Here is a 57,671-nt window from a genome sequence, read left to right on the forward strand (position 1 = left end):
GGCGGCGATTTTGATGTAAGCGAAGATGGCGAAATTGCTTTTACACTTGCCGATACTCAGCGCCCTGCAGATATAGCCACTATAAAACGAGGCAAAGCTCGTCGCCTCACTACACTCAATGCCGATGCGTTAGACGATAAAGAACTTGCCAACGTAGAAGAGATTTGGCTTAAATCGAGCCACGACCAGCTGCCAATTCAAGGTTGGATTGCATACCCACCTGAGTTTGATAAATCAAAAAAATACCCACTTGTTTTAGAAATTCATGGCGGCCCTGTGGCCAATTATGGCCCTCACTTTAGTACCGAGGTGCAATTGTTTGCAGCCAAAGGAAACGTGGTTTTATACATGAACCCACGAGGCAGTGACTCATACGGTAAAACGTTTGCCCAAACAATTCATCATAATTACCCAAGTAACGATTTTGATGATTTAATGACCGGCGTTGATGCACTAATAGCGAAAGGATTTATTGATGAGTCTAAACTATTTGTAACAGGTGGCTCGGGCGGAGGTGTATTAACCGCATGGATTGTAGGGCACACCGACAGGTTTGCAGCAGCAGTGGTGGCTAAACCCGTTATTAATTGGATCAGCTTTGTACTAACTGCCGACTTTTATCCATTTTTTGCCGATTACTGGTTCCCTGGTAAACCTTGGGATCATATTGAGCACTATATGAAACGCTCACCTATTAGCTATGTAGGTAACGTAACAACGCCCACTATGCTTTTAACAGGGGAGGCAGATTACCGTACCCCTATTTCTGAAACCGAGCAGTTTTATCAAGCCCTTAAGTTGCAAGGTGTTGATACCGCCATGGTGCGTATTCCTAATGCATCACACGGTATTACGGCGCGCCCTTCTAATTTAATGACTAAGGTGGCTTACATTCAATGGTGGTTTGATAAACACTCAAACAAAAAATAAGCTCCGTGTTTAGGTTTAAAAATAGCCACTCCTAAGTGGCTATTTTTTTGTAATTACCAACGCTTAGGTTAATAAATGCCAAACTGTAAACCCCCTTTACAGTTTTGAGCTTATCCATATCGGACTTAGGTGTTTTTAAGTTAGTAAAATTTCGGTTTATTGTGATTTTAATCGTTTGAGTTGGTAAAAAATCGGTTTGAGCCACTGTTTATAAGCACTCAGTTAGTAAAAAATTGTTTTATAAAGGCACCAGGTTAGTAAAATTTCGGTTTATTATTTTACTTATACTTAGTAAAACAGCTAAAAATAGCCTTTTAAAAGGCGGATTTTGCACTTTAAAGCGGCTTTACAGTAAAAAAGCAGCCATATAACTGCACTTAATATCTACCTAGTTAAATTGTGATCCAAACTAAATTCAACCGAGTCTGATTTATATTAATACAACAAAAAAAGGGCCTTACGGCCCTTGAGTAACACTATCTAGAAAAGTTAAAACTGATTCATGGTGTTATCTTCACCACCGGCTTTAAGTGCGTTTTCACCAGAGAAGTACTCTTTGTGCGTATCACCAATATTAGACCCAGCTAAATCTTGGTGCTTAACTGAGGCTTGTTCGCGGCGAATTTCTTGGCGTTGTACATCACGTACATATGCAAGCATGCCCATATCACCAAAGTAACCTTCTGATAAAATATCGGTGCTTAGTGCAGCCGTATGGTATGTAGGCAGTGTTATTAAGTGATGGAAAATACCCGCTTCACGTGCACCATCGCGCTGGAAGTTTTGCACTAATACATCCGCTTCAGCAGCAAGCTCTGTATCGTCCATTTCTGGCGCCATTAGGCCTTTATTATCACCAAGGCTTGGGTAAGCGCTCAAATCGCGACCCGCTTCTTGCCACTCTTGGTACACTTGCTCACGGAACTTAAGCGTCCAGTTGAATGACGGTGAATTGTTATAAACAAGCTTAGCGTCAGGTACTTGCTCTTTAACGCGATTTACTAGCTCTGCAATTTGTTTAACATGTGGTTTTTCGGTTTCAATCCACAATAAATCAGCGCCCGATTGTAAGCTTGTTACACAATCTAGTACTACGCGGTCTTTTTCTGTGCCTTCGCGGAACTGGTATAAACCGTTTTCTAAACGCGTTGGCTTACATAATTGGCCATTAATTTTCATTGCCGTATCGCCTTCGTTTAAATCATCTACACCGTTAATAGGTGTGGTTTCTAAAAACGCGTTGTACTGGCTAGCTAAGTCTCCTGGCGTTTGTGACACAGGCACTTTTTGCGTAAGGCTTGCACCTAATGAGTCGGTACGCGCAACAATAATACCGTTATCAATACCGAGTTCTAAAAACGCGTAACGTACAGCATTAATTTTTGCTAAAAATCTTCGTGCGGTACAGTTACTTTACCTGCTTGGTGACCACATTGTTTAGCGTCAGACACTTGGTTTTCTATTTGAATGGCACACGCACCTGCTTCAATCATCTTTTTAGCAAGTAGGTAGGTTGCTTCTTCGTTACCAAAACCAGCATCAATATCGGCAATAATAGGCACTACATGCGTCTCAAAATTATCAATTTTATCAAGCACCGCTTGTACATCGCCGCCATTGGCTTTCGCTTCGTCTAGATCATTAAATAAGTGGTCTAGTTCACGGGCATCGGCTTGTTTTAAAAATGTATAAATCTCTTCAATAAGCGCAGGCACTGAGGTTTTTTCGTGCATGCTTTGATCCGGTAACGGGCCAAATGCAGAGCGAAGTGCAGCGACCATCCAACCACTTAAGTAAACATAACTGCGCTTAGTTGTTTTTTGATGGCGCTTTATTGCCATCATCATTTGTTGCGCAGTAAAACCATGCCAACAACCTAAAGACTGTGTGTATTGGCTGGTGTCTTTATCGTAAGCGGCCATATCTTCACGCATTACATCTGCGGTGTATTGTGCAATTTCAATCCCTGTACGAAAGCGGTTTTGTAAACGCATGCGGCTTGCATATTCAGGGTTAATGGCTTTCCATGCGCTACCTTGAGATTGGCAAAGTGTTGCTAGAGTATCAGTTTCACGTGTGTATGTTGTCATAATAAAATCCTTCGAACGGGTCTATAAATTATTTAAATTATTGTGAGAGTGGCTAGGAGTGTGTGCTCCGTATCGCTTAATTCAACATTAGGCTTATTTTTTAGATTTAGTAAATTTATAGTTGTTATTACCGCTATATTTTTTGTGAATGGCTAAAAAGCACGCACTGAGCCTTTTTTGCGTTATTGTTGCTTTAACGCACACAACAACACCGCGACCGTTTAAGGAAGGTAAATATGGCACACACTCTCACACACTCAGGGCTAAGCGTAGATACACAGCTGGCCAACTTTGTAAAAACACAGCTACTCCCAGGCACTCATTTATCTGAGCAGCAATTTTGGCAAAGCTTTGCAAACATAGTACAAACGCTAACCCCGCAAAATAATGCCCTTTTAGCTAAGCGCGAGCAGCTACAACAACAAATAGATGACTACCATAAAACAAATAAAACGTGGGATAGCGCGCAGTACCAAGCGTTTTTAACAGACATTGGCTACCTAGTACCAGAGCCTGCAGACTTTGCCATTGAAACCCAAAATGTAGAGCCCGAAATAGCACTCAGCGCAGGCCCTCAGCTTGTTGTGCCTGTTAGCAACGCACGTTTTGCGCTTAATGCGGCTAACGCGCGCTGGGGTTCGTTATACGATGCGCTGTACGGCACCGACGTATTAAGTGAAGACGACGGCGCTGAAAAAGGCACTACGTATAATCCGGTTCGTGGTTTTAAAGTAATGGCGTATGCGCGCCAGTTTTTAGATAAGGCCCTGCCCCTTAAAAATGGCTCACACATAGAAAGCACCAACTACTCAATTGTTGAAGGCGCCTTGTCTATCACCCTAAGAGACAGCTCGCATACTCAATTAAAAAAACCTGAGCAACTTATTGGCTACCAAGGCGAGGCGCAAAACCCAAGTGCTATTTTATTAAAAAACAATGGCCTGCATGTAGAGCTGCAAATAGACCATCACCACCCTATCGGCCAAGCCGACAAAGCAGGGTTAAAAGATGTTTTGCTTGAAGCTGCACTAACAACCATTATGGATTGCGAAGACTCTGTTGCCGCAGTAGATGCCGAGGATAAAGTACAAGTTTACAAAAACTGGCTGGGTTTAATGCAAGGTAACTTGGTTGAATCGTTTAAAAAAGGCGATAAAACCATAGAGCGTACTTTACAAAGCGATAGGCAATATACCGCCCTTGATGGCAGCAGCCTTACGCTTAAAGGCCGCAGCATGATGTTTGTCCGTAATGTAGGTCACTTAATGACAAACCCTGCTATTACCGACATTTACGGCCAACCCGTATTTGAAGGCATTATGGATGCGATGTTTAGCGCAACCGCAGCCCTGCACGATTTAAATAAAAAAACAGGCATTAAAAACACCAGTGCGCAAAGCATCAATATTGTAAAACCCAAAATGCATGGCCCTGAAGAAGTTGCTTTTACAAATACGCTTTTTAGCATGGTAGAAGAAGCACTTAGCTTGCCAAAAAACACCCTAAAAATGGGGATTATGGATGAAGAGCGCCGTACTTCAGTAAATTTAAAAGCCTGTATACACGCAGCCAAAGCGCGCGCGGTGTTTATAAATACTGGCTTTTTAGACCGCACGGGCGATGAAATTCATACCTCTATGCACGCAGGGGTCGCTTTGCCAAAAGCCGCTATTAAAGCTCAGCCGTGGATCAAAGCATACGAAGACCGTAACGTTGATACAGGCCTTGCCTGCGGCCTAAGCGGTAAAGCACAAATAGGTAAAGGTATGTGGCCTATGCCAGATAAAATGGCACTAATGATGGAGCAAAAGCTTGCTCATGTGCAATCTGGCGCTAATACCGCGTGGGTGCCCTCGCCTACCGCAGCCACTTTGCACGCTATGCATTATCACGATGTAGATGTATTTACCGAGCAAAAAGAAATTGCCAAACGAGGCATGGCAAGCCTTACTGATTTACTTACACCGCCTTTAATGGCACAGCCGCAAACGCTCAGTAAAGAAGATATTCAAAGTGAGCTTGAGAACAATGCACAAGGCATTTTAGGCTATGTAGTACGCTGGATAGACCAAGGTATTGGCTGCTCAAAAGTGCCTGATATTAACCACATAGGCTTAATGGAAGACAGAGCAACCTTGCGTATTTCAAGTCAACATATGGCAAACTGGCTACAGCATGGGGTGTGTACTCAACAACAAATAGAGTCGATTATGGCTAAAATGGCTAAAGTGGTTGATGGCCAAAATGAGCACGACAGCGCTTACAAGCCTATGGCACAAAACGAAGAGTCACTTAAAAATAGTATTGCTTATCAAGCCGCTTTAGCGCTTGTATTAGAAGGTGCTAAGCAGCCAAGTGGCTACACCGAGCCCCTATTACACAGCTACCGCTTAAAATATAAAGCAAAACACCATAACCTAGCTGAATAGCTAACATTAGTTTAACAGCAAAAAAGCGCGTTTTGCCTACACAAAACGCGCTTTTTGTTTATTAGGGCGTGTTGATCTTTGCAGATTGAAATTTGTTCAATCTAGGGGCGATCAAGTTGCGGCGCGAGGTTTGTAACCTAGTGGGCTAAGTAAAAACCGAGCAAGGCTTCCGCGTCCTGCTCACGCCCCTTACCTACATCCATGTAGGCAACAAAGAGTTTATCGCCCCTAGGCAGAACCCAAAAGGGCAGCGTATGTTTGGCATTTATGCTACGTTATCGCCTATTTATGGGGAATAACCACACTTCATAGGCTCTGCCTTGCCTAAAAACCAAACATACTGCTGCAAATTCAAGCGCCAAAGGTCAACACGCCCTAGTACCGTTCTTTATTTAGTGCTCACTTTACCTTGCGCTAAATTAATTTTTAATTATTGCGTTGTGATACACGTTTTGAACGTCATCACAGTCTTCAAGCATATTGATGAACTTGTCAAAATTAGCAATAACTTCTTCATCTTCAATTTCTACATGCACTTGCGGAACAAACGTAATTTCATCTACTTCAAAGTTAATCCCTTCAAAGTTTTCCTCAAGCGCTGTTTTCGCTTTATAGTACTCAGTATGGGGTGCAAATACCGACACTTTACCATTTTCAACTTCAACGTCGGTTACATCAACATCGGCCATCATTAGTGCTTCAAGGACCACTTCGTCATCGTCACCGGCAAAACCAAGTACAGCAAGGTGATCAAACATATGTGCAACACAGCCTGGAGTACCAATTTTTGAATCTGTTTTGGTAAACGGTAAACGTACATCTTTAATTGTACGGTTTGGGTTGTCGGTTAAGCAATCAACAATAACCATGCAGTTACCCGGGCCATAACCTTCGTATCGTGCGGGAGAATAATCTTCCCCTGCCCCACCGGCTGCTTTTTCAATTGCTTTTTCTATTACGTGAGCAGGAACCTGGTCTTTTTTTGCTTTTTCAATTAGACGACGCAGTGATTGATTGACATCGGGGTCTGGTTCGCCATTTTTAGCGGCAACATAAATTTCTTTACCGTACTTTGAGTTAACTTTAGTTTTTGCGTTGGCTGTCTTAGCCATCGAGCTCTTACGGACTTCAAATGCTCTGCCCATCTTGTGCCTCTAATCAATACGTTAATTTTGCCATATTTTACCAATTCAAACCCTGTTGGGCTAGGGTCTGTTGAACTTTACAAACTGAATTTAAAACAACCTATTTGCTAAATAAATAAGGCCGTTCCTATGAGAATAATGCAGGAGTAATTACGTAAAAATAAAAGTTACACTCTATTTAACATAACTCTACTTTTTGTGAGTAACTTTCGACTAAAGTAACTAATTCGGTAAATTCACGTAAAACGTAATCAGCTTGGTCGGCATAAATAGGCACCGCGTTTGGCGCGTACAAACAAGCGCGCATATTTGCATTATGTGCTGCTTGAATGTCGTATAAAAAATCCCCTACGTATAACAAGTTGCTGGCGTTTATATTCCAAAGCGTGGCAATTGCATTTAAGGCACTGGGATCGGGTTTGGCTGGGGCATCGCTACGGGTTAATACCGTTTCGATAGGTAGCGGATTATTTTGTAGCTTTATTGCTGCCGCTTTATCAAAATTGCGGGTAACAATAGCCATAGGAATATTTTTAACTTTTAGGGCGTTAACGGCTTCGGTTACGCCTGGCAATATAGTAGCAAACTGAGCGTCTTGCAGCTCGTGCTGATGCACTATATTCATCGCTTCTTCACGCATGTAGGGCGATGGAAGCTGGGCAATATAATCAAGTAGGTCTTGCTCGCATGGGCAACCTATTTGTGCTTTTATAAGAGAGAAATCTAACTCAGACGATACTAACGTGCCATCTAAATCAAATATAACTCCTTGAATAGCCTCTACTTGAGCTTTCATATCATTCCTTGAATGGGGTAAAAATCAATACAACATGTGTACACATAATGACTCTACTTCATGAGAATAATTTAGCAAATGTTTATCAAACAAATTATTAGAAAAGTATTCACTTATCTATTACTTAGCCTTATAAACACCAATTAATTACTAAAATTCTACGAACAGTTAGTAATAACAGATCAAAAATGAACACAGCATAAACAACAGGAGAATACGCGCACATAAACTGCAGTGCGCGTAGGTTGGGGAAGTACTTATTGCTCGAACTTAGCCTCGAGCCAAGTATCGTTTTGGGTAAAGTGAAGGGTTTTAATCTTGCCTTTACCTTCTACGTTTACCATATTTACTTGAGAAGGCCATAAGTCACGCAGTGCGCCGTTACTCATTTTTATGCCTTCAATCCCTTTTGGGATAGGAGCTTCTTGATACACCCAAAAAAACTTTCCATCAATTTGCGCACCTACTTGGCTAAGCGTTAATGGCTTACCCTTTAAGGTTTGCAGCGCAACATGCGACTCAACATACTCTACAAAACGTTGTTGGTCGGCCTTGTTGCTAATGATATCGGCTTTTCCATTAAATAAATGCGCTACAGCATGCTCAGTATCATGTAAATAAAAGCGATGCATAAGCTCAATATTGTTAGTACGTTTATTAAAAAGCACCGTAGTAACCGATGACTTTAGTTGATGCGCCATACTTGGCGCAGCAACTAAAAGGCAAACAATAATAAGCAAAAAGCGCATTATTGTTGCTCCTCACCATCTTTTTTCTCGTCTTTTTTAAGCTCAGTTTTAATGTCTTGCATAATATCTCGACTTACTTTCGCTTTACTCTTTTTCTTTTTATACACTTCAATACGTGAAGGAATAATACGACGAGGGTAGTTGTTGTTCTCAACATCTACATCAGCTGTTTCCCAGCGAGGGTCAACGCTTACCGATACCAATGGCTTATTTTTATCTGTAACAATAAGCTTTTGTACATTTTTGTGATTACGGCGCCAAATTTCAGCCGGAATGTAACGCTCTTCGGTTGTGCCATCTTCATAGGTTAGCTCTAATAAAATAGGCATTACCAAGCCACCTAGGTTTGAAAACTCCATAACATAGTAGTTTTTATCTTCTTCAAGCGCGCGATCTAGCGTTTTACGCTCCCACAGCTCTAAGCCTTTTAAAAACTTGTTGTACGCGTTACGTTCTTTATTAGTAACAGTAAAGCGGTCGTTTTCGTCGTAAAAGTCGGTAATATCTGGATTTTTTTCAACCCAAGTTTGTTTACCTTCTTCACGGTTGCGCTTAACAAATAGTGATGTTGGTTTGTCTGCTTCTATATCGCGTAAGCGTTTAAAGTCAATATCAGGGTTTTTAGTATCTAAACGTAATTGATACACTTTATCTAACGAGATATCTACATGGTCGGTGCTGTAAAACCAACCGCGCCAAAACCAATCTAAATCAACACCCGAGGCTTCTTCCATCGTACGGAAAAAATCTGCTGGAGTAGGGCGCTTGTATTTCCAGCGCTGTGCGTACTCTTTAAAAGCAAAGTCGAATAAGTCACGGCCTAAAATAACTTCACGTAAAATATTCAGTGCCGCAGCTGGTTTAGTATAAGCATTAGGGCCTAAACGTAGTACGCTGTCTGACTGCGTCATAATAGGTACTTGGTTTTGCGATTTCATGTAGCTTACAATATCGCGCGGCTCAACACCCCACGGTATAGTTGGGTCCCATTCACGCCCTGCAACGCCATCTAAAAAGCTATTTAAACCTTCATCCATCCAGGTCCATTGGCGCTCATCAGAGTTTACAATCATAGGGAAGTAAATATGGCCAACCTCATGAATAACCACACCAATTAAAAAGCGTTTTTCAGCTTGAGAATAAGTGCGCGAACCATCATCTTGCAGCTCTGTACGTGGGCCATTAAAAGTGATCATTGGGTATTCCATACCACCTACTGGGCCATTTACCGATTGCGCTACAGGGTATGGGTAGTCAAATGAATAGCGAGAGTACACTTCCATCGTATGTACTACAGATTCAGTTGAATACTTTTTCCATAAATCGCCACCCTCTTTAGGGTAAAACGACATAGCCATCACTAAAGGTTGTTCATCGCCACCTTGCTGATAGCCCTTTGCATCCCACATAAATTTACGCGACGACGCCCACGCAAAGTCACGCACATTTTCTGCTTTAAAGTGCCATGTTTTTGTTTTATCGGTACCTTGTTTTTCGTTTTCTAACGCTTCTTCTTCAGTAACAATAAATACAGGGCGTTTTGCTGTTTCAGCTTTTTCTAAGCGGTTACGCTGCGTGCGAGTAAGCACTTTGCTTGCGTTATCTAACTTACCTGTTGCCGATACAATATGATCAGCAGGTACAGTAATTTCTACATCATAATCACCAAACTCAAGCGTAAACTCACCACGGCCTAAAAACGGCTTGTTTGTCCATGCTTCGTAATCGGTGTAAGCAGCTAAACGCGGAAACCACTGCGCAAGTAAAAATATATCGTTGCCATCTTCTTCAAAGTGCTCGTAACCAGAACGCGCACCTACGGCATCTTCTTCAACAATGTTAAAAGCAAAGTTCATACTAAACTCAACTTCTTTGCCTGGTTTTAACGGCTCGTTTAAATCTATACGCATTAGCGTATCAACAACAGTAACCCGCAGTTCATCACCATTGTCATCTTTTACATTGCTAATTGTATAGCCTAACTCGTTGTCGCTCATAAATTGCTGACGACGTAGCTCACCTAAACTTAATTTAGCCGGCTTTTGTGCAGGTAAACTATTTAGCGTGCTTTTAAACGTTTTTGTGGTTTCGGCAATTGAGTCGCTTTTAAAAATATTTTGATCTAACTGTAACCACAAATATTTAAGTGTATGCGGCGAGTTATTTTTATACTCAATGCTTTGGCTTGCTGTTAAGCGGCGCTTTTTTTCATCAAGCTTTACATCTATGTCGTAATTAACACGTTGCTGCCAGTATTTTTCGCCAGGCTCACCGGCGGCACTACGATAAACATTTGGGGTAGGAAGCGCTTCGTCTAACTGGCGAAACTTATCAACGAATGAGCCTTTAGTTTGCTCAACGGATGACGCTAACACAGCGCTCGACATTGCCAAAGGCAACACAAACGCGCTTAGCGTAAGAACTGTTTTTTTCATTATGAGTCCTAGTGGAATTTTGTGAGCGTACTTTGACAAAGTTACTATTTTTGTTCAATTAATTAGCGACCAACCGCCCATTAAACACGGTAATATTCACGTTGTTTTAACATGGTTTTTGAATCAGTAAATTAAGCCGCTTTTAAAACTGTAAAGGGGGTTTACACTTTACAGCTAGTTGATGTGTATTAATTAAGGTACAAACACAGTATTTATAAGGGTTCAGGCCTAATTCATGCCATTAGCTTAGGATTAAATTAAGGTGCAAAAATATGTTGTTTTAATTGAGCTTAAATTTATAGCGTTAGCAGTGTTTACACGGTTTAAATGCGCTCAGGTTCAATACAAATTAAGCTGCATATTTAAACTAAAGGAGCCCGATATGAAATTTTACATTGTAAAAAAAGATCATCAGCTCGAAGCTATCCCTGCTGATAAAGACTTACTAGAGCGCTACGAATCAAACCAGTATTCGTATGTTAATGTGGTGTCGGCATGCAATAAGCAAGATGCACTAAAACGCCTATCTACTGAACAAAAACACAGTAAAAAGTGGTTAATAATTGGCGCAAATATTGCCGTGATCTCACTAATATTAACTATTTATACGATAAATTAAAAATAGTGAAATTTTAGGTTGATATTTAGTGCATTTTATATTTAAAATCGCCCACTTTTTTTTATTTGAGCATAATAAAATCGTTACAATTATTCTCAAATATGTACTTATTACCAGTAAGCAATGTGGTGGGTGTATGGATTTTTATATCCTAAAAAAACAACAAGAGCTAATAGCCATTCCAGCAAATCAGCAAAGTTGTAAGCAGTATCTAGACTCAGGTTATTTTTATATTGATAAAGTAGCCGCCTGTAACGAAACGAATGCCATAAAAGCATTGCAAGCAAAGCAAACTAAAAGTTTAAAAATGCCGCTAGGTATGGCTTTGTTAGCGCTTCCTGTCATTATTATTGCTATATATAGTTTTACCTAAACTAAAGCCCTCCCGAGGCTTGCATCTTTACTTGCCTTGGGTATATTGGCGCTCTTATGGTTTTTTAAGAGCGCGATATGAAAGTTCTCCACACCTCAGATTGGCACCTAGGCCAACAATTTTATGAACATGACCGGCGTGATGAGCACGCTGCATTTTTTACTTGGCTACTTAGCACCCTAGTAGAGCAACACATAGATATACTTTTAGTTGCAGGCGACATTTATCATACAGCCACACCCAGTGCCAGCGCCGAAAACCAACTTTACCAATTTATAAAAGATGCTAAAAAGCGTTGCCCGCAATTGCATGTTGTTATTATTGCCGGCAACCACGACTCAGCAAATCGTATATTAGCGGCGCAGCCCTTACTTGCTCAGTTTGACACCCATGTAGTGGGGCGCTTTGAAGTAACCGACCCAGGCAATACCGTGATTGAAATAAATACGCAAAATAAACGCGCTGTAATCGTCGCTATGCCTTTTTTACGTACCAGCGATATAAGTTCACTTAGTCATACTAAAAACGGCCCTAGTTACGCACAAGGCGTTGAAAAAGCCTATAAGCTTGCACTTGATCACGCCTATAGCATTAACGCGCAAAATTCGCCGTTAATTGTAATGGGGCATTTACATGCCAAAGGCGGTGATATTTCAAGTGACTCAGAACGTAATTTAGTGATTGGTGGGGAGGAGTCTATTTCGGCCAGTGTATTTGGTAACAAGGCAGACTACGTAGCACTGGGGCATTTACACAAAGCGCAGCAAGTCGCTAAAAAAGACGTTATTCGTTACAGCGGTACGCCTATTCCTATGTCGTTTTCAGAGCGTAACTACACGCACCAAGTTAATGTAATAGAATTTAAAAGTGATGAAAAACAAACTATTAGCACATCTGTAAACCCCCTTTACATTCCACGCTCTGCTGAAGTAATTATTTTACCAAAAGGGGAGTGCGTGCCATTAAGCGACTTATGCGAGCAAATTAAAGCGCTCGATACATCACAACATACTATTGCCCCTTATTTACGCGTAAAACTTAAATCAAGTGATACCGACACCACCTTTCGAGAACAAATAGAGCAAGCACTTGAGGGTAAACACGTAAAATTTTGCGGCATTGAGCGGGTACGAGAACAAACCATAACAAGCGATAACAGCGCCGTATTTGAAGATTTAAGCGAAATTGAAATGCTCAACCCATTAAACTTATTAGAACAAGCCTTTGCAAACGACAAAGATATGGCCGGCCAAGCTGTACCTGATGAGCTAAAAACACTGTTAAACGATGTAATAAGTGAGCTGACGGAGCAAGAGCAACTATGAAAATAACCGCAGTTCGTATTCATAACTTAGCCTCAATAGTCGATGCCGAAATCGACTTTACTCAAGCTCCACTAAAAGACGCGGGGTTATTTGCAATAACCGGCGACACAGGCGCAGGTAAAAGCACCTTTTTAGATGCTATTTGTTTAGCGCTTTATACTAAAACAGCACGCTTAAAAGGCGATAAAGGCAACTTAATTGATTTTAACGGCGACAGTATAAAGCTAAACGATTCGCGTAACTTACTGCGCAGAGGCAAATGGGAAGGCTTTGCTGAGGTTGATTTTGTTGGCCAAGACAAACAATTATACCGCGCACGCTACGTTATTACCCGTACCCACAAAAAGGCAACAGGCAAGTTAAAAGTGGCTGAGCATACGTTACTAACCTTGCCCGATGAAACCCTAATAGCCGATAAAAGCCAAACCATAAAAGAAGTAGAAAACAAAATAGGGCTAAGCTTTGATCAGTTTTCGCGTGCGGTATTATTAGCACAGCACGAGTTTGCAGCCTTTTTAAAAGCCACAGGCGATGAACGCGCACAACTTTTAGAGTGTTTAACCGGCACCGATAAATTTAGCTTAATAGGTAAACGTATTTTTGAGCGTAATAAAGCGCTAAAAGATCAATATGAATTACTTAATGCAAGCCTTGCAAGCTACACCTTGTTAAGCGATGACGAATTAAGTGCTAAACAAACCCTGCGCGATGAGTTACTTAAAAAAATTGAGCAAACTAAAAAAACGCATGCAGCAACAGAGCAAAACTTAAATTGGTATAAACAAGCAGCTAGCTTATCGCAGGCACTAGAACACGCAGTAGAGCAGCAACAACACGCGCAACAACAGCTTGATGCAATAGCAAAGCAAAGTGAGCAAGCTAAACAAGCACAAAGCGCCCTTGAAATAAAAGACAACCGCAAACGTCATGAGTACTTAACGGCGCAAAACAAAGCACTTAGTACGCAAATAAGCGATTTAAAAGCGATTGACCATGCTGCGCTTATAAAAGAGCAGGCCGCAACACTTACAACAAAGCAAAGCGAGTTAAAAACAGCGCAAGAGCAAAAGCAAACGGCAGAGCCAATTATTGCAAAAGCCCGCGAGCTCGACAGCCAACTTGCTATACACGCACAAACCATTACAAGCCTGACTCAGCAAAGCGAAAAAGAGCAGCAGCAACTTAGCGAATTACAAACGCAGTACACGCAAAGCCAACATGCACTCGATGAGGCAACAAAACTCAGCACTGGGCATCAAACGTGGCTAAACGAGTACACGCAGCTTAAACCATTGGCTAATGATTGGAATTATTACCAACATAGCTTTAATACGTATTTAAGTGCCAATGAGCAAATAAAGGCAACCGCTTCGCAAAACCAACAGCTGTTAGAAGAGCAAACTAAACAAGCGGCGCTGTTAGCAGAGCAAACTAAAAAAGTAGAGTTGCAAGAGCAACAACTTGCGCATCAACAAAAAGATCTTAACCAGCTAAGTGAGCAACAACGCCAATTTAATATTGAACAATGCGATAGCAAACTTAAAAATATTGAATATTTAAAAGATCAGCGTTTGCGCTACCAGCAGTTTAATCAAGAAATAAAACACAGCACACAACAACAAGCTGCGGTTGCGGCCAAGCTTGTACACAGTGAGCAAACGCAAACAACATTGCAACAAAGCTTAGCCTCTTGCGAGCAAGCACTTAAACACAGTGAATACGCATTAAACCAAGCTCGCCTGCGTGCCAGCGAAAACGTAGAGCATTTACGCACGCAGCTTACCCCTAACGAGCCATGTGTAGTGTGTGGGGCAAAAGAGCACCCGTATGCAAGCAGCCAAAACCCGCAATTAAATAACCTAATAGCCGATTTTGAAACAAGTTATAACCTAGCTAAGCAGCAACACGATAGCGCCCAAGCTAAGCTGCATCAGCACCAAACTCAACATGCTGTACTTGTCACTGAGCACGCTCAATACAGCCAAGCTATACAGAGCGCACAGGCAAAGCAGCTAGAAATTAAAACAACAATGCAAGGGGCACGTACAGAGCTTAACGACTTAACAGCACAGCAGCTTGATGAAACATACGCCCAGCTCAGCAGTCAAAAGTCGCACTATTTTGAATCGCAAAAACAGCAAACAGCTCTGCAAGAAAAAGTAAATCAGCTAATAAGTAACTTAAAAACCGAGCAACATACACAGCAGCAATTGCATAATCAGCATGTTGAATTAACCAATAAGCTTGGCCAAATAAACACTAAACATGCAGAGCTAAATACGCAAGTTAACGAGCTTACCAGCACCCTTAACGCACAGTTTGAGCACAGTGACTTCTGGCAGCAATTGCAAAACAACACGCTTAATATGAGTGATTTAAGCCAGCAGGTTGAGCAGTACCAGCAAACACAGGTTCAGCTTGAACAAAGTCAAAAACAAATAGACAGCGCTAATCAGCAATTACAGCAACTCACACCGTTAATTGCTAAAAGTGAGCAAGCGCTTAAAGTTTTAAAAGACGATTTAGCCAAAGCGCAACAACTGCAAAACACCACACGCACAGAGCGCCTTGCTTTATTTAAAAACGAGCCAATAAATGCCGATGATTACCAAGCAAAACTTAATGCGCAGCTTGAGCAATGCCAAAAGGCGTTACATACAAGCCAACAAGCCCACGACAGCGCAATTAAAAAACGCGATGAGCACGCTATAACACTCAAAAACATTGAGCAGCGCTTGGCAGAGCAAATTCAAGAGCAAAGTACACTTGAAGAGCGCTACAATGCCTGGTTTAGCGACTTTAAAGCGCAATATAGCAAGGTAAATCACGAACAGATCGCTATTTTACTAACTCTGACTAGTGAGCAAATAAAAGAGCAATTAATGCAGTTTGAGCAGCGTTTAGCAGCACTTACAGACGCAAATGCAGCGCTTAAGCAACAGCAAAAGGCGCAAACAGATCACCAAAATACTAACAAGCCCGAAAAAAGCGAAAGCCAATTAGCAGAGCAAGAAACGACCTTAGCCAATGAGCAAACTGAGCTACAAAATAGTTTGCTTGGCACTAATACCGCGCTTGAGCAACACAATCAAAACGCCAAAGCACTTAAAGGCAAACACGCTGAACTTGCTACCCTTAAAAAGCAGGTAGAGCAGTGGCACGTGCTTAATAAAGTATTAGGGGATGCAACCGGTAAAACCATGCGTAATTTAGCGCAAACACAAACCCTTAAAATATTGCTGCATTATGCTAACAGCCATTTAAAAACCCTCAATAAACGCTACGAGCTCACTGCCATTGCACAATCGCTCGATATAGCCATTATTGACCGCGATATGGCCGACGAACAACGCTCTGTTAATACGCTCTCTGGTGGTGAATCTTTTTTAGTATCACTAGCACTGGCATTAGGGCTTGCATCGCTTTCTTCAAACAAAGTGCAAATCAACTCTTTGTTTATTGACGAAGGGTTTGGTACGTTAGATAGCGAAACACTCAGCGTTGCTATGGACGCACTCGACTCATTACAAGCACAAGGCCGTAAAGTAGGGGTTATATCGCATGTGAGTGAAATGAGTGAACGCGTGGCCACGCAAGTACATGTAAGTAAAAAAAGTGGTGGATACTCCACTGTTGAAGTCTTATAAAGGAGTTAAAAAATGCCAACATTCACAGGCGAGCAAGCAACGCATTACAACGACCGCATTACCCGTTTAGTCCCTGGTTATGAGCTATTGCACCAACTTACTAATGCTCAACTTAAAGCAACCCTTAAAGATAACGCACATATTTTAGTCGTGGGCGCAGGCACAGGCAAAGAAATACTCGCCCTTGCCGCGCTTAACCCTACTTGGCAATTTACCGCACAAGATACCTCTAGTGATATGCTCGCAATTGCTAAACAAGCGTTTGAAGAGCACGGCATAGCAAAGCGCGTTAATGTTATTGAAGGTGAGCTCGATAAGCTATCTACTAAGGCCGATGCGGCGTTATGCCTACTCGTAATGCACTTTTTAAAAGACGACGGCAGCAAAAAGCAGCTACTAAAAAACATTAAAGCTAATTTAAATAAAGGCGCAAACTTATTTATTAGCGATTTAATGAAACCCGAAACCGACTTTGAGCGCGAAGCACAAATTACTGTGTGTGCCGATTTAGGCTTAAGTGATGCAGGGCAAGCCTACACAGCTCAAAACTTAGACAGTGAATTTTACCCACTTGATAGAATGCGCTTTAGCGAGTTACTTAACGAGTGCAAATACGGTATTCCTAAGCTTTATTTTAAAGCGCTTGGTTTTAGCGGATACGTTGTTTAATAGTATAAAATTTAAGTAACATAACCCCAAAACACCGAGTATGCATACTCGGTGTTTTATTTTATACACATCCTTACATTTCCTGACAGCAACAAACAAACTTCTCACATCTTTTATATGCGTTGCTACTTATTATTTCCCTATTAAATATTAACAGGGACTCAACATGAAAAAGTATCTTATCGCGGTATTACTACTCTCAGGCTGCGCATCGCAAGGGGTAGATCGAAACAATCAAAGCCAAATAATTAAGCGTTACTACGCATCAGTAGAATCAATGCAACCTGTAACGCTTTCATCTGAAGTAGGCACAGGCATAGCAGCTGGCGCCGGGTTCGGCTTTGTCGATAACTTAGATGGCAACAGCGAAGAAATGCTCGGCGGAGCAATAATTGGTGGGTTAGTGGGAGGGTTATTTACCGCGTTATTTGAAGGCGGTAACGATGCCTATCAATACAATTTATACGCAGCTAACGAAGGCGAATTTACTATTATTCAAAAGCAAAAACTCGATAAAAACACGCAATGCGTGGTAGTAAATGCAGGCGATACAGTAAAAATTGAGCCAGTAGCGCACCACTTTTGCAATCAAAACTAATTAATACCAAAAGCCGATACTGCGATATCGGCTTTGTGTTTTACATAAGCATAGGGCGCATCCCACTAAATACGCGTTACTCAGATCAGGTTTATATCAACTACCTTTAACCAATCTCACCAAGTGCTTTCATCGCAGCCTGCGCTTTATCGGTTTGTATAAAAATATGGTCGTGATAAAACGCAGCTACTACGTTAGCGCTAATATTATGCTCGGTTAATTTGGCCGATACCGCAGCGGTTAACCCAACAGCCTCAAGGCTTGAATGCACATTAAGGGTAATTAAATTATATTTAGCTTCATAAGTAATACCGGCTTTATCTGCGGTATCTGCATTTAAAATAAGGGTTAGGCCTTCTTCTTCAACGTAACTGGCAAGCGGGTTTAAATGAACGTAGTCAGCAAGGTTGCCTGCTAAACAACAAAATATGTATTCACCTTGTTTAAGCTCGGGGTTCATTGATTTTAATAACGTATTTAGCTCTAAAATTCCCGCCATGTTGAGTCCTTACATTTTTAATTAGATGTTTTAAGCTTGGCAACTAGCTCGCTTAATCGGGCTATTTTAATATTACTTAACTGCCGGTAATCAAAGTACGGGCACACGATAATGTTATTCGTTGTATCAATTGCAAACTCATCGTCTAACCAATTAAATTGCGCATTAAGCTTACCTTGCTGTAATAAGTTTTTAGCATGGGTCCGCCCAGCAATAATATGCAGTTGATTTTTATTTGTGGCGTTAATAATGGGGGCACTAAATAACAGCGCTGTTTTACTGTTTTTTTGCAGTAAAAATGTATCGCGATATGCTTGCCAGCTAGCGGCTTGTTTAGCAAAGCTGTAATGCTCACTCGGTAGCGCAAACAACACTTTAGCGTATACGTTAAACACTTTACGCCAGCCATTCCCGCAGTGCTGGTTTATGGTATTTATTTGCTCGTTTATTACAGGCTCAACACTGTGTAGGGTTGCAAAGTAAGGCATAGGCGGCGCTTTTGCCACATAAACGCCTACGCTAAAGGCTTGCTCACCTAAGCCAATTAGTTGCTCACTCACACTAGCTCGCCTTTTTTTGCGCTAAAATACGGTCGAGGTTATTGGCAAAATTTTGGCGGTCGGTTTGGCTAAGCGGTGGTGGCCCGCCACTCATTTCTACGCCGCTTGAGCGCATGGTATCCATAAAGTCGCGCACGTTTAATAACGAGCGAATATTCTCTGGCGTGTAAAGCTCACCACGCGGGTTAAGTGCTTGGCCGCCGTTATCTATAACTTCACTGGCTAGCGGTATGTCGCCAGTAATAACTAAATCGCCTTTTTCTACGCGTTTTACTATTTCGTTATCGGCCACATCAAACCCGCTCGAAACCTGTACGCGGCTTATAAATTTTGAAGGCGGAATACGCATTGCATGGTTAGCTACTAAAATGGTTGGTGTTTGCGTGCGCTCAGCGGCTCTAAAAAGTATTTCTTTTATTACCACAGGGCATGCGTCGGCATCTACCCATATTTTCATGCTTAAATCTTTTAATTGCTCTAGTATTTAGCTGATCCTATAGCAATTTATTTTAATCGGCTAGCAAACTTTATTGGCTTAGAGCCGTATAAACAACATCACTTTTAAAAAGGAGCTTTCATGAAGGCCATTACGACTATTTTACTCATTACAGGGTTATTTTTACTCACCGCCTGCACAAGCGCACCAGAGGGCATTACTCCGGTTAAAAACTTTGACTTAGATCAGTACAAAGGTAAGTGGTACGAAATTGCCCGCCTTGATCACTCATTCGAAGAGGGTATGGAGCAAGTAACCGCGACTTACACCGTAAATGACGATGGCACTGTAAAAGTGCTCAACAAAGGTTTCATAACTAAAGAGCAAAAGTGGGATGAAGCACAGGGCTTAGCTAAATTTGTAGAAGGGACTGACACAGGCCATTTTAAAGTCTCGTTTTTTGGCCCATTTTATGGTGCTTACGTTATTTTTGAATTAGACCAAGACGACTACCAATATGCGTTTATTACAAGTTATAACCGCGACTTTTTATGGTTTTTATCGCGTACACCTACCGTTAGTGACAAACTTAAACAACATTTTATAGCTAAAGCAAACAAACTAGGCTTTGCTACAGAGCAAATTATTTGGGTTAAACAGTAGGTTATTTAGCTATGTAAAGGGGCTTTACAGTTGTTGAGCAAATGATTGTTACAGCTGTAATAAAACGATCACTTCACTGTAAGGTAAGTTAAATATGTTCGGGCTATATTAGCCGCACTTGCAACGAGACATGCAAGTGTTGGACATACTGAATATCCCCCTATTGTTGGCAAGCTTTATAGCTTGCCATTTTTTTTGCCTAAAATTAATGGCTTACTTTGGATCAGATTTTTACTAACTAAAGTTAATTTACTACCAGTAATAGCCCTGATAAGCCAATCAGTAACATATTTAAAAAGCTAAATGGCTTAATCAACTTTTCTATAAAATTATAAAAAATCGTTATAATTAATACACTTAGCCCCATAAAGCCACAAAAAAGTAAAGCACCGTATCCCTGCTGCGTAACCACACAGAACAATAAACTTAGTAAAATACTGATCCAGGCAACTATTAGCAGCAAATTACTTTGCAGCTTAGAGGGACGCGTTGTAAACACCGTTTTAAAATTCGCTGGTTTTGCCAAAGCAAAACCATTAAAAGCAAACAAACAGAGGCTAAAGCTAAGTAAATCAATCATGCTTTTTGCCTCTTTTTATTATTGGCTAGGTTATTAGCTGTTTTTTTAGATGCACTAGAAGCAGTACGTAATTTTTCGGTTTGTACTAAAAACAGTATGCTAAACAGTAAAAATACCGCATCGAAAATAAACAAGGCCCATTGTTTATTAAGTAAGTAGCTCACTATATTGCCCTGTGTGGTGAACGCATTTATTGCCGGTACACTCAAACACGCGAGGGCATTTATGGCTGCCATTACACGCCATTGCAGCCTATCACGCTTTAAAAGTGCCATAACGGCAACCACTAACCATGCTAAAAAGAACGCTGTAACTTCTTTTTCACTACGTCCTGCTACGGTCGGGCTAAGTAACCTATTGGCAATAAAAAAGGCGCAAGTAGCCAGTGGTAAGCCCATAATGGTGGCAAGGTTTAAACCTTCGACTAACTGTAAGCCAAATGAGGCTTTACCCTTATTACGCTCGCGTATGCGTTTAGCCCACATTATGCAGCCAGAGCCAATCATTACGCAGCCTGCAATTCCGCCAAGTACGTATAACCAGCGCAGTAAAGGCGTAGCAAAGCGCCCTGTATGCATAGAGTTAAGTGATTCATAAAGTGCTTTACTACTGCTAAGTTCGTCATCAGTTTGTGCTACTAACTCGCCCGTAGCACCACTAAACAAAAGCCGTGGAGATTGATCGCGAAGCGCCTTTGCAGGGCTTACCAATACCGTTACTGTTGAAGCGGCCATATTCGGTTTACTAACCTGAACACGCGTAATATCTGCACTAGGCCACTTAGTATAAACTTGATCCAAAATAGTGTTTATAGGGAGCAATTCTGCACTGCCTTGGGCGTTATTAGTCACGTTATTGCTAGGTGTTGCATTGTTAAAAAAGCCACGCATGCCCTTGTCGTACGTCGTTAACGCAGGGTAGGGGAACAACATAAATATAAGCGTAATAATGCCTGTGTAGGTAATCATTAAATGAAACGGTAGGGCAAGTACCGAGCTTAAATTATGCGCATCTAACCAGCTACGAGTCCCTTTATTGCGCCTAAAAGTAAACATATCTTTAAATATGCGCTTATGAATAACCACGCCCGAAATTATTGCCAGTAGCATAAAAAAGCTGGCAAAACACACTACCCAGCGCCCTGTTATGGCATCTAAATAATAAAGCTGATAATGCAACCGATAAAAAAAGTTACCGCCTTTACTTTCAACAAAAGGAGGCAGCGCTTGCATGGTGTTTGGGTTTAATTGGGTATTTACAAACTGGCTGCGGCGCTGCCCTGGCTCTTTAGGTTTTGCATAGCCATATACCAAATACGGTATTCGCTCTTCGGGCAAGGTAATACGCCAACTAGGGGAATTTTCAGCGTGCTGATTTAAATATTCAAAGCCATTAATAATTTGCTGCCTTTGCGCGGCCACTCTGTCGGTTTGGGCTTGCACATTGTGTATAGCCGGCTGATTCCACAAGTTTATTTCGTCTCTAAAAAAGCTCGCTGTGCCTGCAAAAAATATTACGTAAATAATCCAACAGGTAAGTAAGCCCACCCAGGTATGTAGCCAGGTCATCGACCTAAAAAAACTGTCTTTCATAGCCAACCCTTCAGTAATGCCAATATAGCAACAAAAAAACCTGTACTTAGTAAAATACTGATCCAAACAGTTTTTAACGACTTAACCGAAAACGCATAAATAAACACTGCGGCGTAAATTAAAATACTGATAGACACACACAGTAATACGGCATCTTGCTTAGGAATGGGCAGCAGTACACTTAATAATGAAATACACGCTGAGGTAAATGCATAGCCACCCACTATGGCAATAATAAAACGCAAAAATACTAACACTCTATAGCTTTGGGCCACTTTTAAAAGCGCAGCTAGGTTAGTTCTTGTAAAAGGTGCTATGTGCAGAGGTGCCTGCATAATTAACAAATCCCTTATTCAAATACGAGGATAAAAATAAGGCGTTATTATAAAGCTTACAAATACAAAAGATAGCGATTCTCATTTGTATATTCTAGTTAATTTAACATTAGTGCCTAGCATGTTAGTAAAATACTGATCTCTGCCGTTTTAGGGTTATTGCTTAGCTAATAACGAAGGTTTACAGTGGTCAATACTGGCAAGCCAATGAGTAAATTTAAAATGAGCAACCACGAAAAACTAAATTATGTAGAGTTTCCCGCGTGCGATTTAACAGCTACAAAAAGCTTTTTTACTAACGTGTTTAACTGGCAATTTACCGACTATGGCCCAGAGTATACGGCATTTAGCGGCCAGGGGCTTGATGGTGGCTTTTTTAAAGCACCGCTTAAATCACTTACTCAACATGGGGCCGCACTGTTGGTGTTTTACAGTAACGACATTCACGCTACCTATAAAAAAGTAGCGCAATATGGCGGCAAAATAGTAAAACCTATTTTTGAGTTCCCCGGTGGCTGCCGATTTCACTTTACCGAGCCCAGTGGTAACGAATTTGCCGTATGGTCAGAAAAACAATAAATATATCAAATAATTAGTTGTTATTTTCAAGTGAGATCACGATTTTACCAACTAATAACTAATTTGAGTAAAATAAACCGATTTTTTACCAACTCACTAGGTCTAAATGGCCATTTAGAACAAAACTTAAGCATTTAAGGCCAGATTTATATGGATCCGATCAATTTAATTGAGCAAGTTAGTAAATGCGTGATCTGTGAACCTCATTTACCGTTAGGTGCTCGCCCCGTTATACAATTTAATGCCAATGCGCGTATTTTAATTGCCGGCCAAGCACCGGGCATAAAAGTACACGAAACTGGCAAGCCCTTTAACGATGCCAGCGGAAACCGCCTACGCGAATGGCTTGGGCTAAGTGTTGATGAGTTTTATGATCCGCAAAAAATAGCTATTTTACCTATGGGCTTTTGTTACCCTGGTAAAGGTAAGTCGGGCGACTTACCCCCGCGTAAAGAATGTGCACCTGCTTGGAGAGCGCAATTACTGGCCGCTCTGCCAAATTTAGAGCTTACAATCGTGCTTGGTAAATACGCGCAGGCTTATCATTTACCGCATACTAAAAACAGGCCCTTAACCGAGTTAGTAAAATCGTGGCGTGAGTATTGGCCGGAGCATTTGGTGCTACCACACCCAAGCCCACGCAATAATATTTGGCTTAAAAAGAATCCATGGTTTGCACAAGATGTACTGCCAGAACTTGCTGAACGTGTTGCTGCAATATTAAATAAAGAACCACAATGAACAACTATAAATCAAACGGTTATATGCTTGTAAAGGGGCTTTACAGCACCGAAGAGCTAAATAAAATTAAGCTCCTAGTTAATGCCTTTCATACACAGTGGAAAACTAATAACCGTGAGTTTTATCAATCCCGTGCAATTAATAGCTCGGGCATAACAAATAGTGAATATTTAACGGCGCAGCAAAATGAGTTTTTATTTAGTTTAATAGCTGATAACAAATTAATTAAGCGTGTAAAACAGGCGATTAGTGAGCCACTGTTTTTAAATACTCAGTTATTTTTTAATCCCGTTAATGTTACACAAAAAAATTATTGGCATCGCGATATGCAATACCATTTAAATGTGCAAGAGCAACAAGCTGCGTTAAACGGGCCCGACGTAGTGCACTGCCGGTTAGCCCTTGAAGACGAGCCAGGTATAGAGCTTGTGCCCCACTCGCATAAAAATTGGGATACACCAGAGGAGCTAAATGTACGTTTTGCAAAAAATAATAAGCTGCCAAGCGATAACCTAACTACAGGCAAAGTTATTAAACTTAATGCGGGAGATTTACTGTTGTTTTCAGCCAATATGATTCACCGTGGCTTATACGGCAAAAACCGTTTAGCACTGGATATTATTTTTTGCGAAAATGCACCACAGCTTACCGCCTTTATCAATGCAGCAAACACTCCAAGCTCGGCAATCGCTAATAAAACCGATAACCCACTGATATTTTTTAACCCGCTTTAAACCCGCTATAACCCCATTTAACACAACACTTTTTCGCTTAACTATAAATATTACTAATAGTGTTGAATAAATAAACATCACTGTTATTTATTTTAAGACTCGTCAGTATGAAATAGACGCAAAATTATCCAATAAAAATAACCTCTATAATGGAGTTGCAGCTATGACAACTGAACACACACAGTCACACACACGTTTAAAACCTAGCTTTTTAAAACAAAAAACACTGACTTTATTTACGCTCAGCGCATTAAGCGTGGGTATGGCACAAGCTGGCGAGCAAAAAGTAAATAACAGCGAGCTTGAAACCATTACCGTCACCTCGCAAAAGCGGGTGCAATCGCTACAAGATATTCCTACCTCTATTCAAGCGCTTTCTGGCGACTACCTCGAGCAAAACAGTGTTGACGATTTACTCGCCCTAAGCGAAAACCTACCTAACGTGCATATAACCGAAACCTCAAGCAGCAAACGTATTTTTGTACGCGGCATTGGCTCGGGTACTAACTCAGGCTTTGAGCAATCGGTTGCTATGTATAAAGATGGCGTGTATTTAGGGCGCGGGCATCAGGCTAAATTTCCATTTTTAGATATGCAGCGCCTTGAGCTTATAAAAGGCCCGCAGTCGGTTATGTTTGGTAAAAACGCCACAGCAGGAGCCTTTAGTATGGTTTCAAATTCGCCAACCGATGTACTTGAGGGCAACGTATCGGCAGAGTTTGGCTCTGATAACGAAAAGCGCTTTACAGGCGTTATAAATATTCCTATTAACGATGATTTAGCCATTCGTATTGCCGCGTTTGATCATTCTGTTGATGGCTTTTTATATAACCAAGCACGCCAAAGTGATGAGCAATCTAACGACTCATCAGGTGCACGTTTATCAATAGATTGGCAAATAAACGATGATATAAACGCATTGTTTAAATGGGAACACGGTGAGTTTGAATCGCATGGCTCGCGCTACCAATACATTATTGATACCCCCAACCGAGATTTACAAATAGCAAATGACCCTACTAACCCAGGCAATGTAGGGTATCGTTCACTTTTATTAAGCGACAACTCGGGCCTTGATTACACAAGTTCGGTATCGGGCGATGGTCACCCAGGTGGGCTTAATGAGCAAAGTAAAACCACGCTTGATAACGCATCACTTAAATTAACCCATAACCATGGCGAATACGAATTTACCTCTGTAACCACGTATAGCGAGTACGATTGGGACTCAACCTTTGACGCCGACTTTTCAGAAATCCCGCTTATAAAACAAGACTACTTAGAAACCTATAACCAGTTTACGCAAGAGTTTAGAGTAAGCTCGCCAACAGGGCGCACGCTTGAATACGTAGCGGGCATTTTTTACATGAGCAGCGAGCTTGAACACCCAAACGATATTTTATTTGGTGCATCGTTACTTATTCCTGATTTAGTGGGTACATCATTGGGCGTAAATGCGCTGTTTGATCAAGACCAACAAAGCTACTCAGCATTTACCGCCCTTACTTGGAATGTAAACGCGCAATGGCGCGCTAATTTTGGCCTGCGTTATCAAAAAGAAGAAAAAGAAGTAAGCAGCGTACAAAGTGTGTATAGCGTATTTGAGCCAAACACACCGCAAGCCGTACAACAATTTGCTAATGCCGCTGCGCCCACTATTGCAGGGCAGCTTTCGGGCGCGGGGGTACATAACCTTAACGCTAAGCGTGATGAATCGCACTTATCACCCAATATTAGTGTGCAATATTTAGGGTTTAACAACACCATGTTATTTGCAAGCGCTGGCATAGGCTACAAAGCCGGTGGTTTTGATGGCTCTGGCTTAAATGGCTCACAAGGTAACACGGTTGATGAAAACTCAGGCTTTGAGTTTGACGACGAAAAAGCCACAAACTTTGAATTTGGCATAAAAGCCGAGCCAATTAAAAATACTCTACAAGTAAATGCTACACTGTTTTACACTCTGTACGATGACCTACAAGTATCTGAATTTAATGGTAATGCATTTGTAGTTAAAAATGCCGCCGAAACCAAAGTAAAAGGGATTGAGCTCGATTCGCGCTGGGCAGTTGGCAGCTATCGGCAAACCTTGCGGTGCTTGATTTTGAATACGAACAATACGCCAGTGCATCGCCAACGGTTATGCAAAGCGAGCTACTTGGCCAAGCATTTCAAGATTTAACCGGGCAAACTGGCGCGTTTGCTCCCGATTACTCAGGCAATATAGCGATTGATTACAATACCGAGGTGTTTTCAAACCTTACTTTAAGTAGCAATTTAGCGCTTAACTTTAGTGACGATTACTTTTTAGAGCAAGATCTTGACCCAATAGCCAAGCAAAGCGCTTTTGAAAAGCTAAATTTACGCATAGAGCTAGGTAGCAGTGAAGGAGATTGGTCGGTGGCGTTATTGGCTAAAAATTTAACCGATAAACACACTTTTTCGCAGGCCAACGATGTGCCAGTAATTAGCTACGCACACCGTTTTTTATCAGAGCGTGGGCGCAGTTATCACGCACAATTTAATTACCGCTTTTAAGTTTGTCAGCAGGGATAAGTTGCTGGGCTAAACCTAGCAGCTTTTCTCGCATCCAACTATTTACTAAATCGTCATCGGCTTGTTCGTGCCAATACATGTGCACGGGCATTAACGGCACATCAAACGGCAAGCTAGTTACATGCACAGGCATTTGCTCTTTTAATACCTGCGCGTACGCGTTTGGCATGGTCATTATCATGTCGCTTTGGCTAATCACTTTAGTCGCCGCAAAATAATGCTCACATTTAAGCACTACATTACGGGCAAGTGCATGCTTTGCCAGCGCCATATCAATAATATCTACCTGCGCACCTTTTAACGACACCAACGCGTGCGATGCCTTTGCGTAATTTTGTACGGTTAAGTCATTTAATATTGGGTGATCGTGCCTACAAATTAGCGAAAAATGCTCATTACAAATAAAGGTGTTTTTTATGTGGTTACTGGTAGGGGTAAGCACATCAATGACTATATCGAGCTCTTGGTTTTCGAGTGATTTTTCCATATCAACATGCGACACCTGTCGGCTGTTAATCGTGATATTGGGGGTGTTTGTGAGTAGGTCGCTCATTAGCGGCGGAAAAAATATCGATTCTAAAATATCTCTAAAGCCAAATTTTATTTCGCGCTTAAAGGCGGCTATATCAAAAAGCCGTTCGTTATTTAAGGTTGACTCTAATACCTGCACCGACTCAATAACTTGCGCTATTATTTTTTGGCAAAAAGGAGAGGGCACCATACGCCGACCGTGGCGAATAAATAATGGGTCGTCAAACTTTTCTCTAAGGCGAGAAAGCGCATGGCTAACAGCAGGTTGCGTTAAATGCAGTTTATCCGCTGCAGTGGTAATACTGCCCTCTTGGTATACCGTTTTAAGTATTACAAACAGGTTTAAATCTATCTTTCCATGCATAATATTTATGTTTAACCATTAATTAACATCACTTCTATTTATCTTAAGCCAGGCTAAACTAAAGTCAACAGAGTTTAATTTAGGATTATTATGAGCAATACACTAGAGCAGCAAGCCGCAAAAATGACCATAGGCAGCGAAAAATTTAAACTTATTATGCCGCCTAAATTTAATACCCTAAACGAGCAACGCAGCTACGAAAAACAACGCCTAGCCGCTGGGTTTAGAGTATTTGCCATGTACGGTTTTGATGAAGGACTTGCGGGGCACATAACACTTCGCGACTGCATAGAGCCCGATACTTTTTGGGTAAACCCTGTGGGTATGCATTTTGCGCATATTAAAGCATCAGATCTTATTCGGGTTGATCATAAAGGTAATATTATTGAAGGCAGCACACCGATTAATAATGCCGCGTTTGCTATTCATTCACGCATACATATGGCGCGACCCGACGTAAACGCAGTAGCCCATGCCCATACACGTTATGGCCGTGCGTTTTCAGCATTAGGTGAGTTACTTAAACCAATTTCGCAAGACGCCTGCGTATTTTACGAAAACCACAGCGTATTTGATGTATTTAACGGCGTAGTAGCCGACAGCGAAGAGGGCGACATGATAGCAAAATCACTAGCTGACAACTGCGCTGTTATTTTACAAAACCATGGTTTACTTACCGTCGGTTCGTCGGTTGATGCCGCAGTTGCCAATTTTGTATTGCTAGATAGCTGCTGCCAAAGCCAATTATTAGCGCAAGCCGCAGGCGAGCCTAAGCTTATCTCGCACGAGGTAGCGCTACAGACTAAACAAGCCAATGGCTCAGAGCTAGTTACATGGGGGAACTTTCAGCCCATGTATCAGGTCGTTGCCGCAAAAGATAACAGCTTTTTAGATTAAAACACTGGCAATAGCTTAATTTTGATAGACTAAAATTTGCGCGGTAATGGCCCACACACCCAAAGCCGCGTTTAAATACTATGCACTCACACGCAAACACACACATTATAAAGATACGTTGAGGGTTTTATGAATATAACAACAATTAAAAACCACGCCGATATTGGCAATTTAAACCTTGCTGAAATATCACCAGAGCAACTTCCTCGCTCTACTTATCATGCCATTTTACAATCGGCAAAAAACTTTGGTGATGCAACCGCTATTGAGTACATTTTAGATGGCGACTGCATTAGCGAAGCGCAAATTCCGTTTGCAAAAAAGCTTATTCACCGCATTTTAAGGACCTTTAAAGGTAAAAGCTTTGCTAATCCGCACCGTAAAATGAGTTACAAAGCGCTAGCCAATAACGTAACAGGGCTTGGCAATGCATTGCACTCGTTGGGTATTACTAAAACCGAGGTAACCTCGCTGGTGCTACCTAACTTCCCTGAAACCTATGTATCGCTTTGGGCAGCAGAGGCCGCTGGCATTGCAAACCCCATAAACCCCTTGCTTGATGAGTCCATAATGAAAGAAATTATGATCTCAGCCAATACCAAAGTAATTATTGCCCTAGGCCCAGTCCCTGGTAGCGATATTTGGCAAAAAGTAATGGCAATTAAAGATCATATACCTGGCCTAAAAGCGGTTATTAGCTTATTTGGTGACGACATAGCGTGCTCGCAAAATAATAAAGTACCCGTGTATGGGTTTAAAAAATTACTCGCGGCGCAAAGTACGCAAGCAGCTAATTTTACTTTGCCTGAGCAAAGCGATGTGTGCGCGTATTTTCATACGGGTGGTACCACCGGCTTACCAAAACTTGCCAAGCACTTACATTTAAACCAGCTTACCAATGCAGGGCAGGTTAATTTACTTTCGCCAGTAAACGCAGGCGATACCATGTTAGTAGGTTTGCCCATATTTCATGTAAATGCGGCGGTAGCCACAGGCATAGCCTCGGTTATGAAAGGCTGTAAAATTTTACTCGCAAGCCCTTCAGGCTTTAGAGGTAAAAACATCATTCCAAACTTACTCACCCTAATTAATAATTACGATGTAGCCGTTATGACCGCTGTACCTACTGTTTACGCGGCTATGGTTGAGCAAATTACCTCGCAAAAAATATCGGTGCCACCACTTAAAATGAAGTTTGCTATTTGTGGGGCCGCGCCGCTTTCATCAGATTTACAAGCCCTGTTTACTAAACTCACAAACACCCCACTGGTAGAGGGTTATGGCTCAACTGAGGGCAGCTCGGTAAGTACGTTAATGCCTGTAAACCCAATTAATAAAGAGGCTTCTGTAGGGCTGCCAATACCTGGTATTACGCTTAAAATTGCCGATATAAACGAGCAAGGCACGCTTGTTAAAATTTGCGATACACTCGATGTTGGCGAAATAATAATAACCGGTAATAACGTATTTCCCGGTTACGTAGAAGATGCGCATAACCAAGGCGCATGGGTAGTTGATCAAAACGGCCAACAGTATTTTAGAACCGGCGATTTAGGAAAAATAGATGAGAGCGGGTATGTATCTTTATGTGGTAGACAAAAAGAGCTAATAATACGTGGCGGGCACAATATAGACCCCAAAATGATAGAAGATGCCGCAACCAGCCACCCCGATGTAACACTTGCAGCCGCCGTGCCACGCCCCGACTGCTACGCAGGCGAAGTGCCGGTACTTTACGTAACGCTAAGCCCAAATAGCACGCTTAAACTTGACGCTCTCACCGCGTATGTTAGCGCCAACATACCTGAGCGAGCAGCAATACCAAAAGCTATTTATATAATTGATGAAATACCGCTTACTGCCGTAGGTAAAATTTATAAGCCCGAACTGGTTTGCCTAGAAATAAAACAAACCATTACAGAGGCTCTTAGCGAGCAATTAATCAACAAAACCGTGCAAATAAATGTGTTTGCTGATAAAAAGTTAGGCATAAAAGCCACAATTTTAGTTAATGAAGATGAGTTAAACGCGCTGCAACAACAGATAAAAACGTTGCTAACTCCGTACTCATTTAACTACGAAGTGCTGGCATTAAAAACAACAGAGGCCGCCTAATTTGAACGCATCATTTTTAACAGAAATCATACTCCCACTCGCCCTTGCCCTTATTATGTTTGGCATGGGGCTTGGGCTTACAGTTGGCGACTTTACGCGGCTTTTTAAAAAGCCCTTAGCAATTGCTATGGGCTTACTAGGCCAAATTATTGCCATGCCGCTACTGGCTTTAGGTTTGTGTTATTTACTTAATTTACCCACGCCTATAGCAATAGGGTTAATGATTTTAGCCGCGTGCCCGGGTGGTACTATGTCAAACGTAGTGAGCCAGCTGGCAAAGGCTAATTTAGCGCTGTCGGTAAGCTTAACCGCTGCCTCAACTGCTATTAGCATTATTACCACCCCGTTTATTATTGGCTTTGCCATGCACCAATTTGCGCCGCAAGACGATGCTAATTTTTCTATATTAACCACATCACTTGGGCTATTTGTAATCACCTTAGTGCCTGTAGCCATAGGGATAAGCCTGCGCCATTTTAAAAGCGAATTTGCGATTAAAAGCGAGCCGTTTTTTAGGCGTTTTTCGTTATTTTTTATGCTCGCCATGATAGCCGCGTTAGTAATAAAAGAACGCGCCTTACTCATAAACTCGTTTGATGCTGTATTTTGGGCCTGCCTTGCATTAAATATTGGCTCAATGGTCATTGGCTTGCTCATAGCTAAGCTTTCAAACCTTAACCTGACCGATTCGCTTACACTTGGGATTGAGGTGGGGATTCAAAACGCATCGCTGGCTATTTTAATTGCTATAAGCTTTTTAAATAAGCCCGAATACGCAGTAACGGGCGGTGTATATGGCCTTGCCATGTTTATTGGGCCGCTATTATTAATTGCTGGGCTTAAGTTTAAAAACAAACGCTTTGTAAACGCTTAAAAAATAATGCGAAGCGCCAAATTTAGTTCACTAAGTTTGGCGCTTTTTTTATAGCTATTAACGTTTAAAAATATGCTGTACTTGCCCGCGTAACCATATTAAAGCGTCGTCTTTATCAGTACTCTGATGCCAATATAAATGCTGATAAATAGCAGGCATAGTGGTGGGAACTGGCCGTGCTATTAGCGTGTCGTCTAGCAGTTGGCTTGCCACCATTGAAGGTAAAGTAAGTAAAAATGGCGCGTCTTTTATTACCTCTTTCGCTGCAAAATAATTTTGACAACGTATAGCCACCTGCCTATTAAAACTCAATTGCAATAACGCAATATCTTCAATAACAGTACCGGTTGCTCGGTTAGATACCGCAACATGCTTAGCCGCTAAATAATTGTCTATATTGAGTTGGTTTTTAAGCGGGTGGTTTTTTTTCATGAGTACACAAAAGTGATCACTTGAGAGAACAGCATGGCTAATGGGCGCTTTTATTGGCCGTGCTACATCAATTGCCATATCTATTTGATGATTAGCTAATTGCTTATGCATATCTTCACGGCTTAATTTTACGCTCGCTAAGCTTGCATTGGGAGCATGTTTTGCCAGTGCAAGTTGCAATTTAGGCAAAACAATAGGCTCTATTGCATCGTGCAGAGCTATTTTAAAGGTTTGCGCTGTGGTCGCTAAATTAAAATCACCACAGGCTTGTAGCACTTGGCGTAATTTTTCGAGTAAATCTATTAGCTCAGGTGCCATACGTTGGCACGCAGGGGTGGGCAGCATTAATTGCCCTTGGCGCTCAAATAACGGATCGTTTAATACACTGCGCAAACGTTTTATAGCATGGCTAACTGCTGAGGGCGTTATGTATAGCACCTTTGCGGTTTCGCTCATGTTTTTTTCACGGTATAGACATTCAAATATTTTAAGTAAATTTAAATCTAACTGCTGAATATTTTTAGCTTCAATCATTATTACCCGCCCACATTGTGAATGTAATTCACACTTAACTGGTAATATATTTCATTTAATTCATTGGGGCGAATGTTTTATGCTGGGTTAACTAAAAAATAAACAGGCAACCCTAATGAACTTTGAGCCAAGCCAAAAAAGCCAAGACTACCTAAAGCGTGTAACCGCCTTTATGGATGAGCACGTATTGCCTATTGAGCAAGCAGTAGTTGCGCATAACCATGCTAAAAATAATTCAAACGATTGGACCACTTGGCAACTAAGTGAGCACATTGAGCCATTAAAAACTAAAGCAAAAGCCGCTGGCCTGTGGAACTTATTTTTACCCGATGCCGATTTAGCCCAAGGCTTAACCTGCTTAGAATACGCCCCTATTGCAGAGCAAATGGGTAAATGCTTATTTGCATCAGAAATATTTAATTGTAATGCCCCCGACACCGGCAATATGGAAGTACTTTATCACTTTGCAAACGATGAGCAAAAACAGCAGTGGTTAACCCCATTATTAAATGGCGATGTTCGCTCAGTATTTGCCATGACCGAGCCCGATGTCGCTTCATCAGATGCGACAAACATGCAAGCAACCATAGATGTTGATGGCGACGAGCTTATTTTAAATGGCACAAAGTGGTGGACCACCGGCCTTGGTCATCCTAATGCACAGGTGGCTATTTTTATGGGGCTTTCTAATCCCGAAAACGATAAACACAGCCAGCATTCAATGGTACTTGTGCCGCTAAACACACCCGGTGTAAACATTAAGCGTATGCTAAGTGCCTGTGGCGATTTTGATGCCCCCTACGGCCACGGCGAAATGGAATTTAATAACGTACGCGTACCAAAACAAAATCTTATTTTAGGGTTAGGCAAAGGTTTTGCCATCGCACAAGGGCGCCTGGGGCCTGGGCGAATTCATCATTGTATGCGCGCAATTGGCGCAGCAGAGCGCTGTTTAGAGCTCATGATTAAACGCGGGCTGTCGCGCAGCGCTTTTGGTAAACCCTTACTTAAATTAGGCGGTAATTTAGAACGCGTTGCGCAAGCCCGTATGGCAATAGACCAAGCCCGATTATTAACCCTACACGCGGCATGGAAAATAGATACTCAAGGCGTTAAACACGCCATGACCGAAATATCGAGCATAAAAGTAGTCGTGCCTAATATGCTGCAAATGGTCTCAGATATGGCAATACAAGTGTTTGGTGGCGCTGGGGTGTCGAGCGACTTTCCTATTGCCTCGTTTAATGCAATGGGGCGTATTTTACGCCTTGCAGATGGCCCAGACGAAGTACATATGGGCATGGTTTCGCGCCTCGAACTTAACAAATACCGCTAAGGCAACACCATGAAAACACGACTAATAATAACAGGTGGAGCAACAGGGCTGGGTAAAGCGTTAGCCCTGAGTTACGCAAGTAATTTGGGCGCTAACTTACAAATTTGTATTGCCGATATAAACGCCGAGCGTGCAGCCACAACCATTAGTGAGCTGCAAGCACTAAAAAGCGATGCCTTTTTTTACGCCTGCGATGTAACCAAGCAAGCAGATGTAAAGGGGCTTTACGATATTATCCAGACCAAGTGGCAGGGCGTAGATATTGTTATAAATAACGCAGGCGTGGCCACGGGCGGCCCGCTTGAGGGCGAATCGCTTGAGCAATGGCAGTGGATTATGGATATTAATTTGCTCTCTATGGTGCGGGTGTGCCAAACGTTTTACCCCGCCTTTGTGCAACAAGGCGGTGGCTACTTTATTAATATAGCCTCACAAGCAGGGCTTACCCCTATTCCGTTTATGAGCAGTTATAACGCTGTAAAAGCGGCGGTTATAGGCTTTAGCGAAACCCTAAAGCTCGAACTCGCCCACGATAATATAGATGTAAGTGTTGTGTGCCCGAGCTTTTTTAAAACCAATCTTGATGAATCCATGCGCACCAGCGAGCCGGCCATGAAAACCATGCTTAACCGTGCCTTTGAGCGCTCCCCCATAAACGCAGAACAAGTTGCCGATATTATTTATCAGCAGTCGCTTAACCGCCCATTTTTAATTTTGACCCATAAATTAGGTAAACAGGCCTTTTTAATGAAAAAACTACTCCCCATTGAGTGGTACATTAAAAACATGCTGAAAAAAACACGCTCTATGCAACGTTTAAAATCAAAATAATAAAGGCTAGCAATGAACACACAATTATTAGATCAAGCCAAAAACGTACGCCAAGGCGAAGAGCTCGACATACAAAAAGTAGATGCCTGGCTTAAACAGCACCTTACACAGCTAACTGGCGAGCCAAGTGTTACTCAATACGCAGGGGGGGCATCAAACTGGACCTACTGCCTAGAGTACCCAGAGCAATCGCTTATTTTACGCCGTGCGCCCAAAGGCACCAAAGCCAAAGGCGCACACGATATGGCCCGTGAATATAAGCTGCAGCAAGCGCTAAAACCAGTTTACAGCTATGTGCCAAACATGGAGGCGTTTTGCGACGATGAAAACATACTCGGCACCGACTTTTACGTTATGGAAAAGCTTACGGGTATTATTCCGCGTAAAAATTTACCACGCGGATTAACCCCCACGCCCGAGCGCACTAAAAAGCTGTGCGAAAACGTACTCGACTGCCTAGTAGAGTTACACAAAGTAGATTACAAACAGGCCAATTTAAGCCATTTAGGCAAAGGCGAAGGCTACACCCAGCGCCAAATTAGCGGCTGGAGCGAGCGCTTTACTAAAGCCAAAACTTGGAATGTACCCAGCGGTAAAAAAGTCATTAAGTGGCTTGAAAACAAAATGCCAAGTAACGAGCGTATTTGCATAACACATAACGATTTTAGGTTTGATAACGTTGTGCTTGATGCAAACGACTACACCAACGTACTGGGTATTTTAGATTGGGAACTTGCCACCCTTGGCGACCCACTTATGGATTTGGGCAATACATTGGCTTACTGGGTAGAGCCAGCAGATGACTTTTTAGCCCAAGCCACACGCCGTCAACCCACTCACTTAGAGGGTATGCTAACGCGCAAAGAAGTGGTGGCCTACTACTGTAAAAAAATGAATATAACCGTAGATGACTTTACCTTTTACGAAGTGTACGGGCTATTTAGGCTTGCCGGCATTGTGCAGCAAATTTATTACCGCTATCACCATGGGCAAACTAAAAACCCCGCCTTTAAACACTTTTGGGTGTTTGTACATTACCTTTTATGGCGCTGTAAAAAAGCCATTAACAACCAAGGTAAAGTCTAATGTGTATTTTATATTTAGTACGCCACGGGCAGGCCAGTTTTTCGGCTGATAATTACGATACGCTCTCAAAAAAAGGGCAACAGCAAGCCACACTACTAGGTGAATATTTAGCACAAAAGCAGCTTACGCCCGATGCTGTATTTGCAGGCAGTATGCTGCGCCATAATCAAACCGCAGAGCTAAGTTTAGCAAGTGCTAATAATGCGCCGGTATTAATAAACGATGCGCGATTAAACGAGTACGATCACGAACATATTTTAGCCGTTTATAAACCACAGCTTGCCACTCCAAGCCAAGTTCGCGCGGCACTTAGCAAGCAAGCCGAGCCTATGGAATACTTTAAAACGGTATTTATTAGCGCCATACAGCAATGGGTACTCAATCCCGACAGCACTCAATATAACGAAAGCTTTAATGCATTTACTGCGCGTGTACTTGGCGCGCTTGAACAAATAGCCAATGAAAACCACGGTAAAAAGGTACTTATTTATACCTCTGGCGGGCCTATTAGCATTATAACCAGCCATTTAATGGGGCTAAAGCTCGAGCGCTTTATTGATATTAATTGGAGCTTAGTAAACGCAGGCGTAACCAAAGTAGTGGCGCGCGGCAAAGGAAAAAATCAAAAATTAACGATAAGTAGTTTAAATGAGCATCACTTTTTAGAGTGCCACCCACAACAAAAATTAATTACATACACCTAAGGATCTAATTATGCGCAAAAACATACTAATAACAGGTGCAAGTTCAGGCTTAGGCAAAGGCATGGCAAAAGAGTTGGCAAAACAAGGTTGTAATCTTGCTTTATGTGCTCGGCGCTTTGAGCTATTAGAGCAGCTAAAAAGTGAGCTTGAACAAATAAACCCAAATATAACCATTAGCATAAAAGTGCTTGATGTTAACGACCACGAGCAAGTATTTAGCGTATTTAACGCCTTTAAAGAAGAGCTTAACGGCCTTGATAGAGTGATTATAAACGCTGGTATGGGCAAAGGAGCCTCTATTGGTACGGGTTATTTTAATGCCAACAAACAAACCGCACAAACTAACTTTGTGGCCGCACTTGCGCAAGCTGAGGCCGCAATGGAAATTTTTAGAGCGCAAAACCATGGTCATTTAGTGACTATTTCATCTATTAGTGCTGTACGTGGTTTTAGGCGCGCCATGACTGTTTACGCCGCCACTAAAGCGGCTATTACCTCATTAAGTGAAGGCATACGCATAGATGTAATGCACACGCCTATAAAAGTAAGCTGCGTACATCCAGGTTTTATAAGAAGCGAAATAAACGAAAAAGTAAAAACAGTGCCGTTTATTGTTGATACCGAAACTGGCTGCAAAGCACTGGTAAAAGCAATAAATAAAGAAAAAGCCAACAGCTTTGTGCCAAGCTGGCCGTGGGCATTCCTGCATTGGATTTTACGAATAGCACCGCTGAGTACAATTCGTAAAATGTCGTAAGGTTTTTAAATTTTAGGCATTAAAAAAGGTGGCAAATGCCACCCTTTATGTACGTGTTTACTTAACCTACGTTTAGGTTATTTGTAAAATTATAGTAGTGCAAAAATCTTTTGCAGCTGTGGCATGTACTCGCTCACAAGCTCAAGGTTGTTTTCGCTTACTAGTGGGTCTGTAGATTCTTCAGCCGCGCTTGAAGCCTTACCAAACGAGCCCATTAACGAGCTAGCGTCACTGCTTTTAGCACTTTTAAGGCTTTGCAGGCCACCCATTACTTTATTTGCTGTTTCTTGGTTTTCAGCTGAAAGACCCGATTTAAGGTTTTCGATGTAAGCCATAGATACTTCTGAGCCAACAGATACTAATTCTTCAGGCGAAAAACCGTAACGGTTAGTAATATCGGCAAAGCTTTTATATAAGCCTTGCTCTTTAATCATGCTTAATGCGCTATTAGCAAGAGAGCTTTGCTCTTCAACATTTTGATCTGCAGAGCCACCAAGCATGCTTGCTAAATCTAGGTTTTTTAACGAATCTTGGCTGCTAGCCCAGCCAGAAACAGCCGGCAGTGCTTTCATGTAGCTTTGTAATTGGCCTTCGCTAATATCTTCAGCAAGGCTTGAAAAACTCATTGCTAATAAGCTAAGTGATAAAATTATTTTTTTCATTGGGCGTTTCCTATTATTTAATTAAAGCCATTAAAAACTAAATGTAAGCGCTTGCCAATACATAACTAAAGTATTAGCTGTATTTAGGCTATAAAGTAGTATAAATACTTTAAAGTTCTATAACTTAAGCTGATTCAGCACAAATATAGTTACAAATGTTATACTGCATTTTTGTCGATAAGAGCTGAACGTAATGTTAACTATTTCAAATACTGTCACTATAGATGAATGGGAACTAGAGCTAACTGCTATACGTTCGCAAGGTGCCGGTGGCCAAAACGTTAACAAAGTAGCCAGCGCCATTCATTTACGCTTTGATATTAACCGCTCAAAGTTACCCGATTTTTACAAAGAACGTCTATTAAAGCTAAACGACTCTCGGATCACCAAAGAGGGCGTGGTGGTAATTAAAGCCCAAAGCTTTCGCACCCAAGAGCTTAACCGAGAAGATGCACTAAAACGTTTAAAAGATTTAATTTTAAGTGCAACCAAGGTAAACAAAGCCCGCCGCGCAACCAAGCCAAGCCGTAACTCGCAGCGCAAGCGCATGGATAAAAAAACCAAACATGGGCAAACCAAAGCCCTGCGCGGTAACATTAAGTTATAACTCACTAAGTTTATAAGGCTTTACAGTAAAGTATGCTTAATTTACGCCTACAGCTAATAGTTAACCGTAGGCGTGAGTGGGCTATTCGTAGGTATGATGGCGGGTGGCACTAAAGCGATTTAATATATGGTGCATTACATACACCGCAGATAAACTAGCCACAATAGCCACCGCAACAGAGCTAAAGCGATACATGGCGCTATAAACAAGGTCTTGCCCGGGGCCTAGTGAGTTGCCAAACAAAATACCAAACGTGGTTAACACACCAAATCCTATGCCCGGTGCGCCGCCACCAATAATATGAAAACGGCTAAATACAAACGATAACGTCCACAGTATAAGCACCGGAAACAATAAAAAGTCAGAGTGATTATACAATAACACTTGCGCCAACAGCGCAGCATTACAGCCAATTAATGTACCAATAGCGCGCTGCCAACCGGCCATACCTGCGGCTTTCCAGCACAGCGAAAACAAAATTAATACCGATGAGGCTTGCGCCGATATTGAATCTTGTAAATCGAGGACTTGAAACGCCACAAACGAAAGCGTAGCAACCGTTGCGCATAATAATACCTCATGGCGAATGCTTTCTTTGGCTTTAGCGGGTACCGCCCTTACGGCACGCGCGGTTACATCAGGAAAAACACCATGCATAACAAACGCTATAACAATAGAGAGAACAGTAGCCAAACCATTACTTAAAATAAGCGGGTATACACTACTTGTACCGGTTACATAGCTTGAAAAGTGCAGCTGAATCGACAACCCAACCACGCCTAGTGCGCCAAATAAAAAAGCTGCGCCTGAGCTCATTTGATAAAACAAAAAGCAAAACGCTAAAAATACAATAATGGTCATCAGTACCGGAAGGTGCGAAAACAAGCCCTGCATAATTAAAACCATTGGAATACTAATAGCGGCACTGGCTAAAAACTGGCGCACAATGCTTTTATTTAACACCGGCACTAAACCAAGTAGCAACATAGGGTAAACAGTAAAAAATATACCGTATGGCCAGTTCATTAATTTACTAATAGTAAACCCTATGGTGCAACCACCGGCTATACGCAGCGCTTGGCGTAAACCGTTTGAGTCTAATTGCGGTGCTTGGCTAACAGCTTGAGTCATACGGCCTCCATTAATAAATGTAGTGTAGCCAGCTAATAAACCTAATTTGAGCCGATGCTAACCATTGCCCAATTGTTGACTCTGGCAATAGTTGCACAGTGGCACGGGCACCACTTGGCATATTAGCAATTAATTTAGCATTATCTGGCATCACTAAATGAATACGCTGGCGCTGAGCATCGCGCACCCAACGATTACTGGTTTCGGTACTACTAAGCGAGCCATTTGCACTGAGTTGCCCATCGCTTACGCCTGCCTCAAACGTGCTTATATGCGCGTTGTAAACCTCACCTGGGCGGCTATCAAATACCACTCGCGCCAAACTACCTGGTTTCATATTTAGTAATGATTTTTCTCTAAAATCGGCAACAAGGTCGGCCTTATTAGCCACTATAGCTAAAAGCGGGCTACCCGTTACCGCATATGCGCCATCAAGTAGTTGTAAGTTAGAAACCACACCAGCGCTTAGCGCACGCACTTGGGTGTACGATAAGTTAAGCTCGGCTTGTGCTAATTGGTTTGCAGCATGGCGAAGCGCTAAGTTTTGCGCGCCGCTTTCGCCGCGGGCAAGTACTGCTTCTGCCAATTGCGCTTCTAATGAGGCGACATTTGATTTACTTGCTTCAAAGTTAGCTTTAATGCTTTCAAGCTCTTGCTCTGAAATAGAGCGCTGCTTAAATAATGCTACGCCACGGTTATTAAGTAATTGCTGTTCGTGCAGCTTTGCCTTGGCCGCCGAAATTTGCGCCTCCAGCGCTTTTACATTGGTGTCTAAACGTTTGTTTTGTAATTTAGCGTCGTCCAGGGCGAGCTGTGCCTGCTCTAGCGCTAATTTATAAGGGCCTGAGTCTATTTCAAACAATACATCGCCAGCTTTTACGGTTTGATTATTATTAACCAATACCTTAGTAACACGGCCACTTATTTGCGGGGCAATTTGCACCACAGGATGATATACCCGCGCTTGCGGCGTTACCGGCATAAATATGTCGGCAATTAAATAGTAAACAAATATAACAACAAAACCCGCTAACGAAAGCCTTACATAACGAGTAAATTTTTGATCTGGTGTCATTGTGTCTCTTACTCTTTACTTTGATTTTTAATACAGTTTAGTGCGTTTTTTTCCATATTGACGATGCCATATGCAAGCGCATCGAGTTGCTGTGTGCTTAGCCCGCTGTATAGCTGGCTTTTAATATCAATGAGTTTTTCGTTTAGCGACTGTAAAATTGCCCCACCTTGCTCGGTAAAGTAAATTTTTTTACTGCGTTTATCGTGCTCATCAACTTTACGGGTAATTAATAGCTGCTCTTCTAATTGCTTTAATGTGCGAGTAAGCGAGGGCATTTCTATTCCTAAACTCTGCGCAAGCTCAAGCTGCGTTATGCCCTCGCCCAACATATTTATATAGGTTAGCGCCGTCCAGCGCGATTGCGTAAGCCCTAAAGGTTCTACAGCTAAAGTGATGGCCTCGCGGCACAGCCTATGAACCCGCCCCATGTTACCAATAATGGTCAAATCGAGCGTTTCGTGAAAAGGTTTTTGAGTAGTCATAACCACCTCAAATTAGTTAGCATGCTAAGTATTTTAGCATTAGTTAGCGTGCTAAGTAAATATTGAGAGGGGTTGCAAATAAGAAAGCCCCAAAACTGGGGCTACATAAATTTGTGGATTTAAAAATTAAGGAGGTTAGCAGGGGAGTACTGATCGGTAAGCACTTTTGTATTGGCAGGCCAATCTTGCTTGTTTTTGGTACTTTGCATATAGGTACTAATTGCTTTTAAATCTACATCGTATTTTTTTAAACGCGGGTTAAGTGCTTTAATACGCTGATTAATTTGCGCCTCAGTAGGCATAGAGTTTACACCCGCTAAAATAATACGGTTAGAGCGATTAGCACGGCTTACGTTAATAAAATCGCCAAACACGGCGTGGTAAGTTGCCGACTCATGTTCGTATAATTTACTGCTCGAAAACGTATTAGCGGCAATTACACCGCCCTCGGCCAATACGCTTTTTACCTCTTCAAAAAACTCTTTGGTGAGTAAGTGCTCAGGAATATAATCGCCGTTAAACGCATCAAGAATAATCCAATCGTACTTTTGCTTTTTAATGGCTGCGCGCTTTATAAATATGCGCCCGTCTTGCACGCTCGAGGTGACCGCATCGTTTTCTATAAAGTTAAAATAGTTACGGGCTACTTTTAAAACGGCGGGATCTATTTCAACATTATGAATTTTAGCTGCAGGGTAAAGCGCATGAATGACATTAGAAAGCGTACCGCCACCTAGGCCAATAATAAGCACATTTTTAGGGTTATCGGTTACTAAAAGGCTGGCAAACGTAAGTTTTGTGTAGTTAAAAACCAGTTTGTCGGGGTTGTTTTTGTACATACAGCTTTGGCTGGTTTGGCTACTTTTTGTATTAAATTTTAAGCAGCGTAGGTCATGTGTTTCATCAACAATAATATTGCGATATAAAGAACGCTCCTCGTGCACTACATTACTGTGCGCCGCAACCGAAAACAGTACCGCTGAAAATAATAAACAGTTACGCATGGGCAAGCTCCTTATTACCAGCAAGGCTATTAACAGTAATTGCCAGCACACCTAACAGGCCCAAGGTTAACGCAAAGGCACTTATAATGGTGTTTACATCAAACGCCAGTACAAAGTAAAACGAGGTAATAATAGTCCCTAAGGCGCTGCCCAACGTGCTTACAAAATATAAAATGCCCGCAACTTGGCCACTTTTATGGCTGTCGGTGACTAATAAACGCACCGAGTAAGGCGAGATCATGCCTAAAATAACGGTAGGAATAAAAAACAACGCCGTAGAGGCAAGTAACGAGCCGTAGCGTGTATCTTCAATGTGGGTAAAAATAAATTCCATTATTGGCTGCGAAAAAAGCGCAATAGGCACCACCATAATACTGGCAGTTAAAAATATTAAGCCATATTTTGTAAGCGATGCATTTTTAGTACTTAGCTTACCGCCGAGTAAATACCCAAAAGAAAGGCTAAGCATAAATACGGTAATTATGCTGCCCCAAATGTGCACACTACTGCCAAAAAAAGGCGCTAAAATACGCCCGCCTAATAGCTCAATACCCATAATGCAAAAGCCACTGCAAAAGGCTAAAAAATAAATTAACGCGTTTGTTTTTATACTCATGTAATTATCGTTATGTAACCTAAAGAGATCTCCATACTAACGTGATGACAGGGCAGTCGCTAGTGCATTAAGTAATCGCTCTGTGATTTTTTAAAAAGTTGTTTTGTTATAAAGTAACACATGTTAAACTTGTTGTTATAATATAACACCTTCGATTTCCCTATTATCATGAAGTATTCTTTAGTTTATTTAGCCTGCTTAGGCATAAGTGCGCAAACAGTGGCGCAAGAGCAAAACGACGAAATTGAAAAAATATCGGTTACTTATAAACAAGCATACCGTGGCGATATTCCTCAAAAGCAAATGCCGCAATCTATTGTAAGTGTTAGCAGTGCTGCGCTTGATCAAAAAGGCATTACTAAATTACAAGACGCGCTCGATTTTTCAGCGAGTATTTCGCGTAAAAATAACAGTGGCGCACTATGGGATAGCTTTTCTATTCGGGGTCTTTCGGGTAACGAAAACATGCCATCGGGCTATTTAATTAATGGCTTTAGCGGTGGGCGTGGTTTTAGCGGCCCGCGTGATGTATCTAACATTGATTACATTGAAGTACTAAAAGGCCCTGGCTCAGCACTTTATGGGCGCTCAGAGCCCGGCGGTACTGTAAATATTGTGACTAAAAAGCCACAGTTTGAGCCGCAAGGTGAGCTAAAACTAAGCTTAGGCAGCGACAGTTTTAATCGCGTTGAAGGCGATTACACTAACGGCATTAACGACACCACCGCGTTTAGAATAAATGGCGCGTGGCAAGATAGCGACAGCTACCGCGATGAGGTGTACACCAATAAAAAGGTAATTACGCCGTCTATTTATCATCAAATAAACGCATCAACCAGTGTGACTTATGAGTTTGAATACGTAGATTTAGCGCAGTTATTTGACCGTGGTGTTGTCGTACTCGATAACGATTTTGACACCGTACCAAGCTCGCGCTATTTAGGTAACCCAAACGATGGCGACACGCAGGTGTATTCGCGCGGGCACCAAATTACTTTAAATCACGATATTAACGATGAATGGTCTTTAGTGGCCGGTGCAAACTACCGCAGCTCTACGTTAACGGGGTTTTCGTCAGATGCTGAGCTTTCGCCATCGCGCCAATCGCTATTTGATGATGGCCGCACACTTACTCGCCAGCAGCGTTATCGCGACTACGAAGTAGAAGATTTAAGTGTTAAGTTTGAGCTAAGCGGCAGTGTAGACACAGCCGGTATTACGCACCATTTATTAATAGGTGCCGATGCATACAAGTACGATTTACGCACTGCGCTTTCTCGCTATAGAGGCGGTAACGGCACTTATACCGTTGATATTTTTGAGCCAAATTACGATGTAGAACGCCCAGCAGTAAGCCTGCTTTACGAAAACGACGAAGAGCAAAAAGCATACGGTATTTATGTTCAAGACCAAATGGATATTACCGACAAATTTAAGCTATTAGTGGGCCTAAGGTTTGACAGCGTAGACCAAGATATTTTAGAAACCAACAGCGGCGTGTTTTCGACCAGCTCTGAAAGCCAAATAAGCCCTCGTGTTGGCGTAGTGTACGAGCTAAATAACGCACTCACCTTTTACAGCAGTTACTCAGAAGGCTTTTTGCCACTAAGCGGCACAGATGCAAGCGGCGACCCGTTTGGCTTTGAATACAGTGACTCGTTTGAAGTTGGCGCTAAGTTTGAATACTTAGGCATAAACGGTACTGTGGCATTTTTTGATGCGTCTAAAAGTAATATGTTAGTGGCAGACCCTGTAAACGTTGGTTTTTCAGCGCCTATTGGTAAAGCCGATAGTAAAGGGTTTGAGCTTGATTTAAACACCTATATTACTGATGCAACCGCGTTTAACTTATCGTACGCCTATATAGATGCCACCACAGCAAACGACATTATTAATGCCGATTGGGGCGTGCCAATTGAAAAAGGCAGCCCGCTGGTTAATGTACCAAAAAATAACTTAAACCTTACGCTTAGCCACCAAACAGCTGTAATGGGTAAAGAGCTTGAGTTTGGTGCAAGCTACCAATACACCAGCAGCCGTTTAGGTGATGCCGCCGATTTAAGTTTTAGGCTACCAAGCTACCAATTAGTAGGCGTATTTGGCAACGTTAACTTAACCGAACAAACCGAGCTTAATATAAGTGTTAATAACATTTTTGATGAAGATTACGCCGAAAGCAGCTACAACGCTTTATGGGTTTACCCAGGTGCGCCAACTCAATTTAAAATGTCGTTAGCGTATAACTTTTAATAGCTAGCTAATTAAAGTTTTCATCCTAAAGCGTCTTAATGTAGTGGTTAAGGCGCTTTATATTTTTAAGCCCATTTATAAAGTGTGCATAAGTTTATTAAGCCAACCATCGGCCTTTGAAGGTTTGTATATCATTACAATGCTTTCACTGTAATGACTGTTAACCCCCTTTACAGTTAATTTTGTAAGCCCTAAATCATCAATCACAAAGTTAGGTAAATACGCCAACGCCAAGCCACTTTGAACCACCTCTATTAATGCACTGTAATCGCTACATCTAAATACAATATTGCGCGGTGCAATATTATCTTGCCAGCCGTCGGAGCCTATACCTTGCTCAAGGCCGCACAGGGGTGAAAACAATGGGCATGCAAAAGCAAGCTCTAATAATTGGTTTTTATTGAGCGTTAAAGAGCCAGTTTTTACTAGCTGATGCCCAGCGGCCCCAGCCACACTAAACCCAGTATTAAATACATCAACCGCCACTAAATTGGTATGTGAGCTGTTATTTAATGCCTCGCGAGTTACTAGCGCAATATGCGCCGCGCCTGATGCAACTTGGCTTATGGCTTCACCTTCAAACACATTATTAATACGCACCGAGCAGGGCAGGTTACTAAGAGGTGTAAGCAGCTTTTTAAGGCCACTTTTAAGTAAAATGGCAGGGCCTGCAATAACCGCATTAAATTTATGATTATCGCTTTTAAAGCGGCTAGTAAGCTGCTGGTAATTATGAACTAAATCACTACTGTGCTTAACAAACTCTTTGCCTTTATCATTAAGTACTAAGGTTTTCCCCACACGATTAAACAGCTCCGTGGCTAAGTTTGCCTCAACCTTTTTCAGCGTTTTAGACAGCGCCCCTGGGGTAATATTAAAATGCTTAGCGGTTGTGTGCAGGTTTTGCGAACCCGCCATATGAATTACTTTTTCAATGTCATCTAAATGCATAGCGCCAAACCGTATTGATTAAAAGGAAACAACTAATAACTTATTATCGATTATTAATACATAAAAATCGACTTATAGTGGCGCTATATTTATTTTTGAGCATTAACATGAAACACATACTGCTAATTTTTATTTTATTCTCAAGTGCAGCACTAGCAAGCGACCCTCAGCACAAGGCACACAATACACATAAAGCCCACGGCTATGTGGGGTTTCATGGTATGGCGCTTATATTAGCCGGCGATAAAGTACTTGCCAGCCACATGCCTTTATACGCCCCCCCACACAACTACCAAATAGTGTACGAAGTAACTACCAATGACACCCATCTTAAAATAATCAAAAAAGCACTAAACGAATCACTAAAAAAACAAACTCAGATCACCATTTTACCAACCAAATTTGATTTGAATTTATTAATAAATAAGCTGACACCCACATTAAACACCACTGTGTTTAATGGCCATTTTGAGCGCGAAGGTACGGCTTTGTTTTCGACAAAGCTGACCTTTAAAAGTCCGTTATATGTAAAAAAGCTCGCTATAACACAACCTGCAAAAGAAGAGTTTGATTTAATAAAGGTTTCAGCAGAGCAAGGCTTGATAATTCATAAAATACAAAGTAAACCAAGTTATGACTCACTCAGTTTAGTAGCACTAACTAACGGAAAATATAATGGCAAATTAAAATGTGATGCGCCAGTAACCACAGCGCTTGCAAGTAAGTTACAGGCCTGTTTTAAAAGCGTACCAAGCTATTTAGAAACTCGCGATTTTTCAGTTAATTAAAAAATTCTAGCAGCGCTTTAGCTTAAAAAGCGCTGCTATATAGATTACTTAACGTTAAGAGCATATACATTTACCAGAACGTATTCGCCGTTTAACAATTTTATTTGCGTTAAAATGCGTGAGTACGCATCGCCTTCAAATTCATCGAGCACATGCCAGTGATCTTTTAAATTAGTTGAGCTAAACACATAGCCATTTATCTCTTGGCCTGTTTCGTCTAATACCAGTGCAGGAAAGCCCATTTTGGCGCCCCAGCCCTCGTTAATTAAATTGCCAACTACACTGCCTTGCTCAAACGTACCGCCAATATTGGCAAGAATATGTTCGTTCGGATGCCCTGGGCACAAGGTGCCATATACAAATAGTGCTTCTAACACGTAAACTCCTAAATTAAGGCTAATGATTATGTTTGACTAAGCTAAAGCTTAACTAAATATGAAAAAATTCCCGAGTGAAATTTTACTCTTACAATGACACCCACCTTTATTTTTGCACTTTACGCAATAAGCATCTACTTTCTTAATTGGTTCATCAAAAGCTATTTAGCCTCGCTAAAATATTTTGTATTGATATATGTGCTTATGCAATTATGAGTAATCACACGCATATTGTGCTTTATGTTGATGATAAAAAAGCGAATAGGTTGAATGACAAGGCTATATTGCTACGCTGGCATAAGCTATGTAAAGGCACACCACTTACACAAAAATTTTTACAAGGTGAGGCGCTTAGCAGTACAGAGCGATACTTTTTAAGCCAAACTATTATTCAATACAGAGAAAGGTTATCTAGCATTAGCTGGTTTATGCGCGTTTTAAACGAACACATTGCCCGAAAAGCTAATAAAGAAGATAAATGCACTGGCCGATTTTGGGAAGGGCGATTTAAATCACAAGCTCTTCTTGATGAAGCAGCCCTTGCAGCTTGCATGGCTTACGTTGATTTAAACCCAATAAGAGCAAAAGTAGCTAAAACCCCCGAGAGCTCAAACTTCACCAGCGTGCAAAAGCGCATTCAGGGCGCTAAAAACGCAAAGCAACCCAAACAACTTTTAAAATTTGCAGGTAAACCCTGTAAATTTATGCCTATAGGTTTACCGTTCGAGCTTAAATATTACCTCGAATTAGTTGAGCTCACAGGGCGCATTATTCGCGATGATAAACCAGGTTTTATTGAAAGCACTCAGCTCCCTTTATTAGAAAGAGTAAACATAGCACCAGAGAACTGGTTAAAACTCACTAAAGACTTTACACGCGTATTTCATGGCGCTGTAGGTAAGCCGCAATCACATGTAAATTACTGCGAGCATTTAAATAAAAAGCGACGAGTTAATTTTAGTAATTGCGAAAAGCTACTAGCCTAAAAAACCCTTCTTTCATTTAAAAAACAGCCTAAATGCTGGTTTCAGCGTGCCCTCAATTTAGTTAAATACATAAATATCAGCACATTTTTTAAAATAACCGCAGTATATGCCTTTTAATATGTCTTGAGCTTACATATTTTTAAATTAGCCATTTAATTAAGTCGATTTTTTGAAATAATTAAAGTGGGTGTCAGCTTAAATAAATTATATTCTTGTGAAGAATTTAAGATGGGTGTCATTTTAATTGAGTTTATAGTCAGATCCACCTTTCTGATACATGCAATGAAGGCTACTATATTAGATTTTATTGCTGTAATAATAGGTAGATAGATTTATTGAAAATTTTGATTGGATTATAAGGACCTAAAATGGTTAGCTTAATATCGGTTCTATTGGTCATTTTGTTTTACCTTAATCTCTTTAGTGCACTTAGAGTTGGTGAGATTTTTCTTCCTGGCTATCGTTTGAAAACAAATAAGAACATGAGTGTTTTTGAATTAAAGCAAGAATGTAATAAACAGTTTTCACTTGGTACGTGGTGTAAGGAAGGGGAGTCTGGTTTTTTAACTGGTGTCGTTTTTAGTGTCACTGCTATTTTTGTGCTTATGTATATCTTAATTAAAAGCATTTGAAATGGGTGTCATTTTAATTTTAATTGTTTTCTTATTTAGCAGTAACAATCCCTAAATTAGCCAAATTAATAATCTACAAGTCTATTTAAAACAAAAAGGCCGCAGTAAATAAATACTGCGGCCTTTGTTTTTAGCTAAACTTTTTTAAACGAGCTACGTTTAATAAGCGCCTGCGCTGTAAATAAGCTCGTAGCTGTGGCTGTAAATCTCAAGGATGTTACCAAACGGGTCTTCCATGTAGATCATGCGGTACGGCTTTTCGCCAGGGTAGTAGTAACGTGGCTCTGGCATACGTTTTTTACCACCTGCAGCAACAATGCGCTCCGCTAAGCCTTCAACATCTGGGTCTTGTACACAGAAATGGAAGATACCGGTTTTCCAGTATTCAAAGTTGTCTTTAGGGTTTTCTTGGTCTTTAAATTCAAAAATTTCTACACCAATGCGGTCGCCTGTTGAAAGGTGCGCTATTTTAAATTTTTCCCAATTTGGACCAAATACATCGGTACACATTTCGCCAATGGGGCTGTTATCTTCAGTGATCACGGTAGGCTCCATTATGGTGTACCAGCCCATCACCTTAGTGTAAAACTCTACGGCTTTTTCAACATCTGGTACTGAAATACCAATGTGCGAAAAACTACGTGGATATGTATGACTCATAATGCTTCCTCTTTAACTGTGATTAGTTGATGGAGTTAGTTTACGAACCCGTACTTATTAAGTAAAATTATCATTAATCATCGTTTTGAGTACGTTTTGTAATGATAAATCCAACATGGTTAAATACGTTTTGTACGTTGGTTGAGGTAAATCATTTTACCCAAACCGCCGAGCGTCTTTTTATGACCCAATCGGGCGTAAGTCAGCACATTAAAAAGCTAGAGCAGCAAGTAAACTGCGCGCTATTAGAGCGCCATGGCAAACAATTTACCCTTACCGTACGTGGGCAAAATTTGTATCAGCAAGGCAGCTTGTTATTAAAAGAATGGCAATTTTTAGAACAACAATTAAAAGATGACTCGCCTTACAGCGGCCTAGTAAAAATACAATCGCCTGGTAGTTGTGGGCTACAATTTTATAGCCAATTATTAGCATTACAGGCTGAGCATACCGAGCTTAATATTGATTATCGCTTTGCACCTAATACCAGTGTAGAGCAAGCGGTGGCAAACCACAGTGCCGACATAGGCTTTTTAACCCAAGCCCCCACGCTTAGCGAAGTTACCAGCCACAAAATTGGTCAAGAAGCTTTATTACTTGTCACCCCCGCACATATTAAAAACCCAACATGGGAGGTTTTATGTGAGCTTGGCTTTATTGGCCACCCCGATGCAAAACACCACGCGCAGCTATTACTAAGCGAAAACTACAGTGAGTTTGAACATGTTGATCAAATTAAACGCACGGGGTTTTCTAACCAGATAAGTTTAATACTGGAGCCGGTCAGTTTAGGGCTAGGTTTTACGGTTTTACCTGCGCATGCCGTTAGCGCATTTAATAAACCTGCGCTTATTAAAACGCACCACTTAGCTAATCCGATTAGCGAAAATATTTATGTGTGCCATCACCGAAATAGGCCAATGGCAAAGCGCATGAATACAGTAATTGAAGCAATAAAGGCAGGCTAGGGCGCGTGTAACCGCGCCCGTAAAGCCCCTTTACAGTTTAAGCTGCACGTTTAGGTTTTTGCTTAAAACCAAATAAGGTTAGCTTAGTTTGCAAATACATTTTGTGTACTGCAAAAGTGAGTAAACTCATAAGCGCCATTAGGCACAGCGTTGGCACAAGCGACTGCGTATGATAACCAAACACTCCCATAAACCAGCAAATAAGCACCCACTGAATAATGTAAAGGACCGTTACATGTTTGCTCGCATACAAAAGAGCCCGTGTAATAGGGCCGTTGAATTTATTAGCAAATACATACTCTATGGCCGCTAACGCACATAAATTTAAACCCACTAAATAAATAATACCGCCGCCATTTAAGTGAAAAAAGTTACCAAACTGGCCTTTAAAATCAATAAATAACCACACTGAACCAATCACTAATAATGCAGCCCCTAACTTTGCACACACATTAAATAAATACGCTGCATTATGCTGGCTATTTATATATACACGCCCAAGCACGTAGCCGGTTAATATAGCGCTTACCCATGGAAATACCGGAAAATAAACTTGGTAGTTATTAGCAAAAAACAAATCGCTAATGTAAGGCGAAAGCGCAAACTGCTGCCCCCTAACTAACTGGCTTACAAGTGCAATAGCCATGGCTAAACATGCAATCCATGTGGTTTTCCAGCGGGCAATATTAAGCGCGCCAAACAGCACTAAGCTCACCCCAGCAAGTTGTAAAATATCACCGGTTAACACCATAAATTGTAACTGCCCAGCACTGAGCGGGCTTTGCCAGCCATAGGCATTTATAAATGCCTCGGGCATGGTATTAAATACCTCAATGGGTAGCCAAAACTTTGCCACATTCATCAAATACGCAAGGAGTAAAAGCTGTATACCACGCTTAATTAATAACATGGGGGTTTGCCTGCGCGAAAGCGCCATAGACAGCCCCATTGCCACCAAAAACGAGGCTGTGCCTTTGCCAAGTATATGAATAACAGCACCAAATAGGCTCTCACTTTGAAGCGTTGTGCTCGAGTACATCCATAGGGTGTGTACCAAAATCATAATAAAAACGCTCGCACCTCGGGCAAGGTCTATCGTTTTAAGACGTGTGTTCATTGGTTTTAATATCCTTTTTAGGGCAGGTTTGGCATTTGCTGTAACCAGCTAAATAATAACGACAGCACGTTAAGCGACCGGCCGTTAATTTAAATGGGGTGTTTAAATTAAAGTCATTGCTGATTAAATTGTGTAGCTGCTGATGGCAATGTGTAGTGTGATCAGCGCTTGCTAAATTTAAGCTATGGGCGCGCTCAAATGCGCTGTTAAGGGTGTCGATTAATAAGCGCCCTTGCTCTTTTTTTCCCAGCGCATAATCTGTATTGATCCACTTACCTACACAGCTAATAAACTCAATAAGTGCAGTGTTTTGCTCAGCTTTACTTAATATAGGCGCACCGCTGAGGTTAAACCCTCGGCTATAAGCGCCATTAATTTTAAGCTGTAATTGCGTGGGGTTATGTGCATTTTGTTTAGAAGTATGCCAATAACAATAGGCATAAATAGTTTGCCAACAAAGCTGCAAATATAAATGCCGGCTAATAAATTGCCCTGGCGCATGTGGGTAATGTGCCTTGCAATTAATCGCTAATGTGCGCACTAAATGTAAGCTTGGGTGAGCCGCAGTAGCTGGCTCACCTGGGAAAAATAAAAAGTGCGCAAGGGTTACAGGCTTAACCATACAACTTTGCCGATACCGGGTTATTTAAACTTCCGGCAAACTGTAAACTGCCTGCTGGGTCGGTTAAATCAACCATTTGTTTATTATTGCCAAGCTGCAAGCGGTTTAAGCAAGAGTGTGCAAATTCATCACTAAAAAAGTCATACTCTTTAAAACGCGCATTTAAGGCAGGGTTAGCCTGTTGATACGCTTTAACACTTTGCGCAACGCCGTGCCAAAAGTCGTGCTCGGTAATGCGCTCTTCTCTTACTAAAATAGCCACTAGGTATCTAAAAAAGCAGTCAAATACATCGGTAAATATGCTCAGTAATTCAAGCTCTTTTGGCATAGCAATATGAATACGCGAAACCTCATCAGGTAAAGGTTCAGTGCTATTAAGCAGCGCCACTTCTTCACCTATGTCTTTCATGTAAGCGCCCACAGGCACTGAATTTTTAAGCTTTAAAATAAGGTTTTCGCCGTGCGGCATAAACACTAATTTATGGGCATAAAAACTATGCACCAACGGTATAAGATAGGCGTTAAAATAGTGTTGCAGCCAAGCATGTGTGCTTAAACCACTTTGATCTATTAATGCACCTGCCATACTTTTACCGTTGTTATCTAGGTGCAGTAGGGCGGCCATGGTGGTGAGCTGCTCATTATTTTGTAAGTTATGGTTTGGGTTTTCGCGCCATAAACAGGCAAACATTTTACGGTACGGTGTATCGTCCAACGCGCTTTGCTCAAAGGTATGATGCGAATACCCTAAGGTGGCGTACTCTCTTAGTGCTGTAAAATTGCACGCACTAAGCGTGGGGTCGTAGTTTACTTTATTAAACACCCAATCATTTATAGCCGGGGTTACCGCCATATAAGCGCGCGAAAGCCCGCGCATAAACCCCATATTTAAAATAGACAGCGCCACTTTTAAATACGGCTTATGCGGATGCGAGCAGTTATATAAGGTGCGAATAGATTGCTGCGCTTGATATAAATCGTCGCCTTCACCTAAATACACTAAGCGGTTATAGGCAAACTCGTTGGCAAACACCACACTTAATTTATGTTGGTATTGCCACGGGTGGGCAGGCATAAATAGGTAGTCGTCGGGGTTTAGGTTTTGCGTTTTTAGCGCTTTGTTAAACGCATCACGGGTGGTTAAATCAAGCTCACCACTAATATGGCTTGGGTAATCACTAAAGTATTCACTATAAGCAAAATCACATACTGTTTTATGCGCCGCTAACCACAATACTTTAAACGGTTTACCCACCTCTGGCGCATAGCGCAAAAAGTCGGTTTTGCTAAAACCAATACGGCCATTATTAGCCACAAACGCGGGGTGGCCTTCGCTCATTGCGGCCTCTATTTGTTGTAGCCCTAATTGCGCAAGTTCGGCTGCGCTAAGAGTGTTGTTTTCGCGTTTATAACAGGCACTCGCAAGTGTGGCGTTAAGCTCTTCAAGGTAAGTGGCTAAACGCTCGCCAGTTAAACCCAGCGCAGGGCCTTGTACACTAAAAAAGTGCAGTACATCAAGCTCTGCTTGCTCATTATTAAGGTTATAAAAGCATAAGCTTGGCTCGTCTATATCTATATGATTAAGCGCCATAGCACGGCCATTAAATATAAAATAACCCCCTTCAATATTTACTTTAAAACCTTGTGGGGTTTGCTCTGCAACCAATAAGCGCTCGTGTACCAGTTCGCTAATGGCTTTACTTTGTAAGTGCCTGTTTGCCCATTGCCAGTGGTCAAACTTTATATAGTCGGTGTTTATTGGCGTTTGCGCTTTGTGATGTAAATTAACGTGCGTTTCAAACGCAGCTTTATTACAAAACCCAAGGTAGGCGTTTTTATCACCAAGGGTTATTTGCTTAGTATGCACAAAGCCTAAACGCTTATTTAAGGTATGAATTTTACTATTGGCAATGTCAGGCTCTACTACTACGCGTGCATCGGCATTATGAGTAAAAATACTGTGCAATACGCACTGCATTATTTCAAAACTAAAATGGCGTTTAGGCTGTGTATTTGGGGCAAGTAAAATATGCATGCCGGTATCGTTTGGCATTACCTCATAGGCGGCTGCGAGTAGTTTGTCGTGCTTTGGGCTGTAAAGCTCAACTAAGGCAAGCAGCTCATTATTTTGCTCAATAACATAGGCATGATGGTGCGGGTTGTTAATTATATCTTGGTAGGCGCTGCACATTTGCTCGTGTGTGTGTTTACTCATACCCCAAAAATGGGCGTAAGGCAGAGCAAGCCACTGGCAAATTATGGGCATATCGCTTTGCTGTAGTAACCGCATAGTCACATTACCTGTGTGTTGTAACGTGGTTACAAAAGATGAAAAATACATAAAAACTCCTAAATCTTTTTAATTATTAAGTGGCTGTGTGTGCAGCTTGGCCAACAAATTTAACGCGCCATAGCAAAATAGCGCCAAGGCTTGCAAAGCCAATGGCAGCAAAGTAAAAAGGCACGGTGGTATTAAAATATTCCACGCTCATGCCCACTAATAACGACGCTAAAATAACGCCAATATTTTGCGCAACATGCACTTTGGCAAAATCACTGCCGTAGTGAGCAGGCTCGCTTTTAGCAAACAGCATCACTTCTAATAAAACCATGACCTGAAACAATGCTATACCGTATAAAACGCGTGAGCTAACCACTAACCACACCGACTCTTGCGCCTGTAAATAAAGCCCAATAGCGCCAAAAATAAGTGCACACAATAGCGTGCTAGTGCGGCTAAGCGTAGGAAGAGGTAAGTACTGCCTAAAGTGGTTAAACAACAGCATAAGTAGGGCTGCAAAAGCAGGAATGGCGTACACAAGCGCACTTTGGAATGCACTGCTTTGCGCGCTCATACCTTGCCAGTGGGTCGTAAAAAACGGCCTAATTAAAAACGCGCTAAAATAAACCACCACGCTTATAAAGCAAAATTGCCAAATAAAGTACGGCGTACGAGTACGCGGTTTTTCGCTTTCAATCGCGTGCTGATAAATACCTAACTTTAAGCTCACCATTAAATAGGCGCACAACAGCACTTGTATAACATCGCCCGCAGCACTTAATAACAATGCATAACGCGGTGCATTTATACTAAAAAAGTACCCGCCCACTAACGCGCCGCCAATAGCACCAAAGTGCATAAGTACCGAAAACAAGCCAATAATAGAAAGATGCTTACTTTGCTGCTCTAAACGCAGTGCAAACGGGTAAATAAGCAGGTAACTGGCTTTAAGCACCAACATAAGCTGATAATAAAACCAAAATTCCCACACGTTAGTTGCAAAATAACAAAGTAAACCAAAGCAGGCGGCAATCACTTGAGTTACAAGCCAAAGAGCCAGCTCGTGGTATTTTTTGGCTACCTTTGCCCACAGTGGCAGCGCGAGCATAACGGTAATACAACAGTTAGCTACAAACACGCCAATAAGTGTGGGGTTACTTACAGAAAATTCGCTGGCAAAAAATTGCGGATAAAACGGCAGTAATAAGGTGTCGCACACGACCGAAATAACCGTAAGCAAAATAAGCGCTAAACGTAAACTCATGCGGCGTTACTCTTTTGCTGTGAATGGGTTTCTACATCGCTTAAATCAAAACACTGAAAAGCAATTTTTTGTTCAACCTGATACGGCGCAGAACCGAGTATTTCGCGCAAAATTATACTGTTGCGATAACACGCCATGCCTAAATCGGGGGTTACAAAGCCATGGGTGTGCTGCTCTGCATTTTGTACAAATATACGTTTTTGTTCACTATCTACCGCATACTCGCGGCTAACTAAGTAGCGGCCTTGTTCATCTTCTGGGAGTTGCTGTGCAATGGGGTTTAAAAAAGCAGGGCGCTTGTATTTAAAGCCTGTGGCACAAATTAAGTAATCGGTTTTTATTTCAAAGGCTTCATTTAGCTCTTGATGATAAAACTCAGTGACTAAGCGACCAGCACTTTTACGTGTATTAGTAAGCTTGCTGTTAGTTTTAAATGTGGTAGAAATGGGCCCATCTAGGCTTTGCGCGTAAAGGGTGTCAAAAATGTCATTAATTAAATCGCCATTAATGCCTTTAAATAAGTTTTTTTGATTTTGATTAAGCCAATCTCGTTGCTCAGTTTTTAAATTATAAAAGTAATCAACATATTCAGGTGAGGTCATTTCAAGGGTGAGTTTAGTGTATTCCAGCGGAAAATAACGTGGCGATCGCGCAATCCAATCTAGTTGTAAGCCTTGTGGCACAGCTTGTTGTAATAAGGTGTGATAAATTTCAGCAGCACTTTGCCCAGCCCCTACAACCGTAACGCGTTTAGCCGCTTTTAGCTCATCAAGGCGGTGGCAAAAATCGCTACTGTGCAGTACATTATTAGAATTACTTTGCACTGCACAATCAGGGATATATGGGGCAGGGCCGGTGCCAAGCACTAAGTGGCGCGTAACATAGTGCTGCTCCCCATTTGGGGTTTTACAGGTAACGGTATAGCACTCACTTTGCTGGCAAAACTCAACCTTAGTTACACTTTGCTCAAAGCTTACGTTGCTAAGCTGCGAGCACACCCACTGGCAATAGAGGTTGTACTCTTTACGCAGTAAAAAAAAGCTCTCGCGAATATAAAATGGGTATAAGCGATTATTAAGCTTGGCATAATTTAAAAAACTGTACTTGCTGGTAGGGTCTGCAAGGGTCACCAAGTCAGACATAAACGGCGTTTGCAAGGTAACACCTTCTAGCATCATTCCAGGGTGCCAATCAAATTGGCTACGCTGCTCTAAAAATAAGCTTTTCACGTCCTCCAGTGGCTCACTTAAACACGCTAACGATAAATTAAATGGGCCAAGGCCAATGGCTATAAAGTCATAAGGTTGGTTACTCATTATTTTTGCTCCTTATACGTTTGCCACGCAATAGTGCTAATTTGTTCAAGCACGGCGCGCACATCGCTCAATTGGCACTGGGCATTAAGTAACGTAAATTTAAGGTAATGACGGCCGTTAATTTTGGTGCGCGCAATCATGGCTTCACCAGTATTTAAGAATGTTTGGCGTACGTGCAGGTTTAGGGTGTCTAGTAAATCGGGGTTATGTTTTAGCTCCTCTGGCGCAAAGCGAAATACCAGTGCGCTAAGCTCTGGGTAATTTATAACTTCAAAATCAGGGTGGTCGTTAAGCACAATATGGGTTTGACGAGCAAGGCCAATTACTTTATCAAACGCTCG

Annotated in this window: 54 protein-coding genes and 2 pseudogenes (2 of these 56 cut by a window edge); 28 read left to right on the forward strand and 28 right to left on the reverse strand. The window is 41.6% G+C overall.

The features are described 5' to 3' along the window. Window positions 1-930 carry the 3' end of a S9 family peptidase gene (locus EJ103_RS19735; protein WP_126009592.1) on the forward strand. The gene continues 1,107 nt to the left of window position 1, outside the view, so 930 of the gene's 2,037 nt are visible here — the last part of the coding sequence; its start codon lies off the left edge, out of view; its stop codon occupies window positions 928-930. Window positions 931-1,419: 489 nt separating this feature from the next. Here EJ103_RS19735 and EJ103_RS19740 read toward each other — a convergent pair. Continuing rightward, window positions 1,420-3,020 (reverse strand): annotated as a pseudogene (locus EJ103_RS19740) (isocitrate lyase). A gap of 236 nt (window positions 3,021-3,256) precedes the next feature. Here EJ103_RS19740 and EJ103_RS19745 point away from each other — a divergent pair. Beyond that, window positions 3,257-5,449 carry a malate synthase G gene (locus EJ103_RS19745; protein WP_126009594.1) on the forward strand — a complete coding sequence of 731 codons (2,193 nt, stop codon included), beginning with the start codon at window positions 3,257-3,259 and terminating at the stop codon, window positions 5,447-5,449. Window positions 5,450-5,868: 419 nt separating this feature from the next. Here the strand turns inward: EJ103_RS19745 and EJ103_RS19750 are convergent, their stop codons facing one another. The 4 genes from EJ103_RS19750 to EJ103_RS19765 form a co-directional block, all read right to left on the reverse strand. After that, on the reverse strand, window positions 5,869-6,594 hold the full coding sequence (locus tag EJ103_RS19750; RefSeq protein ID WP_024032996.1) for a YebC/PmpR family DNA-binding transcriptional regulator: 726 nt from the start codon (window positions 6,592-6,594) through the stop codon (window positions 5,869-5,871). Window positions 6,595-6,772: 178 nt separating this feature from the next. Next, entirely contained in the window at window positions 6,773-7,390 is a 618-nt protein-coding gene (locus tag EJ103_RS19755; RefSeq protein WP_004588262.1) for an HAD-IA family hydrolase, read from the reverse strand. Window positions 7,391-7,647: 257 nt separating this feature from the next. Further along, window positions 7,648-8,139: a DUF6702 family protein gene (locus EJ103_RS19760; RefSeq protein WP_004588263.1), complete on the reverse strand. Its 492-nt coding sequence runs from the start codon at window positions 8,137-8,139 to the stop codon at window positions 7,648-7,650. Continuing rightward, on the reverse strand, window positions 8,139-10,574 hold the full coding sequence (locus EJ103_RS19765) for a M1 family metallopeptidase (protein WP_126009596.1): 2,436 nt from the start codon (window positions 10,572-10,574) through the stop codon (window positions 8,139-8,141). The genes EJ103_RS19760 and EJ103_RS19765 overlap by 1 nt, the downstream gene beginning before the upstream one ends. Before the next feature lie 382 nt (window positions 10,575-10,956). Between EJ103_RS19765 and EJ103_RS19770 the strand changes: the two genes are divergently transcribed. From EJ103_RS19770 to EJ103_RS19795, 6 genes are all read left to right on the forward strand, one after another. Further along, on the forward strand, window positions 10,957-11,193 hold the full coding sequence (locus EJ103_RS19770) for a hypothetical protein (protein WP_004588265.1): 237 nt from the start codon (window positions 10,957-10,959) through the stop codon (window positions 11,191-11,193). Window positions 11,194-11,329: 136 nt separating this feature from the next. Then, window positions 11,330-11,566 carry a hypothetical protein gene (locus EJ103_RS19775; RefSeq protein WP_004588266.1) on the forward strand — a complete coding sequence of 79 codons (237 nt, stop codon included), beginning with the start codon at window positions 11,330-11,332 and terminating at the stop codon, window positions 11,564-11,566. A 77-nt stretch (window positions 11,567-11,643) separates the two neighbouring features. Continuing rightward, entirely contained in the window at window positions 11,644-12,891 is a 1,248-nt protein-coding gene (locus tag EJ103_RS19780; RefSeq protein ID WP_126009598.1) for an exonuclease SbcCD subunit D C-terminal domain-containing protein, read from the forward strand. Further along, a complete protein-coding gene (locus EJ103_RS19785) occupies window positions 12,888-16,538 on the forward strand; it encodes an SbcC/MukB-like Walker B domain-containing protein (RefSeq protein WP_126009600.1) in 3,651 nt (1,216 codons plus the stop codon). Before EJ103_RS19780 ends, EJ103_RS19785 begins: the two co-directional genes overlap by 4 nt. A gap of 12 nt (window positions 16,539-16,550) precedes the next feature. Further along, window positions 16,551-17,207 (forward strand): class I SAM-dependent methyltransferase, encoded by a 657-nt coding sequence (locus tag EJ103_RS19790; RefSeq protein ID WP_024033000.1) that lies wholly within the window; start codon window positions 16,551-16,553, stop codon window positions 17,205-17,207. Window positions 17,208-17,373: 166 nt separating this feature from the next. Next, a complete protein-coding gene (locus tag EJ103_RS19795) occupies window positions 17,374-17,805 on the forward strand; it encodes a hypothetical protein (protein WP_126009602.1) in 432 nt (143 codons plus the stop codon). Window positions 17,806-17,911: 106 nt separating this feature from the next. On the opposite strand, the gene EJ103_RS19800 is transcribed toward EJ103_RS19795, so the two are convergent. The 3 genes from EJ103_RS19800 to EJ103_RS19810 are packed head-to-tail and all read right to left on the reverse strand — an operon-like array spanning window position 17,912 to window position 19,321. After that, window positions 17,912-18,304 (reverse strand): ACT domain-containing protein, encoded by a 393-nt coding sequence (locus tag EJ103_RS19800; RefSeq protein WP_126009604.1) that lies wholly within the window; start codon window positions 18,302-18,304, stop codon window positions 17,912-17,914. Window positions 18,305-18,321: 17 nt separating this feature from the next. Continuing rightward, window positions 18,322-18,864, reverse strand: coding sequence for a hypothetical protein (locus EJ103_RS19805; RefSeq protein WP_126009606.1), 543 nt, complete (start codon window positions 18,862-18,864; stop codon window positions 18,322-18,324). A gap of 1 nt (window position 18,865) precedes the next feature. Then, window positions 18,866-19,321 (reverse strand): YaiI/YqxD family protein, encoded by a 456-nt coding sequence (locus tag EJ103_RS19810; protein ID WP_126009608.1) that lies wholly within the window; start codon window positions 19,319-19,321, stop codon window positions 18,866-18,868. A 120-nt stretch (window positions 19,322-19,441) separates the two neighbouring features. Here EJ103_RS19810 and EJ103_RS19815 point away from each other — a divergent pair, with 120 nt between their 5' ends. Continuing rightward, complete coding sequence (locus EJ103_RS19815; RefSeq protein WP_126009610.1) at window positions 19,442-19,963, forward strand: lipocalin family protein; 522 nt, start codon at window positions 19,442-19,444, stop codon at window positions 19,961-19,963. A gap of 244 nt (window positions 19,964-20,207) precedes the next feature. Here the strand turns inward: EJ103_RS19815 and EJ103_RS19820 are convergent, their stop codons facing one another. The 3 genes from EJ103_RS19820 to EJ103_RS19830 are packed head-to-tail and all read right to left on the reverse strand — an operon-like array spanning window position 20,208 to window position 22,470. Further along, complete coding sequence (locus tag EJ103_RS19820) at window positions 20,208-20,543, reverse strand: DUF3325 family protein (RefSeq protein ID WP_126009611.1); 336 nt, start codon at window positions 20,541-20,543, stop codon at window positions 20,208-20,210. Next, window positions 20,540-22,135, reverse strand: a complete 1,596-nt coding sequence (locus EJ103_RS19825; RefSeq protein WP_126009612.1) for a PepSY-associated TM helix domain-containing protein — start codon at window positions 22,133-22,135, stop codon at window positions 20,540-20,542. Before EJ103_RS19825 ends, EJ103_RS19820 begins: the two co-directional genes overlap by 4 nt. Continuing rightward, on the reverse strand, window positions 22,132-22,470 hold the full coding sequence (locus EJ103_RS19830) for a hypothetical protein (RefSeq protein WP_126009613.1): 339 nt from the start codon (window positions 22,468-22,470) through the stop codon (window positions 22,132-22,134). The genes EJ103_RS19825 and EJ103_RS19830 overlap by 4 nt, the downstream gene beginning before the upstream one ends. Before the next feature lie 222 nt (window positions 22,471-22,692). Between EJ103_RS19830 and EJ103_RS19835 the strand changes: the two genes are divergently transcribed. The 5 genes from EJ103_RS19835 (at window position 22,693) to EJ103_RS20320 (ending at window position 27,062) form a co-directional block, all read left to right on the forward strand. After that, window positions 22,693-23,049 (forward strand): VOC family protein, encoded by a 357-nt coding sequence (locus EJ103_RS19835; protein WP_006793291.1) that lies wholly within the window; start codon window positions 22,693-22,695, stop codon window positions 23,047-23,049. Window positions 23,050-23,199: 150 nt separating this feature from the next. Further along, window positions 23,200-23,790 (forward strand): uracil-DNA glycosylase family protein, encoded by a 591-nt coding sequence (locus EJ103_RS19840; protein ID WP_024033006.1) that lies wholly within the window; start codon window positions 23,200-23,202, stop codon window positions 23,788-23,790. Continuing rightward, window positions 23,787-24,524: a phytanoyl-CoA dioxygenase family protein gene (locus tag EJ103_RS19845; RefSeq protein ID WP_126009614.1), complete on the forward strand. Its 738-nt coding sequence runs from the start codon at window positions 23,787-23,789 to the stop codon at window positions 24,522-24,524. The genes EJ103_RS19840 and EJ103_RS19845 overlap by 4 nt, the downstream gene beginning before the upstream one ends. Before the next feature lie 163 nt (window positions 24,525-24,687). Next, a complete protein-coding gene (locus EJ103_RS19850; protein WP_241232324.1) occupies window positions 24,688-26,706 on the forward strand; it encodes a TonB-dependent receptor in 2,019 nt (672 codons plus the stop codon). Beyond that, a complete protein-coding gene (locus EJ103_RS20320) occupies window positions 26,619-27,062 on the forward strand; it encodes a hypothetical protein (protein ID WP_241232325.1) in 444 nt (147 codons plus the stop codon). Before EJ103_RS19850 ends, EJ103_RS20320 begins: the two co-directional genes overlap by 88 nt. Here the strand turns inward: EJ103_RS20320 and EJ103_RS19855 are convergent. Continuing rightward, window positions 27,046-27,975, reverse strand: a complete 930-nt coding sequence (locus EJ103_RS19855; protein WP_024033009.1) for a LysR family transcriptional regulator — start codon at window positions 27,973-27,975, stop codon at window positions 27,046-27,048. The two genes, EJ103_RS20320 and EJ103_RS19855, sit on opposite strands and share 17 nt — an antisense overlap. A gap of 90 nt (window positions 27,976-28,065) precedes the next feature. On the opposite strand from EJ103_RS19855, the gene EJ103_RS19860 reads away from it, so the two are divergent. From EJ103_RS19860 to EJ103_RS19870, 3 genes are all read left to right on the forward strand, one after another. Next, window positions 28,066-28,872, forward strand: a complete 807-nt coding sequence (locus tag EJ103_RS19860) for a class II aldolase/adducin family protein (protein ID WP_126009615.1) — start codon at window positions 28,066-28,068, stop codon at window positions 28,870-28,872. A 129-nt stretch (window positions 28,873-29,001) separates the two neighbouring features. Beyond that, window positions 29,002-30,987 carry an AMP-binding protein gene (locus EJ103_RS19865; RefSeq protein ID WP_126009616.1) on the forward strand — a complete coding sequence of 662 codons (1,986 nt, stop codon included), beginning with the start codon at window positions 29,002-29,004 and terminating at the stop codon, window positions 30,985-30,987. Between the two features lies 1 nt (window position 30,988). Further along, window positions 30,989-31,861, forward strand: a complete 873-nt coding sequence (locus EJ103_RS19870; protein WP_126009617.1) for a bile acid:sodium symporter family protein — start codon at window positions 30,989-30,991, stop codon at window positions 31,859-31,861. 57 nt (window positions 31,862-31,918) lie between these two features. Here the strand turns inward: EJ103_RS19870 and EJ103_RS19875 are convergent, their stop codons facing one another. Beyond that, a complete protein-coding gene (locus EJ103_RS19875; protein ID WP_029772865.1) occupies window positions 31,919-32,827 on the reverse strand; it encodes a LysR family transcriptional regulator in 909 nt (302 codons plus the stop codon). A 115-nt stretch (window positions 32,828-32,942) separates the two neighbouring features. On the opposite strand from EJ103_RS19875, the gene EJ103_RS19880 reads away from it, so the two are divergent. Genes EJ103_RS19880 through EJ103_RS19900 form a run of 5 tightly spaced genes read left to right on the forward strand, consistent with a single transcriptional unit; the run spans window position 32,943 to window position 37,541 of the window. Then, window positions 32,943-34,163 carry an acyl-CoA dehydrogenase family protein gene (locus EJ103_RS19880; protein WP_126009618.1) on the forward strand — a complete coding sequence of 407 codons (1,221 nt, stop codon included), beginning with the start codon at window positions 32,943-32,945 and terminating at the stop codon, window positions 34,161-34,163. Window positions 34,164-34,172: 9 nt separating this feature from the next. Further along, a complete protein-coding gene (locus EJ103_RS19885) occupies window positions 34,173-34,994 on the forward strand; it encodes an SDR family oxidoreductase (RefSeq protein WP_126009620.1) in 822 nt (273 codons plus the stop codon). A gap of 12 nt (window positions 34,995-35,006) precedes the next feature. Next, window positions 35,007-36,080 (forward strand): phosphotransferase family protein, encoded by a 1,074-nt coding sequence (locus tag EJ103_RS19890; protein WP_126009622.1) that lies wholly within the window; start codon window positions 35,007-35,009, stop codon window positions 36,078-36,080. Further along, window positions 36,080-36,784 carry a histidine phosphatase family protein gene (locus tag EJ103_RS19895; protein ID WP_126009624.1) on the forward strand — a complete coding sequence of 235 codons (705 nt, stop codon included), beginning with the start codon at window positions 36,080-36,082 and terminating at the stop codon, window positions 36,782-36,784. The genes EJ103_RS19890 and EJ103_RS19895 overlap by 1 nt, the downstream gene beginning before the upstream one ends. A gap of 10 nt (window positions 36,785-36,794) precedes the next feature. After that, window positions 36,795-37,541 (forward strand): SDR family oxidoreductase, encoded by a 747-nt coding sequence (locus tag EJ103_RS19900; protein WP_206435501.1) that lies wholly within the window; start codon window positions 36,795-36,797, stop codon window positions 37,539-37,541. An 89-nt stretch (window positions 37,542-37,630) separates the two neighbouring features. Here the strand turns inward: EJ103_RS19900 and EJ103_RS19905 are convergent, their stop codons facing one another. After that, a complete protein-coding gene (locus EJ103_RS19905; RefSeq protein ID WP_126009628.1) occupies window positions 37,631-38,203 on the reverse strand; it encodes a short-chain dehydrogenase in 573 nt (190 codons plus the stop codon). Between the two features lie 193 nt (window positions 38,204-38,396). Between EJ103_RS19905 and arfB the strand changes: the two genes are divergently transcribed. Beyond that, window positions 38,397-38,810, forward strand: coding sequence for an alternative ribosome rescue aminoacyl-tRNA hydrolase ArfB (gene arfB / locus EJ103_RS19910; protein WP_024033019.1), 414 nt, complete (start codon window positions 38,397-38,399; stop codon window positions 38,808-38,810). A gap of 81 nt (window positions 38,811-38,891) precedes the next feature. Here the strand turns inward: arfB and EJ103_RS19915 are convergent, their stop codons facing one another. From EJ103_RS19915 to EJ103_RS19935, 5 genes are all read right to left on the reverse strand, one after another. Continuing rightward, window positions 38,892-39,941, reverse strand: coding sequence for a DUF2955 domain-containing protein (locus EJ103_RS19915; RefSeq protein ID WP_004586263.1), 1,050 nt, complete (start codon window positions 39,939-39,941; stop codon window positions 38,892-38,894). Window positions 39,942-39,951: 10 nt separating this feature from the next. Beyond that, a complete protein-coding gene (locus EJ103_RS19920; protein ID WP_126009630.1) occupies window positions 39,952-41,016 on the reverse strand; it encodes an HlyD family secretion protein in 1,065 nt (354 codons plus the stop codon). An 8-nt stretch (window positions 41,017-41,024) separates the two neighbouring features. Further along, entirely contained in the window at window positions 41,025-41,498 is a 474-nt protein-coding gene (locus EJ103_RS19925; RefSeq protein ID WP_126009632.1) for a MarR family transcriptional regulator, read from the reverse strand. Between the two features lie 119 nt (window positions 41,499-41,617). Then, on the reverse strand, window positions 41,618-42,502 hold the full coding sequence (locus EJ103_RS19930; RefSeq protein WP_126009634.1) for a fused MFS/spermidine synthase: 885 nt from the start codon (window positions 42,500-42,502) through the stop codon (window positions 41,618-41,620). Further along, entirely contained in the window at window positions 42,495-43,118 is a 624-nt protein-coding gene (locus tag EJ103_RS19935; RefSeq protein ID WP_004586267.1) for a fused MFS/spermidine synthase, read from the reverse strand. Before EJ103_RS19935 ends, EJ103_RS19930 begins: the two co-directional genes overlap by 8 nt. Before the next feature lie 168 nt (window positions 43,119-43,286). On the opposite strand from EJ103_RS19935, the gene EJ103_RS19940 reads away from it, so the two are divergent. Beyond that, window positions 43,287-45,368 (forward strand): TonB-dependent siderophore receptor, encoded by a 2,082-nt coding sequence (locus EJ103_RS19940; RefSeq protein ID WP_126009636.1) that lies wholly within the window; start codon window positions 43,287-43,289, stop codon window positions 45,366-45,368. Window positions 45,369-45,443: 75 nt separating this feature from the next. On the opposite strand, the gene EJ103_RS19945 is transcribed toward EJ103_RS19940, so the two are convergent. Then, complete coding sequence (locus EJ103_RS19945) at window positions 45,444-46,319, reverse strand: LysR family transcriptional regulator (protein ID WP_126009638.1); 876 nt, start codon at window positions 46,317-46,319, stop codon at window positions 45,444-45,446. Window positions 46,320-46,426: 107 nt separating this feature from the next. On the opposite strand from EJ103_RS19945, the gene EJ103_RS19950 reads away from it, so the two are divergent. Beyond that, the gene (locus EJ103_RS19950; RefSeq protein ID WP_126009640.1) at window positions 46,427-47,107 is read left to right on the forward strand and encodes a hypothetical protein; all 681 of its coding nucleotides are present in this window, start codon (window positions 46,427-46,429) and stop codon (window positions 47,105-47,107) included. Between the two features lie 44 nt (window positions 47,108-47,151). On the opposite strand, the gene EJ103_RS19955 is transcribed toward EJ103_RS19950, so the two are convergent. After that, entirely contained in the window at window positions 47,152-47,484 is a 333-nt protein-coding gene (locus EJ103_RS19955) for a gamma-glutamylcyclotransferase (RefSeq protein WP_126009642.1), read from the reverse strand. A gap of 170 nt (window positions 47,485-47,654) precedes the next feature. Here EJ103_RS19955 and EJ103_RS19960 point away from each other — a divergent pair. Next, window positions 47,655-48,470, forward strand: a pseudogene (locus tag EJ103_RS19960) (transposase); the annotation flags it as partial. Between the two features lie 368 nt (window positions 48,471-48,838). Further along, window positions 48,839-49,102 carry a hypothetical protein gene (locus EJ103_RS19965; protein WP_126009644.1) on the forward strand — a complete coding sequence of 88 codons (264 nt, stop codon included), beginning with the start codon at window positions 48,839-48,841 and terminating at the stop codon, window positions 49,100-49,102. Between the two features lie 159 nt (window positions 49,103-49,261). On the opposite strand, the gene EJ103_RS19970 is transcribed toward EJ103_RS19965, so the two are convergent. After that, window positions 49,262-49,762, reverse strand: a complete 501-nt coding sequence (locus EJ103_RS19970; protein ID WP_054982007.1) for a lactoylglutathione lyase family protein — start codon at window positions 49,760-49,762, stop codon at window positions 49,262-49,264. Window positions 49,763-49,863: 101 nt separating this feature from the next. Between EJ103_RS19970 and EJ103_RS19975 the strand changes: the two genes are divergently transcribed. Continuing rightward, window positions 49,864-50,730: a LysR family transcriptional regulator gene (locus tag EJ103_RS19975; protein WP_126009645.1), complete on the forward strand. Its 867-nt coding sequence runs from the start codon at window positions 49,864-49,866 to the stop codon at window positions 50,728-50,730. 37 nt (window positions 50,731-50,767) lie between these two features. On the opposite strand, the gene EJ103_RS19980 is transcribed toward EJ103_RS19975, so the two are convergent. The 6 genes in view from EJ103_RS19980 to EJ103_RS20005 are tightly spaced (at most 25 nt apart) and all read right to left on the reverse strand, a layout consistent with a single transcriptional unit that may run on beyond the window. After that, window positions 50,768-51,847 carry a heparan-alpha-glucosaminide N-acetyltransferase domain-containing protein gene (locus EJ103_RS19980; RefSeq protein ID WP_126009647.1) on the reverse strand — a complete coding sequence of 360 codons (1,080 nt, stop codon included), beginning with the start codon at window positions 51,845-51,847 and terminating at the stop codon, window positions 50,768-50,770. Continuing rightward, window positions 51,831-52,469, reverse strand: coding sequence for a hypothetical protein (locus tag EJ103_RS19985; RefSeq protein ID WP_126009649.1), 639 nt, complete (start codon window positions 52,467-52,469; stop codon window positions 51,831-51,833). The genes EJ103_RS19980 and EJ103_RS19985 overlap by 17 nt, the downstream gene beginning before the upstream one ends. Continuing rightward, window positions 52,462-54,810 (reverse strand): GNAT family N-acetyltransferase, encoded by a 2,349-nt coding sequence (locus tag EJ103_RS19990; protein ID WP_126009651.1) that lies wholly within the window; start codon window positions 54,808-54,810, stop codon window positions 52,462-52,464. The genes EJ103_RS19985 and EJ103_RS19990 overlap by 8 nt, the downstream gene beginning before the upstream one ends. A gap of 25 nt (window positions 54,811-54,835) precedes the next feature. Then, window positions 54,836-56,014 carry an MFS transporter gene (locus EJ103_RS19995; protein WP_126009653.1) on the reverse strand — a complete coding sequence of 393 codons (1,179 nt, stop codon included), beginning with the start codon at window positions 56,012-56,014 and terminating at the stop codon, window positions 54,836-54,838. Continuing rightward, on the reverse strand, window positions 56,011-57,330 hold the full coding sequence (locus EJ103_RS20000) for a SidA/IucD/PvdA family monooxygenase (protein ID WP_126009655.1): 1,320 nt from the start codon (window positions 57,328-57,330) through the stop codon (window positions 56,011-56,013). The genes EJ103_RS19995 and EJ103_RS20000 overlap by 4 nt, the downstream gene beginning before the upstream one ends. After that, window positions 57,330-57,671 carry the 3' end of an aspartate aminotransferase family protein gene (locus EJ103_RS20005; RefSeq protein WP_029771776.1) on the reverse strand. Its footprint extends 1,197 nt past the window's final position, so only the last 342 of its 1,539 coding nucleotides appear in the window; the start codon falls outside the window, past its right edge; it ends in the stop codon at window positions 57,330-57,332. Before EJ103_RS20005 ends, EJ103_RS20000 begins: the two co-directional genes overlap by 1 nt.

Origin of the sequence: Pseudoalteromonas sp. Xi13, from assembly GCF_003952205.1 — a bacterium.
In the GTDB taxonomy this organism is placed as follows: Bacteria; Pseudomonadota; Gammaproteobacteria; order Enterobacterales; family Alteromonadaceae; genus Pseudoalteromonas; species Pseudoalteromonas atlantica.

What these genes read in the sequence shown, in the direction of transcription:
- EJ103_RS19745 (WP_126009594.1), top strand. Translation starts at nt 3,257, where the DNA reads ATGGCACACACTCTCACACACTCAGGGCTAAGCGTAGATACACAGCTG.
- EJ103_RS19750 (WP_024032996.1), bottom strand. Translation starts at nt 6,594, where the DNA reads ATGGGCAGAGCATTTGAAGTCCGTAAGAGCTCGATGGCTAAGACAGCC.
- EJ103_RS19755 (WP_004588262.1), bottom strand. Translation starts at nt 7,390, where the DNA reads ATGAAAGCTCAAGTAGAGGCTATTCAAGGAGTTATATTTGATTTAGAT.
- EJ103_RS19760 (WP_004588263.1), bottom strand. Translation starts at nt 8,139, where the DNA reads ATGCGCTTTTTGCTTATTATTGTTTGCCTTTTAGTTGCTGCGCCAAGT.
- EJ103_RS19765 (WP_126009596.1), bottom strand. Translation starts at nt 10,574, where the DNA reads ATGAAAAAAACAGTTCTTACGCTAAGCGCGTTTGTGTTGCCTTTGGCA.
- EJ103_RS19770 (WP_004588265.1), top strand. Translation starts at nt 10,957, where the DNA reads ATGAAATTTTACATTGTAAAAAAAGATCATCAGCTCGAAGCTATCCCT.
- EJ103_RS19775 (WP_004588266.1), top strand. Translation starts at nt 11,330, where the DNA reads ATGGATTTTTATATCCTAAAAAAACAACAAGAGCTAATAGCCATTCCA.
- EJ103_RS19780 (WP_126009598.1), top strand. Translation starts at nt 11,644, where the DNA reads ATGAAAGTTCTCCACACCTCAGATTGGCACCTAGGCCAACAATTTTAT.
- EJ103_RS19785 (WP_126009600.1), top strand. Translation starts at nt 12,888, where the DNA reads ATGAAAATAACCGCAGTTCGTATTCATAACTTAGCCTCAATAGTCGAT.
- EJ103_RS19790 (WP_024033000.1), top strand. Translation starts at nt 16,551, where the DNA reads ATGCCAACATTCACAGGCGAGCAAGCAACGCATTACAACGACCGCATT.
- EJ103_RS19795 (WP_126009602.1), top strand. Translation starts at nt 17,374, where the DNA reads ATGAAAAAGTATCTTATCGCGGTATTACTACTCTCAGGCTGCGCATCG.
- EJ103_RS19800 (WP_126009604.1), bottom strand. Translation starts at nt 18,304, where the DNA reads ATGGCGGGAATTTTAGAGCTAAATACGTTATTAAAATCAATGAACCCC.
- EJ103_RS19810 (WP_126009608.1), bottom strand. Translation starts at nt 19,321, where the DNA reads ATGAAAATATGGGTAGATGCCGACGCATGCCCTGTGGTAATAAAAGAA.
- EJ103_RS19815 (WP_126009610.1), top strand. Translation starts at nt 19,442, where the DNA reads ATGAAGGCCATTACGACTATTTTACTCATTACAGGGTTATTTTTACTC.
- EJ103_RS19820 (WP_126009611.1), bottom strand. Translation starts at nt 20,543, where the DNA reads ATGATTGATTTACTTAGCTTTAGCCTCTGTTTGTTTGCTTTTAATGGT.
- EJ103_RS19825 (WP_126009612.1), bottom strand. Translation starts at nt 22,135, where the DNA reads ATGAAAGACAGTTTTTTTAGGTCGATGACCTGGCTACATACCTGGGTG.
- EJ103_RS19830 (WP_126009613.1), bottom strand. Translation starts at nt 22,470, where the DNA reads ATGCAGGCACCTCTGCACATAGCACCTTTTACAAGAACTAACCTAGCT.
- EJ103_RS19835 (WP_006793291.1), top strand. Translation starts at nt 22,693, where the DNA reads ATGAGCAACCACGAAAAACTAAATTATGTAGAGTTTCCCGCGTGCGAT.
- EJ103_RS19840 (WP_024033006.1), top strand. Translation starts at nt 23,200, where the DNA reads ATGGATCCGATCAATTTAATTGAGCAAGTTAGTAAATGCGTGATCTGT.
- EJ103_RS19845 (WP_126009614.1), top strand. Translation starts at nt 23,787, where the DNA reads ATGAACAACTATAAATCAAACGGTTATATGCTTGTAAAGGGGCTTTAC.
- EJ103_RS19850 (WP_241232324.1), top strand. Translation starts at nt 24,688, where the DNA reads ATGACAACTGAACACACACAGTCACACACACGTTTAAAACCTAGCTTT.
- EJ103_RS19855 (WP_024033009.1), bottom strand. Translation starts at nt 27,975, where the DNA reads ATGCATGGAAAGATAGATTTAAACCTGTTTGTAATACTTAAAACGGTA.
- EJ103_RS19860 (WP_126009615.1), top strand. Translation starts at nt 28,066, where the DNA reads ATGAGCAATACACTAGAGCAGCAAGCCGCAAAAATGACCATAGGCAGC.
- EJ103_RS19865 (WP_126009616.1), top strand. Translation starts at nt 29,002, where the DNA reads ATGAATATAACAACAATTAAAAACCACGCCGATATTGGCAATTTAAAC.
- EJ103_RS19875 (WP_029772865.1), bottom strand. Translation starts at nt 32,827, where the DNA reads ATGATTGAAGCTAAAAATATTCAGCAGTTAGATTTAAATTTACTTAAA.
- EJ103_RS19880 (WP_126009618.1), top strand. Translation starts at nt 32,943, where the DNA reads ATGAACTTTGAGCCAAGCCAAAAAAGCCAAGACTACCTAAAGCGTGTA.
- EJ103_RS19885 (WP_126009620.1), top strand. Translation starts at nt 34,173, where the DNA reads ATGAAAACACGACTAATAATAACAGGTGGAGCAACAGGGCTGGGTAAA.
- EJ103_RS19890 (WP_126009622.1), top strand. Translation starts at nt 35,007, where the DNA reads ATGAACACACAATTATTAGATCAAGCCAAAAACGTACGCCAAGGCGAA.
- EJ103_RS19895 (WP_126009624.1), top strand. Translation starts at nt 36,080, where the DNA reads ATGTGTATTTTATATTTAGTACGCCACGGGCAGGCCAGTTTTTCGGCT.
- EJ103_RS19900 (WP_206435501.1), top strand. Translation starts at nt 36,795, where the DNA reads ATGCGCAAAAACATACTAATAACAGGTGCAAGTTCAGGCTTAGGCAAA.
- EJ103_RS19905 (WP_126009628.1), bottom strand. Translation starts at nt 38,203, where the DNA reads ATGAAAAAAATAATTTTATCACTTAGCTTATTAGCAATGAGTTTTTCA.
- arfB (WP_024033019.1), top strand. Translation starts at nt 38,397, where the DNA reads ATGTTAACTATTTCAAATACTGTCACTATAGATGAATGGGAACTAGAG.
- EJ103_RS19915 (WP_004586263.1), bottom strand. Translation starts at nt 39,941, where the DNA reads ATGACTCAAGCTGTTAGCCAAGCACCGCAATTAGACTCAAACGGTTTA.
- EJ103_RS19920 (WP_126009630.1), bottom strand. Translation starts at nt 41,016, where the DNA reads ATGACACCAGATCAAAAATTTACTCGTTATGTAAGGCTTTCGTTAGCG.
- EJ103_RS19925 (WP_126009632.1), bottom strand. Translation starts at nt 41,498, where the DNA reads ATGACTACTCAAAAACCTTTTCACGAAACGCTCGATTTGACCATTATT.
- EJ103_RS19930 (WP_126009634.1), bottom strand. Translation starts at nt 42,502, where the DNA reads ATGCGTAACTGTTTATTATTTTCAGCGGTACTGTTTTCGGTTGCGGCG.
- EJ103_RS19935 (WP_004586267.1), bottom strand. Translation starts at nt 43,118, where the DNA reads ATGAGTATAAAAACAAACGCGTTAATTTATTTTTTAGCCTTTTGCAGT.
- EJ103_RS19940 (WP_126009636.1), top strand. Translation starts at nt 43,287, where the DNA reads ATGAAGTATTCTTTAGTTTATTTAGCCTGCTTAGGCATAAGTGCGCAA.
- EJ103_RS19945 (WP_126009638.1), bottom strand. Translation starts at nt 46,319, where the DNA reads ATGCATTTAGATGACATTGAAAAAGTAATTCATATGGCGGGTTCGCAA.
- EJ103_RS19950 (WP_126009640.1), top strand. Translation starts at nt 46,427, where the DNA reads ATGAAACACATACTGCTAATTTTTATTTTATTCTCAAGTGCAGCACTA.
- EJ103_RS19965 (WP_126009644.1), top strand. Translation starts at nt 48,839, where the DNA reads ATGGTTAGCTTAATATCGGTTCTATTGGTCATTTTGTTTTACCTTAAT.
- EJ103_RS19970 (WP_054982007.1), bottom strand. Translation starts at nt 49,762, where the DNA reads ATGAGTCATACATATCCACGTAGTTTTTCGCACATTGGTATTTCAGTA.
- EJ103_RS19975 (WP_126009645.1), top strand. Translation starts at nt 49,864, where the DNA reads ATGATAAATCCAACATGGTTAAATACGTTTTGTACGTTGGTTGAGGTA.
- EJ103_RS19980 (WP_126009647.1), bottom strand. Translation starts at nt 51,847, where the DNA reads ATGAACACACGTCTTAAAACGATAGACCTTGCCCGAGGTGCGAGCGTT.
- EJ103_RS19985 (WP_126009649.1), bottom strand. Translation starts at nt 52,469, where the DNA reads ATGGTTAAGCCTGTAACCCTTGCGCACTTTTTATTTTTCCCAGGTGAG.
- EJ103_RS19990 (WP_126009651.1), bottom strand. Translation starts at nt 54,810, where the DNA reads ATGTATTTTTCATCTTTTGTAACCACGTTACAACACACAGGTAATGTG.
- EJ103_RS19995 (WP_126009653.1), bottom strand. Translation starts at nt 56,014, where the DNA reads ATGAGTTTACGTTTAGCGCTTATTTTGCTTACGGTTATTTCGGTCGTG.
- EJ103_RS20000 (WP_126009655.1), bottom strand. Translation starts at nt 57,330, where the DNA reads ATGAGTAACCAACCTTATGACTTTATAGCCATTGGCCTTGGCCCATTT.